Source organism: Kitasatospora sp. NPDC048365 (assembly GCF_043200835.1).
GTDB classification, from domain to species: domain Bacteria; phylum Actinomycetota; class Actinomycetes; order Streptomycetales; family Streptomycetaceae; genus Kitasatospora; species Kitasatospora terrestris.
Map to the genome: position 1 here is coordinate 56398 of NZ_JBICYJ010000023.1, position 57671 is coordinate 114068.

Consider the following 57671-nt stretch of genomic DNA (forward strand, 5'->3'; position numbering starts at 1 on the left):
CCGGATCGCCCGCAAGCTCGGAACCGGTGACCGGGCGGGCATGGTGGCGGTCGCCCTGCGAACCGGAATCATCCACTGACGGTTCCACAACCCCGCTGGTGGCGGCCCGGAGGAACGTTTCCTCCGGGCCGCCACCGCACCCGGCCCGGACGCCGGTTCGGACAACAGCCGCAAACAGGGCGTGGCATATGTCGGAACATGGTCCGACCAGTCAGACAACACTCCCGGCAGCGGCGGCCGTCGTACCCTTGGGGAGTGACCGACGCCGTAGCAGCCCCTGAAGAGACAGCCCCGGTCCCGCTTCTTGAGCCGCGGGAGGGGCTGCCACCGGTCGTGGCCGACGGCACCGCCCTCGCCGAGACGGTGGCCGCCTTCGCCGCCGGCACCGGCCCGGTCGCGGTCGACGCCGAGCGGGCCTCCGGCTACCGGTACGGGCAGCGGGCCTATCTGATCCAGCTCCGCCGGGCCGGCGCGGGCACCGCGCTGATCGACCCGATCGCCTGCCCCGACCTCTCCGGGCTCGGCGCCGCGCTCGCCGACACCGAGTGGGTGGTGCACGCCGCGACCCAGGACCTGCCCTGCCTCGCCGAGGTCGGCATGCGGCCGGCCCGGCTCTTCGACACCGAGCTGGCCGGCCGGCTCGCCGGCTTCCCCCGGGTGGGCCTCGGCCCGATGACCGAGAGCGTGCTCGGCCTCTCGCTCGCCAAGGAGCACTCGGCGGTCGACTGGTCGACCCGCCCGCTGCCCGAGCCCTGGCTCCGCTACGCCGCCCTGGACGTCGAGGTGCTGGTCGAGCTGCGCGACGCACTCGAGCGGGAGCTGGACGGCCAGGGCAAGCTCCCGTGGGCGCTGGAGGAGTTCGCCGCACTGGTCGACGCCCCGCGGCCCGGCCCGCGGGTCGACCCCTGGCGGCGCACCTCCCAGCTGCACAAGGTCCGCCGCCGCCGGCAGCTCGCCGCGGTCCGCGAGATGTGGCTGACCCGCGACCGGATCGCCCGCGAGCGGGACGTCTCCCCCGGCCGCGTGCTGCCGGACGCCTCGATCGTCAACGCCGCGCTGGCCATGCCGCTGAACGGGCCGGCCCTGATCGCCGTCCAGGGCTTCGGCCCGCGCACCAACCGGCGCCAGGTCGACCAGTGGCTGGCCGCGCTGCAGCGGGCCCGGGAGATCCCGGAGAACGAGCTGCCGCCCGCCGCCGCGCCGCACGACGGGCCGCCCCCGCCGCGCGCCTGGGCCGACAAGGACCCGGTGGCCGCGGCCCGGCTCTCCGCCGCGCGCGCCGCGGTCACGGCGCTCGCCGAGCAGCACCACCTCCCGGCCGAGAACCTGATCACCCCGGACCTGGTCCGCCGGGTCTCCTGGGAGCCGCCGGACGGCCAGGACGCCGACGCGATCGGGACGGCGCTGCGCGCCCTCGGCGCCCGCCAGTGGCAGGTCGCCCTGGTCGCCCCGGCGGTGGCGAAGGCCTTCGACGAGGCCGCCGCCTGACCTTCGGCCGGGGTGCTCGCGGTGTGTGGTCGCCCACACTGGGCAAGTTAGTTACCGACGGGTAGCATGGTTGACGTTGCAGCGCCGCTCCCTACCCATGGCCGTGCGGACTGCGCGTCATCGTCATGTCCCCTTGGGAGGAGAGCCCCCGTGCCTCGTACCGCGAGGGACGTCGTCTTCGTCGACGGCGTCCGCACCCCGTTCGGCAAGGCCGGCCCGAAGGGCATCTACGCCGAGACCCGCGCCGACGACCTGGTCGTCAAGTGCATCCGGGAGCTCGTGCGCCGCAACCCGAACCTGCCCGTCGAGCGCATCGACGAGGTCGCCATCGCCGCGACCACGCAGATCGGCGACCAGGGCCTGACCATCGGCCGCACCGCGGGCCTGCTGGCCGGTCTGCCGAAGTCCACCCCGGGCTACGCGATCGACCGCATGTGCGCCGGTGCGATGACCGCCGTCACCACCACCGCGGGCGGCATCGCCTTCGGCGCGTACGACATCGTGGTCGCCGGTGGCGTCGAGCACATGGGCCGCCACCCGATGGGCGAGGGCGTGGACCCGAACCCGCGCTTCGTCTCGGAGAAGCTGGTCGACGAGTCCGCCCTGTTCATGGGCATGACCGCGGAGAACCTGCACGACCGCTTCCCGCACATCACCAAGGAGCGCTGCGACGCGTACGCGGTGCGCTCGCAGGAGAAGGCCGCCAAGGCGTACGCCAACGGCGACATCCAGCCCGACCTGGTGCCGATCGCGGTCCGCAACACCAACCCGGCCGCGGGCGAGACGGGCTGGGGCCTGTCCACCACCGACGAGCCGATGCGCCCGGGCACCACCCTGGAGTCGCTGGCCGGTCTGAAGACCCCCTTCCGTCCGCACGGCAACATCACCGCGGGCAACGCGGCGGGCCTGAACGACGGCGCCACCGCCTCGATCCTCGCCGCCGAGGACGTCGCCGAGGAGCTCGGCCTCCCGGTCAAGATGCGCATGGTGAGCTTCGCCTATGTCGGCGTCGAGCCCGAGGTCATGGGCATCGGCCCCGTCCCGGCGACCGAGAAGGCGCTGGCCAAGGCCGGTCTGACCATCGACGACATCCAGGCCTTCGAGATCAACGAGGCCTTCGCCGTCCAGGTGCTGGCCATGCTCGACCACTTCGGCATCGCCGACGACGACGAGCGCGTCAACCCGTACGGCGGCGCGATCGCGTTCGGCCACCCGCTGGCCTCCTCGGGCGTGCGCCTGATGACCCAGCTGGCCCGCCGCTTCGAGCAGCGCCCCGACGTCCGCTACGGCCTGACCTCCATGTGCATCGGCTTCGGCATGGGCGCCACGGTCATCTGGGAGAACCCGCACTTCGAGGGTGGTAAGTGACCATGAGCACCACTGAGCTGCTGAAGCGTGCCGCCGAGCTGTTCCCCGGCGAGGTCGTCACCACCGCGCACGTACGCCACCTGGACCTGCCGCTGCAGGCCGGCAAGCTGGCGCTGATCACCCTGGACAACGGCTTCGACCACACCAAGCCGACCACCTTCGGCCCGGGCTCGCTGGCGAAGCTCTCCGAGGCGCTCGACCAGGTCGAGGCCGAGGCCGCCGAGGGCAAGATCGTCGCTGCGGCGATCACCGGCAAGCCGTTCATCTTCGCGGTCGGCGCCGACCTCAAGGGTGTCGAGGTGCTCAAGGAGCACTCCGACGCGCTGGCCATCGGCAAGGGCGGCCACGACGTCTTCAAGCGGATCGCCGCGCTGCCCGTCCCCACCTTCGCCTTCTACAACGGCGCGGCGATGGGCGGCGGCGTCGAGGTCGGCCTGCACGCCACCTACCGCACCGTCAGCTCGGGCGTCCCGGCGTTCTCGCTGCCCGAGGTCTTCCTCGGCCTCGTCCCCGGCTGGGGCGGCTGCACCATCCTGCCGAACCTGATCGGCCCGGCGAAGGCCGTCAAGGTCATCGTCGAGAACTCGATGGCGCAGAACAAGCAGCTCAAGGGCAAGGAGGTGTTCGAGCTCGGCATCGCGGACGCGATCTTCGAGCCGGCCGACTTCCTGGAGCAGTCGATCCTGTGGGCCGCCAAGGTCCTCAAGGGCGAGGTCGTCGTCGAGCGCGAGGAGATCGACCGCGGCAAGGCCTGGGACGACGCCGTCACCTGGGGCCGCTGGGTCGCCGACGCCAAGGTGCACGGGGCCGCTCCGGCCGCGTACAAGGCGCTCGACATCATCCAGCAGGTCAAGGACCAGGACCTGCAGGCCGGCTTCGACGCCGAGGACGCGGCGCTGGCCGACCTCATCATGACCGGCGAGCTGCGCAGCGGCCTGTACGCCTTCAACCTGGTGCAGCGCCGGGCCAAGCGCCCGTTCGGCGCGCCGGACAAGTCGCTGGCCCGCCCGGTCTCCAAGATCGGCGTCGTCGGCGCGGGCCTGATGGCCTCGCAGCTGGCGCTGCTGTTCGCCCGCCGCCTGGAGGTGCCGGTCGTGCTGACCGACATCGACCAGGAGCGCATCGACAAGGGCGTCGGCTACGTCCACGCCGAGATCGACAAGCTCCTCGCCAAGGGCCGGATCGGCAACGACAAGGCCAACAAGCTCAAGGGCCTGGTGCGCGGCCACCTCGACAAGGCCGTCGCCTTCGGCGACGCGGACTTCGTCATCGAGGCCGTGTTCGAGGAGATGGGCGTCAAGCAGAAGGTGCTGGCCGAGCTGGAGGCGGTGGTCTCGCCGACCACCATCCTGGCCACCAACACCTCCTCGCTGTCCGTCACCGAGATGGCGTCCAAGCTCCAGCACCCGGAGCGCGTGGTCGGCTTCCACTTCTTCAACCCGGTCGCGATCCTCCCGCTGCTGGAGATCGTCCGCGCGGAGAAGACCGACGACGCCTCGCTGGCCACCGCCTTCGCGGTCGCCAAGAAGCTGAAGAAGACCGCCGTCCTGACCAAGGACGCCCCGGCGTTCGTGGTGAACCGGATCCTCACCCGCTTCATGGGCGAGATCCAGAGCGTCATCGACGAGGGCACCCCGTTCGAGACCGTCGAGAACGCCGTCAAGCCGCTCGGCCTGCCGATGTCCCCGATCGCGCTGCTCGAACTGGTCGGCCCGGCGATCGCCCTGCACGTCTCCGAGACCCTGCACGGCGCCTTCCCGGAGCGGTTCTCCGTCTCCGAGAACCTCGGCAAGGTGGTCAAGGCCGGCAAGCGCGGCTTCTACATCTGGCAGGACGGCGCGCAGGTCCTCGACCCCGAGGTGCTGGAGCTGCTGACCTTCGGCGACTCGGTGCTGACCGAGGAGCAGGTGCGCGCCCGCGCCCTGGACGCCGTCGCCCAGGAGATCGGCCTGATGCTCGACGAGGGCGTCGTCGGCGAGGCGCAGGACATCGACCTGTGCATGATCACCGGCGCCGGCTGGCCCTTCCACCTCGGCGGCATCACCCCGTACCTCGACCGCGAGGGCGTCTCCGAGCGCGTCAACGGCAAGAAGTTCCTGGCCCCCGGCCTGGCTTCGGTCCCCGCCTGACGCACCCCCGCCCGACCCGACGGGCGGCATCCCCACACCAGGGGGTGCCGCCCGTCGGCGTTGTCGGCGGCATCCCCTAGGTTGCGGGGCATGGGACTTGCACTGTCGGTCGGGGAGAACGACCACTTCTCCGAGGATCTCGCCGCGCTGTCCGGGGCACTGGCCGCGGTGGGCGTCACCTGGCACGAGCCGGGCGCCGTGACCGGCGGGGGCGCCTCGGCCGGCTTCCCCTACAGCTACCTGCACCACGTGCGGCGGGCGTACGCGCTGCACCTGAACGGCGAGCCGGTGCCGCCGTCCGCCGCGACCTCGCCGGAGCGGCTGGCCCGGGACGCCGAGGTGGTGGAGGACGAGACCTCGATGCTCGCCTCGCACCTGCTCTGCCACTCGGACTGCGCGGGCTTCTACGTGCCGGTGGAGTTCGACGACCCGCTGTTCCTGGACGAGGACGCGGTGGCCGGCGGCGGGATGGTCGGCTCGACCCAGCGCCTGCTGGCGGAGCTGCTGCGCTGCGCCCCCGCGATCGGGATCGCGGCGGACGCCGGCGGCCTCGGGCCGGAGCAGGAGGCCCTGCTGGCCGACGTCCCGGCGGACGACCCGTACGAGGCGGAGAAGTTCACCTGGTACGGCCTGTACCGGGCCTGCCGGGCGAGCATCGCGACCGGGCACGCCCTGGTGTTCTGCTGAGCCGGGTCAGGACGGGCGCTGGGCGGTGACCAGGACGTCGCCCGCGGCCGTCCGGTAGTAGAGCACGGACCGGCCGTCGCGGCGGCGGGCGACCAGGCCCGCGTCGTGCAGGACCTTGAGGTGGCGGCCGACCGAGCCGAGCACCTGGCCGGTGAGGGCGGTCAGCTGGGTGGTGGACTTCGGGGTGTCGAGCAGGACCAGGACGGTCGCGCGGCCGGGGCCCAGCAGGCGGGCCAGCGCGTCCGGGGCCGCGGTGCGGTCGGCGTCGGCGAGCGTGCCCGCGCAGGGGTAGGTGAGCGCGAAGCGCCGGCCGTCCTCGTCCCAGGACACCCAGCCGGCCTTCTGCGTGATCGGCACGAACAGCAGCTGGGCGCCGGAGACCTCGCGCGGCGGATAGGCGTGGTTGTTCACCTGGAGCCGGCCGTCGCCGAGCCAGCGGGTGCCCGGCCGCAGCCCGTCCAGGGCCTGGGCCCAGCCGCCGCGGGTGAGCTGCGCGGTGCGGGCCAGGACGTCGGCCTCGATGATCCGGCGGCGGCGCGGCCAGGACGGCAGCACGGTCCCGGTCCACACCCAGGCGAGCAGGTCGGCGGTGCGCTGTGCAAGGTCCTCGCGGTGGAGGGCGGCCGGGAGCGGCCCCGCCAGGGAGACCGTCAGGTGCTCGCGGGCGGCGGCCGGCGGGGTGTCGCGGACCCGCGCCAGCTCCTGCTCGAACGTCTCCTCCGTGCCCGTCGGCGTGGGGGTGAGGAAGTCGGCGTTCCAGGTGCGGCCGAGCGCGGCCCGGACGGTGAGCGCGGTGACCGGGTCGCCCGCCAACCGGGCACGGTAGGCCGGCAGATGGGCGTCGAGCCACGCCCGGCCCCCGGGATCGGCGGCCCGGCCGCCGTGCAGGACCTTCAGGCTCGCGACCGTCTCGGCCAGCGGCGACACCACGAAGCGGCTGCCCGCCAGGGTGTCCGTGCTGATCCGCCACCACCCCATCTTTCGCCTCCCCGCGAAAGATTAACGCCCGGTCCGGCCGACGACGAAGACTCCGGCGCATGCGTACGTATCAAGAGCTCTTCCGGACGGCGGAGTTCACCCCGTTCTTCCTGACCTCCGCGGTGCAGACCGCCGCCCAGACGGTGGCCGGACCGGCGCTCGGCACCCTGGTGTACCGCGAGACCGGATCGCCGCTGCTGTCCTCGCTGGCGATGTTCGGCCCGGCGCTGGCCCAGGTGGTCGGCGCGGCCACGCTGCTGTCGGCGGCCGACCGGCTGCCGCCGCGCGCCGCCCTGGCCGGCCTGGCGCTCCTGCTCGGTCTCGGCACCGCCGTCCAGGCACTCCCCGGGCTGCCGGTGGGGGCGGCCTTCGCGGTGCTGCTGGTGGTCGGACTGGTCTCCTCGGTGGGCGGCGGCGTACGGTACGGGCTGCTCAACGAGGTGCTCGGCAAAGACGGCTACCTGCTCGGCCGGTCGGTGCTCAACATGGCGGTGGGCGCGGTCCAGGTCGGCGGCTTCGCGCTGGGCGGGGTGCTGGTGGCCCTGCTGTCCGCGCGCACCACCCTGCTCGTCGCCGCCGGACTGTACGCGGCGGCCGCCCTCCTCGCCCGGTTCGGGCTGCGCGCCCGCGCGCCGCGCTCGGCGGGCCGCCCGTCGATCGGCGAGACCTGGCGCGGCAACGCGCTGCTGTGGTCCTCCCCCGCCCGCCGGACCGTGTTCCTGGCACTGTGGGTGCCGAACGGGCTGATCGTCGGCTGCGAATCGCTGTTCGTGCCGTACGCCCCCGAGCACGCCGGGCTGCTGCTCGCCTGCGCCGCACTCGGCATGCTCGCCGGGGACACCGCGGTCGGCCGGTTCCTGCCGCGGCGGTGGCGGGGGCGGCTGGGTGCGCCGCTGCGGCTGCTGCTGGCCGCGCCGTACCTGCTGTTCGCCCTCGACCCCGCGCTGCCGCTCGCGCTGACGGCGGTGACGCTCGCCTCGGTCGGGTACGCGGCGAGCCTGCTGCTCCAGGAGCAGCTGATGGAGCTGACACCGGAGGAGCTGAGCGGGCACGCGCTGGGGCTGCACAGCTCCGGGATGCTCACCTTCCAGGGTGTCGGCGCGACGCTCGCGGGGGCGGTCGCGGGATGGACCTCCCCGACGATCGCGATGGCGGTGCTGGGGGCCTGTTCCGTTTCGGTCACACTCCTCCTGAGCCCCGTCAGGGGCGCGGGGGAGGTACCCCCACGCGCCCCTGACGGGGCGTGGGCTAGTGGATGACCTGGACCGAGAAGGCGCGGTCCGTGGGCATCGAGGCGGTGCGGATCTCGGTGACTCCCGTGGTCGGGTCGTAGCGCCAGCCTGGGCCCTGCGAGTCGCCGGTCAGCCTCGGCAGGGGGCCGCCCTTGGTGACGACGAGGCGGGGTTCGCCCTGGCCGTGGACGGTGAAGCGGTACGTGCGGGTGGCCGGCTTGCCGGTGTAGGTGCCTACGCTGGCGCCGACGTCGACCACGGTCGCGGCGCCGTGCGCGTGCACGTCCACCCGCTGGGTGGCGGAGGCGCCCTGCGCGTACCGGCGGGTGACGCCGTCGTCCTCGTACAGGGTGTACGTCGAGTCGCCCTGCGGGTAGAGGTCCCAGTCGAGTTCGCCGCGGTCGCGGTTCTCCCAGGAGAGCGTGCCCTTGGGCCACATCGGGACGATCGAGCCGCCCTTCACGAACAGCGGCAGGGTGTCCAGGGGTGCCTTGTACCCGTTGACCGTGGTCGGGCCCTGGTAGGTGCGGCCGGTCCAGTAGTCGGTCCAGGTGCCCTCGGGCAGGTGGATGCCGTCGCGGACGTCGGTGTCGGAGTAGACCGGTGCGACCAGGAAGTCGGGTCCGGCGAGGAACTCGTACTTCGCGTCGGGGCCGAGCGCCGCCGGGTCGTCCGGGTACTCCAGCGCGAGCGGCCGGACCGGGCCGATGCCGGTGCGGGTCGCCTCGGCGGCGAGGGTGTACATGTACGGCAGCAGCCGTTCCTTCAGCTGCAGGTACTTGCGGTTGATCGAGGTGTAGGGCTCGCCGTCCAGCCAGGGCTGCTGGTCGCGCGGCTCCTTGGTGGTGGTGTCCCGGGCCCAGCCGTCCATGGTCATGACGGCCGGGAGGAAGGCCTTCCACTGCAGGTCGCGGGCGTACATCTTCGGGTCGTGCCGGTAGATCGAGCCGATGTCGCCGGTGTTGTAGGCGATGCCGGACATGGTGGCGCCCGCGTAGGTGGGGATCTGCCAGCGGATGTAGTCCCAGGACAGGCTCTGGTCGCCGCTCCACAGCACGCCGCAGCGCTGTGCGCCGGCCCAGGAGACGGGGAGCCAGACGAAGCCGCGGGCGTCGCTGTTGTCCTCGATGCCGGCCTTGGCCCGGTCGCAGGCGTTCAGCGCGAAGTCGTAGCCGTTGCCGACCCAGGCGACGTCCAGCTTGCGGACCCGGACGCCGGCCTTGACCTCCTCGGCCTGGTTGGGCAGGCCGTCCTGCGTCCACAGGCCGAGCTGGGCGTGGTCCTTGCGCAGGCCCTCGCCGGTCTTCGCCAGGTCCTCGTAGCCGCAGCCGTAGCCGTCGTTGACGAGCATCCAGCCGAGCGGCATGCCGTTGTCCACGTAGCCGTCGGCGACCTTGAGCGCGTCCTGGGTGTGCCGTTCGCCGCGGTTGGCGTTGTGCAGGTAGCAGTCGGAGTCGCCGGGTTCCAGGCCGTAGACGGGCGGCATGAAGGGCTTGCCGACCAGCGCGGTGTACTGGCCGATGACCTGCTTGAGGTCGCCGGTGAAGTAGTACGCGTCGAGGCGCCGCTCCTGCTGGCCGGTGCGGACGTGCGGGCCGAAGTCGTAGATGCCCGGCGCGAAGGTGTTGCGGAAGACGCCGTAACCGGCGGTGGAGACGTAGAACGGCTGCGAGTTGTTGTACCCGCCCTCGTTCCAGTCGAAGCTGTTGGCGACGTGGACGGTCTTGTCCCGGTGGGAGAAGGAGCCGTTCTGCTCGCCGCCGCCGAAGAACTGTTCGGTGTCGCCGCGCACCAGGCTCTGCCGCAGCCCGCTGGTGGACCAGCGCAGCGGCGCGTCCTCCTGCCAGATCGCGGTGCGGTCGTCGGCCTTGTAGAGCCCGAACCGCAGCGGGTGCTTGTAGACCCGCAGTACCAGGTCCTTGGAGCGGATGCCGTAGTACTCCCCCGCGTCGAAGGTGCTGGTGTCGGGCTGGGGTACGGGGCGGTTGCGGACGACGGTGCTGCCCGCCGGGTCGGTGAGCACGCCGTCCGGGGCGGCCTGGAGGCGCAGTTGGCCGTCGGCGAGGAAGTCGGCCCGGGCCTTCAACCCGCCGGCGGCGATCTCGTAGCTGCCGTCGGCGCCGCCGAAGGCGGTGAGGTCGCCGGCGTCCTCGGTGCGCGGCAGGTAGGCGCGGCCGGTGTAGGAGTTGTCGTGGACGTCGTACGGGACGACCAGTACGTGGTAGGTGCCGGAGGCCTTGGGGATGACGGTGGCCTCGGGGTCGGCGGTGCCGGCGCTGGAGGCGACCTGCCGGCCGGCGTCGTCGTAGACGTAGAGGTCGAAGTCGTCGGTGGGGGTCTGCCACCGGATGGCGACCGGGACGCCGCCCTCGGGGTTGTCGTCCCAGTACCCGGCGGGGACGTTCACGGTGAGGTCGAAGCGGTCGCAGACGGCGCCGTCCGGGTCCTGGGCGGCGGGCGGGCAGTCGGTGGCGCCGCCGAAGGTGCCCTTGGCGTAGGTGGGGCTGTGCCAGCTGACGTCCTGGTGCCCGGCGTCCAGGACGGCGGTGCGCGGGGTGGCCGCGTGCACCGGGGCGGCGAGCGCGGCGACGGTGGTCAGGGCCGCGGCGAGACAGGTCTGGTACCGGAGTAAGCGCACGAGGGGGTCTCCCGTCGAATGAACATGAACTGCTCGTTGTTGCGCACAACTGCTTGGAACGCCGGAGTTGCGAAGCAACAGTCACAGCGAGCTGAGTTCATGTCAATGGGCGGGACGGCACGGCCGGCCCGCGCGGAAGATCCTCGGTCAGCGCTTGAGGCGGTAGATGACGGTGTCCCCGGTGACGCCGACCACCTCGTAGTGGGTGTCGAGCAGCGTCTCGATCCGCGGGATCAGCACCGGCTGGTAGGGGGCGGTCCCCGAGTCGTCGACGACGACCTCGGGCAGGCCCTTGGCGGCGAGCTCCTCGTCGAAGGTCTGCCAGGCCTCGGAGACGCTGTACTCCTCGCCGACCTTCTGGCCGTCCTTGCCGCCGCTGTAGTTGGTGAGGAAACCGGCGGTCAGGTAGCGGGTGGCCGGGCGGCGGTCGGCCAGCCAGTACAGCTCGGGGTGCATGCCCCAGACCAGCACGGTGTCCTTGGGCGTGGTCTGGGCGGCGACCGCGGTGGCCACCTCGGTGGTCTGCGAGAGCTTCTGGCCGGGCCAGAGCACCGCGAGGCCCCAGAAGACCGTGCACGCGGCGGTGGTGTACACCAGGACGGGCTTCCAGCGGACCGCCGAGGTGGCGACCGCGCCGACGCCCAGCAGCACCAGCGGGGGCATCAGCTGCAGGTAGTAGTGGCCGAAGAAGTGGAAGCCGATCGAGACGGCGACCACCGAGGAGGCGAGCCACACCCACAGGTCCAGCGAGGAGCCGAAGGAGAGGCCGCGCTCGGGCAGCGGGCGGCCGCGCCGGCGCAGCCAGAGCCGGTGCGCCAGCGGGAAGAGGAAGCCGAGGCCGGCGGCCAGCAGGATCGCCGAGTTGCCGAGCGCCCGGCCGAGCATCTGCAGCCAGTTGGAGCCGAGCGAGGCGTAGTCGCCGCTGCCGGTGACCACCCAGAACAGGAAGCCCTTCGGCTTGGTGAGGATCACCGCGACCAGGGCTATCGGCAGCGCGAAGCCGGAGCCGATCTTGGCCAGCGCGGGCACCCAGCGCACCCCGCGCTGCCGGGCGTCCTGGAACAGCATCCACAGCACCGGCAGCAGCACCGCGCCGCCGGTCTGCTTGGTCAGCGAGCACATCGCCACCGCGATGCCGGCCGCCAGCCAGCGCCGCCGCTCGGCGTACCGGAACGCGGCGACCATCGCGGGCAGCATGAACACCTCGAAGGTGGCCGCCTGGGTGTCCTCCGGCGAGAGGCCGATGGACAGCAGCAGGTAGAGCACCCCGGCGTACGCCCCGGCCCGGTTGCCCCAGCGGCCGCGCGCGATCGAGGCGAGCAGCACGGCGGTGACCAGGTGGGCGACGATCGCCAGAGTGCGCAGCGGCCACAGCGAGGAGGATCCGAAGATCGCGAAGCAGGCCTCGTACAGCCAGGGCAGCAGCGGGGGCTTGCGGTCCACCACGGTGTCGTAGAGGACGCCGCCGTCGGCCAGCATCCGGGCCTGGGTGGCGAGGTAGCCCTCGTCGGGGCTCCACACCGGGCGCAGGAAGGACGGGAGGTGGGTGACCACCGCGAGGGCCGCGAAGACGGGGACCAGCGTGGTCCAGTACCCGGTCCGGGCGCGCTGGGTGAGGCGCTCGGCCAGGCCGGTTCGGCGGGTCGCGGTGGTGAGTGGCACGGATGACAACCTACCGGGCGCGGGGGCCGCGGGCACCGGCGGTACCGGGGTTGGCTGTGGCCGACCATTCACGGGCCGTTCGACGGTGCGTACCGGAACGGCAGCCTCCGGGTCGGCCGGCACCCCCGCGGCGGGGGTGCCGGCCGATCCGGTCAGCGAGCCTCGACCCGGGCGCCCACGGTGGCCAGCACCTTGGCGGCGATCGCCGGGGCGGTGAGCCCGATCTCGGCCAGGATCTCGTCGCGCGAGGCGTGGTCCAGGAACTCCTGCGGGATGCCGAAGTCGCGCAGCGGCACGTCCACGTCGGCGTCGCGCAGTGCCTGGGCGATCGCCGAGCCGACACCGCCGGCGCGGCCGTTGTCCTCGATGGTGACCACCAGGCGGTGGCCGGCCGCGAGGCCCGGCAGCGCCGGGTCGACCGGCTTGACCCAGCGCGGGTCGACCACGGTCGCGCCGACGCCCTCGGCGGCCAGCAGCTCGGCGGCCTCCAGCGCGGTCGGGGCCATCGCGCCGACCGAGACGATCAGCACGTCGGCCGGCTCCTCGGCGGAGCCGCGCAGCACGTCCATCCCGCCGACCTTGCCGACGGCCGGGACGGCCGGGCCCACGGTGCCCTTGGAGTAGCGGACCACGGTGGGCGCGTCCGCGACCTCGACCGCCTCGCGCAGCTGGGCGCGCAGCTGGTCGGCGTCGCGCGGGGCGGCCAGCCGCAGGCCCGGGACGGTCTGCAGGATCGACATGTCCCACATGCCGTTGTGCGAGGCGCCGTCGGTGCCGGTGACGCCGGCCCGGTCCAGGACGAAGGTGACGCCCAGCTTGTGCAGGGCGACGTCCATCAGGACCTGGTCGTAGGCCCGGTTCAGGAAGGTCGCGTAGACCGCGACCACCGGGTGCAGGCCGTTGGTCGCCAGGCCCGCGGCGGAGACCGCGGCGTGCTGCTCGGCGATGCCGACGTCGAAGATCCGGGACGGGTACGCCTTGGCGAACGGGGCCAGGCCCACCGGGTGCAGCATCGCCGCGGTGATCGCCACGACGTCCTTGCGCTCCCGGCCGAGGGCGACCATCTCCTCGCCGAAGACCGAGGTCCAGTCCTTGCCGGCCGACTTGATCGGCAGGCCGGTCTCCGGGTGGATCACCGGGACGGCGTGGAAGCGGTCCTCGTCGTTGTTCTCGGCGGCGTGGTAGCCGCGGCCCTTCTCGGTGATGCAGTGCACGATCACCGGGCCGCCGAAGCCGCGCGCCTTGGTGAGCGCCGACTCCAGCGCCTGCAGGTCGTGGCCGTCGATCGGGCCGATGTACTTCAGGCCCAGGTCCTCGAACATGCCCTGCGGGGCGATGAAGTCCTTCAGGCCCTTCTTGGCGCCGTGCAGGGTGTCGAACATCGGCTTGCCGACCACCGGGGTGCGCTGCAGCGCCTCCTTGCCCCAGGTCAGGAAGCGCTCGTAGCCCTGGGTGGTGCGCAGCGTGGAGAGGTGGTTGGCGAGGCCGCCGATGGTCGGGGAGTACGACCGCTCGTTGTCGTTGACGACGATGACCAGCGGACGGTCCTGGGCCTCGGCGATGTTGTTCAGCGCCTCCCAGGCCATGCCGCCGGTGAGCGCGCCGTCGCCGATGACCGCGACGACCGGGCGGTTGCCGTGGCCCTGCAGCTGGTTCGCCTTGGCCAGGCCGTCGGCGTAGCCGAGGACGGTGGAGGCGTGCGAGTTCTCGATCACGTCGTGCTCGGACTCGGTCCGCGACGGGTAGCCGGACAGGCCGCCCTTCATCCGCAGCCGGGAGAAGTCCTGGCGGCCGGTGAGCAGCTTGTGGACGTAGCTCTGGTGGCCGGTGTCGAAGAGGATCCGGTCGCGCGGGGAGTCGAAGACCCGGTGCAGCGCGATGGTCAGCTCGACCACGCCGAGGTTCGGGCCGAGGTGCCCGCCGGTCTTGGAGACCTCGCCGACCAGGAAGGTCCGGATCTCCTCTGCCAGCGCCACCAGCTGCGTCGGGGTGAGCCGGTCGAGATCGCGCGGTCCCCGAATGCGGGTCAGCAGGGCCACCCGTTCCTCCTCGTTCACAGTTCCAGGGCCGGTGCGGCCCCGGATGAGTCTAATGTCCGCAACAAGCCGAAGAGCGCGAGGCCCGACCCCCCGGCGGTCGAACCGCCGGTGGATCGGGCCTCGCGCCCGCGTTGTCGCTGATCAGCCGCGTCCGCTGGACTTCTGCGTCTTGCGCGACACGGAGTCGAGGACGACGGCGGCGAGCAGCACCGAGCCGGTGATCATGTACTGGATGGCCTGGTCGACGTGGACCAGGTCGAGGCCGGTGATGATCGACTGGATGACCAGGATGCCGAGCAGCGCCGACCAGGTCTTGCCGCGGCCGCCGAAGAGGCTGGTGCCGCCGATGACGGCCGCCGCGATGGAGTTCATCAGGACGTTGCCGCTGCCGAGCAGCTTGTCGGCGGAGCCCTGCTGGGAGGCGATGAACAGGCCGCCGAGGGCCGCCATGCCGGCGGAGATCATGAAGACCGAGATCCGCACCCAGGCCACGTTGATGCCGGCCCGGCGGGCGGCCTCGACGCCACCGCCGACGGCGAAGATCTGGCGGCCGTAGGCGGTGCGGCGCAGCACGAAGTCGGTGAGGATCACGATCGAGAGGAAGATCACCAGCGGCAGCGGCAGGCCGCTGTCCTGGTTGAGCATGTAGGCGGAGACCAGGCCGATCACCGCGAGCACGCCGGTGCGCAGGGCGATCTCGCTCATCGGGCGGGCGGACAGGCCGGCCGCGCCGCGGCGGCGGGCGTCGAGCAGCTGGCCGGCGCCGAAGAGGGCGATGCCGAGGACGGCGAAGGCCCAGGTGAAGAAGACGTCGCCGTCGCCGAGGAAGTAGGTGTCCAGGTTGGCGAGCACACCGTCGTTGATGACGTTGACGGTGCCCTTGTCGCCGAGGACGAACATCTGCAGACCGGACCAGGCCAGCAGGCCGGCCAGGGTGACGACGAAGGCGGGGACGCCGATCTTGGCGAAGAAGAAGCCGTGCAGCGCGCCGATGGCGACCGAGGCGCCGATGGCGATCAGGATCGCCAGCCACTCGTTGAGGCCGGAGCGGACCGAGAGGACCGCGGCAATGGCGGCGGAGACACCGGCCACCGAGCCGAGCGAGAGGTCGATCTCACCGAGCAGCAGCACGAAGACGATGCCGACGGCGATGAGGCCCGGGCCGGCGATCCACTTGGTGATGTTGGTGATGTTGTCGGCGTTCAGGAAGTCGCCGGTGATGCCCTGGAAGATGGCCGCGATCAGGATCAGGCCGATGACGACCGGGACGGAGCCCAGGTCGCCGCTCTTCATCTTCTGCTTGAACTCGGACAGGTAGCCGGCGAAGCCCGCCTGGCGGACCAGCAGGCGCGGGTCGACGGCCGGCGCGGCCGGGGTGGTGCTGGTGGTCTGGTCGGTGGTCACTTCGCATCCTCCGCGAGACGTGCCTGGCGGCGGGTGACCGCGTTCTCGGTGGCGCCGGTGATGGCGGAGATGATCTCCTCGTGCGAGGTGGTGGCCACCTCGAAGGCGCCGTTGTTGCGGCCCAGGCGCAGCACCGCGACGGTGTCCGCGACGGCCTTGACGTCGGCCATGTTGTGGCTGATCAGGATCACGCCGAGGCCGCGCTCGCGCAGCCGCTCGACCAGGTCGAGCACCTGAGCGGTCTGCTCGACGCCGAGGGCGGCGGTCGGCTCGTCCAGGATGACGATCTTCGGGTCGCCGACCAGGGCGCGGGCGATGGCCACGACCTGGCGCTGGCCGCCGGAGAGCGCGGCGATCGGGATGCGCACGCTCGGGATGCGGATGGACAGGGTGTCGAGGAGTTCGCGGGCGCGCTTCTCCATGCCGACCTCGTCCAGCGTGCCGAACTTCTTCAGCTCGCGGCCGAGGAAGAGGTTGCCGACCACGTCGAGGTTGTCGCAGAGCGCCAGGTCCTGGTAGACGGTGGCGACACCGAGGGCCTGGGCGTCGTGCGGGCGGTTGATGGAGACCGCCCTGCCCTCCCACTCGATGCTGCCTTCGTCGATCGGGTGGACGCCGGCGATGGTCTTCACCAGCGTCGACTTGCCGGCGCCGTTGTCGCCGACCAGGGCGACCACCTCGCCGGCGTGAACCTCCAAGTGCACATCGGTGAGCGCCTGAACGGCACCGAAGCGCTTGGAGACCCCGCGCAACGCCAGTACGGGTGCGCCTGTCACGTGAACCATCTCCTTAGTCCCGTGCCCGTCCTGACAGATGCCCGGGCACGGCCTGCCGCGCGCCGGCCCGGGCGCGCGGGGTAGTGCGAGAAGAGAAGAAAAGAAAGGGTGGGCGGCGCTCCCCGGTGGGGGTCGGGAAGCGCCGCCCGGACGGTGTTACTTCAGGCCCGCGGCGGCGCAGGCGGCGGCGTAGTCGCCGGTGCAGATGTCCGCGGCCTTGTAGAGGCCGTCGGCGATCACGGTGTCGTTGATGTTCGCCTTGGTGACGACCTTCGGCTCCAGCAGCTTGGCCGGGATCGCCTTGTCGGTGTCGCTGTCGATGGTGGAGGACGCGACGGACTTGATGTCCTTGCCCTGCAGCAGGTTGACGGCGAGCTCGGCGGCGGCGTCGGCCAGCGGCTTGTAGGCCTTGTAGATGGTGTAGGACTGGTCGCCGGTGACGATGCGCTGGATGGCGTCGAGACCCGCGTCCTGGCCGCCGACCGGGACGTTGACGCCCTGGGACTTCAGCTGGGTGATGATCGCGGCGGCCATGCCGTCGTTGGCGGAGTAGACGGCCTGGAAGCCGTCCTTGCCGAGCTGGGTGATCGCGGCACCCATCTTCTGGCCGGCCACGGTGGGCTTCCACTCACCGGACTGCTCGTAGACGACCTTCTTGACCTTGCCGTCCAGGACCTTGTGCGCACCGGACTTGAACTTGCCGGCGTTCGGGTCCGCGTCGTCACCGTTGATCATGACGATGTTGGCGTCGGCGGCCTTGGCGCCCAGGGCGTCGACCAGGGCCTGGCCCTGGAGCTCGCCGACCTTCTCGTTGTCGAACGAGACGTAGGCGGAGACCGGGCCGGTCGCCAGGCGGTCGTACGCGATGACCTTGACGCCCTTGTCGGCCGCCTCCTTGACCCAGGCCTGGGTCGACTTGGCGTCGAACGCGTCGAGGATGATCACCTTGACGCCCTGGGCGATCAGGGTGTCGAACTGCTGCTTCTGCTTGGCAGCGGAGCCCTCGGCGTTGGAGTACTTGACGGTGCAGTCGCCGCAGAGCGCCTTGACCTTCGCCTCGATGAACGGCTTGTCGAAGGACTCGTAGCGGACCGAGGACGCGTTCTCCGGAAGGAGAAGGCCGATCGACTTGGTGTCGCCGGAACCCTTGGCGTCCTTCTTGTCGTCGCCGGCCTTGCCACAGGCGGCCATGGTGAGAGCCATCGAGACAGCAACGGTGCCGATGGCGGCGCGACGCATCAGAGCGTTCATGGTGGGGGGTGCCTCCCTGACAGAGCCGCAGCGTTGCGGCGAGGTGGGCAGGAGTCAACCCCGTCACCGAGCTTGCCGTCAATAAGTAAAGCCAAGCCCTGAAGGATTCAGACCCTTTCGTTATCTTCCTGAAGACCTACCCGAGATCAGCCCAGCTCAGGCACCCGCTGTGGCGGTCTGTCGGATCGCCCCGGACTCGCCCATCTCGCTCATCACCAGGGCCAGCGCGCCGAGCACCTCCGCACGGCCGCCGAGGGTGCCGGGAACGACCGAGAGCTGCCGTGCGGCGCTCGGGATCGCGTACCGCGAGACGGAGTCCCGGATCGGGGAAAGCACCAGCTCACCGGCCTCGGCGAGGTCTCCGCCGAGGATGATCCGGCGGGGGTTGAGCAGGTTGCACAGGGTGGCCGCGCCCATGCCGATCTGGCGGCCCGCGTCGGCGATCACCCGGCGGCAGCCCAGGTCCCCCTGCTGGGCGAGCTGCACGACCTTGGACAGGGTGAGCTCGCCCGGGTGGTTGGCGTTCAAGAGGTTGAGCAGGTAGCGGGAGCCGACGAAGGTCTCCAGGCAGCCGCGGTTGCCGCAACGGCAGACCGGTCCGGCCTCGTCCAGCGTGATGTGCCCGATCTCGCCGGCGGTGCCGCCGGGGCCCCGGTAGATCTGCCCGTTGATCACCAGACCGGAGCCGACGCCGCTGGCCACCTTGATGTACGCGAGGTCGCTCAGGCCCCGTCCGGCGCCCCAGACCAGCTCGCCGAGCGCGCCCAGGTTGGCGTCGTTGTCCACGTGCACCTGCATGCCCAGGCGCTGCGAGAGCTCCTGGCCGGGCATCACGCCGGTCCAGCCCGGCAGGATCGCGGTGGAGCCCAGCGCCCCGGTCTCCACGTCGATCGGGCCGGGCACGCCGAGGCCCACGCCGATCACCTTGTCCGGCCGGAAACCGGCCTGGCCGAGCAGCCGCTCGACCATCTGCTCGGCCCGGTCGAAGCCCTGCTGGGCGGAGACGTCGGTGTCGATCGGCTCGCTCTCCTCGGCCAGCACCCGGTGCGCCAGGTTGCCGACCGCGACTCTCAGGTGGGTGTGGCCGAAGTCCACGCCCACCACGATGCCCGCGTCCCCGCTGAGCGAGACCGAGCGCGCCCGGCGACCGCCCGAGGAGGTGTCGGCCACCACCACGGTGCCGCTCTCCTTGAGCTCGCGGACGATGTTGGAGACCGTGGCGGCCGACAGACCGGTCCCCCGTGCGATCTCCGCCTGGGTCAGCGAACCGGCCATCCGCACCGCTCGCAGGACCCGCTCGAGATTCGCCCGGTGCAGTGACGACTGCGAACCCGGTGTGTCCATCGCCATGTGTTCAACCCTCCTGGGCGCCGCGCCGTTGCGGCTGGTCCACGTTCAGCTTCAACTTGTGAACTCTATGGTCCGTCACCGACGTAAGGGCGCGTCAAGCGGGAACGCCGATTCCTGGGAAACCTGTGGTCCACCCGGTATTGGGCGGGTGTATGCCAGGCCCTGCATGGGAGGATGCCCCGTATTCACACCGACGAAGGAGTCCTGCGAGTGCCTGGCACCAACTTGACCCGTGCGGAGGCCCGTACCCGGGCCGAGCTCCTGAACGTGGAGGCGTACGACGTCGAGCTCGACCTGAGCTCGGCCCGCGAGGGCGGCACGTTCCGGTCCACCACCGTGGTCCGGTTCTCCGCCACCACCCCGGGCGCCTCGAGCTTCATCGACCTGATCGCCCCGGCGGTCACCGAGATCGTGCTGAACGGTGAGGCGCTGCCGCTGAGCGGCTTCGCCGACAGCCGGATCGCCCTGCCCGGCCTGCGCGCCGAGAACGAGCTGCGGGTGGTCGCCGACTGCGCCTACACCAACACCGGCGAGGGCCTGCACCGCTTCGTCGACCCGGTCGACGGCGAGACCTACCTCTACACCCAGTTCGAGGTGCCGGACGCCCGCCGGGTGTTCGCGGTCTTCGAGCAGCCCGACCTGAAGGCGGCCTTCCGCTTCACCGTCACCGCGCCGACCGGCTGGGTGGTGGTCTCCAACTCCCCCACCCCGGAGCCGGCGGGCGAGGGCGACACCCAGGTGTGGTCCTTCGAACCCACCCCGCGGATGTCCTCGTACATCACCGCGCTGGTGGCCGGCCCGTACGTGGGCGTCTTCGACGAGTACGCGGCCGGCGAGCAGCGGGTGCCGCTGGGCGTCTACTGCCGCCCCTCGCTCAAGGAGTACCTGGACGCCGACGACATCTTCGCGGTGACCAAGCAGGGCTTCGACTACTTCCAGGAGAAGTTCGACTTCGACTACCCGTTCGCCAAGTACGACCAGCTCTTCGTGCCGGAGTTCAACGCCGGCGCGATGGAGAACGCGGGCTGCGTCACCTTCCGTGACCAGTACGTCTTCCGCTCCAAGGTCACCGATGCGGCGTACGAGGCGCGGGCCGCGACGATCCTGCACGAGCTGGCCCACATGTGGTTCGGCGACCTGGTCACCATGGAGTGGTGGAACGACCTCTGGCTGAACGAGTCGTTCGCCACCTTCGCCGAGGTGGTCTGCCAGGCCGAGGCCCCGGGGTCGAAGTGGCCGCACTCCTGGACCACCTTCGCCAACCAGATGAAGACCTGGGCGTACCGGCAGGACCAGCTGCCGTCCACCCACCCGATCATGGCCGAGATCAACGACCTGGAGGACGTCCAGGTCAACTTCGACGGCATCACCTACGCCAAGGGCGCCTCGGTGCTCAAGCAGCTGGTGGCCTACGTCGGCCAGGACGCCTTCTTCGCCGGCGTGCGGGCGTACTTCAAGCGCCACGCCTGGGGCAACACCCGCCTCGCCGACCTGCTGGGCGCCCTGGAGGAGGCCAGCGGCCGCGACCTGAAGACCTGGTCGAAGGCGTGGCTGGAGACCGCCGGGATCAACCTGCTCCGCCCGGAGCTGCGGATCAACACCGACGGCGACATCGAGTCCTTCGCGGTCCTGCAGGAGGCCCCGGCGCTGCCCGCCGGCGCCCGCGGCGAGGCCGTGCTGCGCCCGCACCGGATCGCCATCGGCCTGTACGAGCTGGTCGACGGCGCGCTGGTGCGCACCGACCGGATCGAGCTGGACGTGGAAGGCCCGCGCACCGAGGTGCCCGAGCTGGTCGGCCGGCACCGCCCGGCGGTGCTGCTGCTCAACGACGACGACCTGTCGTACGCCAAGATCCGCCTCGACGAGGACTCGCTGGCCGTGGTCACCGCGCACCTCGGCGACTTCGAGCACTCGCTGCCGCGCGCGCTGTGCTGGGCGGCCACCTGGGACATGACCCGGGACGGCGAGCTGGCCACCCGCGACTACCTGTCGCTGGCGCTCTCCGGGCTGCAGCGGGAGACCGACATCGGCGTGGTCCAGTCGGTGCACCGCCAGGTCAAGCTGGCCCTGGAGCTCTACACCGACCCGGCGTGGCGCGAGCAGGGCCTGCAGCGCTGGGCCGCCGCCTGCGAGGAGAGCCTGCGGGCCGCCGAGCCGGGCAGTGACCACCAGCTCGCCTGGGCCCGCGCGCTGGCCGCCGTCGCCCGCACCGACGGGCAGCTCGCGCTGCTGGCGGGCCTGCTGGACGGCTCCGTCGAGGTGGCCGGCCTGGCGGTCGACACCGAGCTGCGCTGGTCGCTGCTGGCCCGCCTGGCCGCCACCGGGCGCGCCGACGAGGCGGCGATCGAGGCCGAGCTGGCCCGGGACAACACCTCCAGCGGCGCGGAGCGCGCGGCCAACTGCCGGGCCGCCCGGCCGACCGCCGAGGCGAAGGCCGCGGCCTGGGCCTCGGTGGTGGAGTCCGACGAGCTCACCAACTACGTGCAGGAGGCCGTGATCTCCGGCTTCCTGCAGGCCGACCAGCGCGAGCTGCTGGCCGAGTACACCGCGAAGTACTTCGCGGCGGTGAAGGGCGTCTGGGAGTCCCGCAGCCACGAGATCTCGCAGCAGATCATCGGCGGCCTGTACCCGGCGTACCAGGTCTCGCAGGCCACCCTGGACGCCACCGACGCCTGGCTGGCCGAGGCCGACCCGGCGCCGGCGCTGCGCCGCCAGGTGGTCGAGGCCCGGGCGGGCATCGAGCGGGCGCTGAAGGCCCAGGTGGCGGACCGCACGCTCGGCCAGTAGCACCGGCACCACCCCGTCAGCCGCTCGGAGCGGGCTCTGTTCTGCTCCGAGCGGCTGACGCGTTCCCGGCGCTCCTCAAGGCCGGTCGCGGGTCGACCGAAGGATTAAGTGCTTTTCATACGATCCTTCGTCCCGAGGAGTCCCCGCATGCGCCTGCTCGCCCGCTGCGCATCCGTCGCCCTGCTGCTCGTCCCGCTGGCCGCCGTCCCCGCGGCCGCCGCGGACCCCGCGCCCGCGCCGCTGCAGCGCTCCGCCCGCCCGGTCTCGGGCCAGTACATCGTCACCCTCGCGCCGGGCACCGACCCCGGACAGCTGGCCTCCCGCCTCGGCGTCCGCCCGCTGTACAGCTACCACGACGCACTGCACGGCTTCGCCGCCTCGCTCACCCCCGCCCAGCTCGCCGCCGCCCGCCGGCTGCCCGGCGTGACCGCCGTCGAGGAGAACGGCCAGGTCACCCTGGACGAACCGGTCACCGCGCCCACCCCGCTGCGGGCGCCGGCCGCCTCCTGGGGCCTGGACCGGATCGACCAGCGCCAGCTCCCGCTGGACGGCGCGTACAACGCCACCGCCACCGGCAGGGGCGTCACCGCCTACCTGGTGGACACCGGCATCGACTTCGCCAACCCCGAGTTCGGCGGCCGGGCCCAGCGCGGCTTCGACGCCATCGGCGACGGGCAGGACGGCCAGGACTGCATGGGCCACGGCACCCACGTGGCCGGCACCGTCGGCGGCGCCACCTACGGCGTGGCGCGCGAGGCCGCCCTGGTCTCCGTCCGGGTCTTCGGCTGCGAGGCCACCGGCACCTGGGCGGCGATCATCGCCGGCTTCGACTGGGTGGCCACCCACGCCGTCCGGCCCGCGGTGCTCAACGCCTCGCTCGGCGGCCCCTACTCCGCCGCGATGAACCGGGCCGCCGACAACGTCGCCGCGCACGGCGTGCTGCCGGTGGTCGCGGCCGGCAACGACGGCGCCAACGCCTGCACCACCTCCCCGGCGGGGGCGAGCCGGGCGTTCGCCGTCGGGGCCAGCGACCGGAACGACAAGCAGACCTCCTGGTCCAACCGCGGCCGCTGCATCGGCCTGTACGCGCCCGGCGCGGACATCCTCTCGGCCCGCCTCGGCGGCGGCAGCCTGTCGCTCAGCGGCACCTCGATGGCCTCCCCGCACGCCGCCGGCGCGGCCGCCCTCCACCTGGAGGGCCGACCGACCGACGACGCCGCCGCGGTGGCCCGCCGGCTGACCGACCAGTCCACCCGGAACGTCCTCTCCGGGATCGGCTCCGGCACCCCCAACCGGCTGCTGTACACCGGCGGCCAGTGAGAAAGCGATGAGAAATCCGCCGCCGCTCTACGCCTCTGACCTGCGAAAACGTACGGTCGGGCGGTGAGCGGCGGCGGATTCGCGCGATCCCCTCAGCCGGCGGACATCCGCGGCTGACACGGTGACCTCCTTCCCGCCGTCCGGAAGGAGGACCACCCGATGACGGCTCGTCGCGCACCGTCCCCCGAGACCGTGCCCCGCGCGGTGCTCGCCCTGATCGCCGCCGGCGCCCTGGCCGCGCTGCTCCCCTGGTGGCTGCAGACCACCGCGGTGGCCGGCCCGGCCGGCTGGCTCACCGGCGCCGGCCGGATCACCGGCCTGCTGGCCGGCTACGCCGCACCGGTGCTGCTGCTCCTGATGGCCCGGATCCCGCCGCTGGAGCGCTCCGTGGGCGCCGACCGGCTGGCCCGCTGGCACGCCTTCGGCGGGCGCTACCTGGTCGGCCTGGTGACCGTCCACGTGCTCACCATCGTCTGGGGCTACGTGCTGACCGGGGGGAAGGGCGTCGTCGGGGAGGCGGTCGAGATCGTCCTCGACTGGCCCGACATGATCAAGGCCACGCTGGGGACGCTGCTGCTCCTGGCCACCGGCGCGCTCTCGGCGCGGGCCGCCCGCCGCCGGCTCGGCTACGAGACCTGGTACTACCTGCACCTGGGCGGCTACCTCGCGGTCGCGCTCGGCTTCGCCCACCAGCTCTCCACCGGCGCCGACCTCGGCACCGGCCCCGCCCGGGCCGGCTGGTACACGCTGTACTTCGGCACCGCGGCGGCCGTCGGCTGGTACCGGCTGCTGCTGCCCTGGCTGCGCGACCGCCGGCACCGGCTGCGCGTCGCCGAAGTGCGCGAGGAGGCCCCCGGGGTGGTCTCGCTCTTCCTCACCGGGCAGCGGCTGGAGTCGCTGCGCGCCGAACCCGGCCAGTTCTTCCGGCTGCAGTTCCAGGCGCCCGGCCTGCGCTGGGCCGCCAACCCGTACTCGCTGTCCGCTCCCCCGCACCCGCGCTTCCTGCGCTTCACCGTGAAGGACCTCGGCGCGCACAGTGCCGCCGTCGCCGCCCTCGCCCCGGGCACCCCGGTCCGCGCGGAGGGCCCGTACGGCGCGTTCACCGCGCGGCGGCAGCGCGGACGCAAGGTGCTGCTGCTGGGCGCGGGCGTCGGGATCACCCCGCTGCGGGCCCTCCTGGAGTCGCTGGACGGCGAACTGACGCTGGTGCAGCGCGCCCACCGGCCGTCCGACGTGCTGTTCCGCGAGGAGCTGACGGTGGTCGCCCGGCAGCGCGGGGCCCGGGTGCACGAGCTGCTCGGCCCGCGCGCGGACGTCGGCGACCTGGGCGCGGCGCTCGCCCGGCTGGTCCCCGACCTGCCCGGGCACGAGGTCTACCTCTGCGGGCCGGACGCCTTCGCCGCCGAGGCGGAGCGGGCCCTGCGGGCCGCCGGGGTCCGGCGCTCGCGCATCCACCACGAGTCGTTCGCGTTCTGAGGAGTCACCGGCATGCGCCGAGCCGTCGTCACCACCACCGCCACCGCGGCGGGCGTCGTCCTGCTGCTCTCGCTCAAGCCGCACGACGGCGGGAACGCGCCCGTCCAGGCGATCGGCACCGAGCCGGAGAGCGGCGGGGCGGCCGCCCCCGCCTCCACCGGACGCTCCGTCACCGGGGACGCCGTCAACACCCGGTACGGGCCGGTCCAGGTGAAGGTCACCCTGGACGGCACGAAGATCACCAGGATCGACGTGGTCGAGTACCCCTCGCACGACCGCAAGGACCAGGAGATCAACAGCTACGCGATCCCGCTGCTCAACCAGGAGGCGATCGCCGCGCAGAGCGCCGACATCGACGTGGTCTCCGGCGCCACGTACACCAGCGACGGCTACACCGGGTCGCTGCAGAGCGCCCTCGACAAGGCGGGCGTCAAGTGATCCGGCACGTCGAGCGGGTGATGGGGACGGTGTTCTCGTTCACCGTCCGCGACCCGGGGCCGGGCACGGCCGCCGCGCTGCGGCGGATCGTCGCACGGCTGCACCGGATCGACGCCGTCCTCTCGCCCTACCGGCCCGACAGCGAGATCAGCCGGCTCGGCCGCGGGGAGCTGACGGAGCACCAGTGCGGGCCCGAGGTCGCGGAGGTGCTGGCCCGCTGCCGGGAGGTCGCCGAGGAGACCGACGGGTACTTCACCGCCCACCCGGACGGGCGGCTGGACCCCAGCGGCTGGGTGAAGGGCTGGGCCGTGGAGGATGCGTCCCGGGCACTGCGGGCCGCCGGCTCGGCGCAGCACAGCGTCTGCGGCGGCGGCGACGTGCAGACGGCCGGCGGGCCGTGGCGGATCGGCATCGCCCACCCGCTCCGGGCCGGGGCGCTGGCCGCCGTGGTCACCGGGTACGACCTGGCCGTCGCGACCTCGGGGACGGCGGAGCGCGGCGCCCACGTCCACGACCCGGTGGGCGGCGGGCCGGCGACCGGCCTCGCCTCGCTCACCCTGGTCGGGGGCACCCTCGCCCGCACCGACGCCTGGACCACCGCCGCCTTCGCGATGGGCCCCTCCCGGGCCGTCGCCTGGGCCGCCCGGCGCCCCGGGATCGAGGCCCTCGCCGTCCACCCCGACGGCCGCCAGGAGTGGACGCCCGGGTTCGCCCGGCACCTGGCCCCGGCGACGGCGGCCGACTGGCAGCTGAGAAGCACGACAAGGGCCCGGGGCAGCGCCCCGAGCCCTTGACGAGAGCTGTTGCTACTTCTTCTTGAGCGTCGGCAGCATGACCAGGCCGGCGATCACGAAGAAGGAGACGATCGGCAGGACCACGAACAGGCCCAGGGTCTGGGCGACGCTCAGGCTGGCACCCGGGTCGTCGCCGTCGTCCCGGACCAGCGCCATGGCGGGCGACGACATCAGCATCATCAGCGTGGCCGCTGCGGAGACCGCACCAGCGCGCAAAGCGTTCCTCTTGTCCACGTTTCCCAAGGTACCGGCCGCTTATCGTGCCTCGCTCGCCGGGGTGCGCCTTCCGGCGTGTTGGGCGAGCACCTCCACCAGACGGCGGGTACCGGGGGCCGCGGCGAGCTGGTCCAGGGTGACCGGCGTGCCGCCGCGGTCGGCGACCGGCAGGCGCCAGTTCGGGTACTGGTCCCAGGTGCCGGGGAGGTTCTGCGGGCGGGGGTCGCCGACGGTGTCGGGCAGCCAGACCCCGACCAGCTCCGCCGGGGTGGCCCGCAGGAAGGCGTACAGCGCCTCGGGGGTGAGCTGCTCGCCGGCGGCCAGCAGGCCGAGCCGGGTCAGCTCGGTGCGCCACTCGGCGAGTTCGGTGGCGGCGTCCGCCTGCTCCTCGCCGAGCGCGCGGGCGAGCAGGCCGAGCCGGTGGCGGAGCTCGACGTGCTCGCCGGAGAGCCGGGCGGCGGTGGACGGCAGGTCGTGGGTGGTCAGGGTGGCCAGGCAGCCGGAGCGCCAGCGCTCGGGCGGCAGGATCTCGCCGCCGTCCTGCCAGTCGCGCTCGAACCAGAGCACCGAGGTGCCGAGCACACCCCGCTCGGTGAGCTGCTCGCGGACCCCCTTCTCGACCGTGCCGAGGTCCTCGCCGATCACGTACGCGGACGCCCGGTGGGCCTCCAGCGCGAGCACGCCGAGCATCGCCTCCGCGTCGTAGCGGACGTACGCGCCGTGGGTGGGCGGGTTGCCGTCCGGCACCCACCAGAGCCGGAAGAGGCCCATCACGTGGTCGATCCGCAGCGCGCCGGCGTGCCGGGCGGCCGAGCGCAGCAGCTCGGCGTACGGGGCGTAGCCGGCGGCGGCCAGCGCGTCGGGGCGCCACGGCGGCAGGCCCCAGTCCTGGCCGTGCGCGTTGAAGGCGTCCGGCGGGGCGCCGACGCTGATGCCGCGGGCCAGGACGTCCTGCAGGGCCCAGGCGTCGGCACCGGCGGGGTGGACGCCGACCGCGAGGTCGTGGATCAGGCCGACCGGCATGCCGGCGTCCTCGGCGGCGTGCTGGGCCCCGCCGAGCTGCTCGTCGACCAGCCAGGCCAGCCAGCGGTGGAACTCCACGCGGTCCGCCGACTCGGCCCGGGCGGCGGCGACATGGGGGTCCGCGGGGTGCCGCAGGCCCTTCGGCCAGGCGTGCCAGTCGGCGCCGTGCCGCTCGGCGAGCGCGCACCAGGTGGCGTACTGCTCCAGCCAGTCGCCCTCGCGCTCGACGAAGGCACGGTAGGCGGCCTCCCGGCCGACCCCGCGCGGCACCCGGTGCAGCTCCTCCAGGGCCTCGCGCTTGAGCGCCCAGACCGCGTCCCGGTCGATCAGGCCGTCGTGCTTGAGCACCTCGTCCCGCAACTGGGCGCCGCGGCGGGTCAGTTCGCTGACGTCGGCGTAGGCGTGCTCGGGGACGGCCTCGACCCGCAGGTGCACCGGGTCGGCGAAGCGGCGGGAGGACGGGCGGTACGGGGACGGGTCCGAGGGGGCGCCGGGCATGCCCGAGTGCAGCGGGTTGATCTGCAGGAAGCCGGCGCCGAGCTCGTTGCCGGCCCAACTGGCGAGCTCGGCGAGGTCGCCGAGGTCGCCCATGCCCCACGAGCGCTCGGAGAGCACCGAGTACAGCTGGGCGAGGAAGCCCCAGCTGCGGCCCTCGGGTTCGGGCAGCCGCTGCGGGGCGACGATCAGGGCGGCCCGCGAGGTGCGGCCGCCCACCGCGGCGGTCAGGGTGTGCCGGCCGAGCGGCAGGTCGGCGGGCAGCCAGTGCGAGTGGCTCCTGGGCAGCGTCCACTCGCCGCCCTGCTCCAGCTCCACGGTGACCTGGGCGTCGGCCGGGACGTCGAGGGCGGTGCGCCGGCCGGCCCGGACGACCACGGTGGGCGGCAGCAGGCGGGCCGCGGTCTCGGCCCGGTGGCGCTCGAGTCCGGCGCGGACCGCCTCGGGGGTGCTCGCGTCCACGCCGAGCGCGGCGAGCACGGCGACCAGCACCGCGGGTGCGACGGGGACCGGCCCGCTGCCGGGGTCGTAGCTGCTGTCCACGCCGTGGGCGTGGGCCAGCGCCACCAACTCCGGTGGAGCGGGCGGATTGTCCTCCGCCGGCACCTGCTCGCTGCCGGCCTGGTCGGGATCGAGGTATGCGGCCACTGCGCACTCCGTCCAAAGACACCGTGAGACACCTATGTGCGAACAGGCACAGTCCTACCCGCCACCGACCCGCCCGACCCCGACCGACACGGCCGCGTTCGACCGGGATCGGATACCGACATACCGGGCATAGCTGTCACCGGCGTTGACAGTGGACGGGCCACCTGATGGGCTGGGTCGGCCGTGGAGCGAAGTGGGTCGGCATGGGCCGGCAGGGGCGCCGCTGAGCTCGGCTTTTGGGTGCGAGGAGGCTCCGTGCAGGCTCGGGTGTCGGTGGCTGCCGGTCGGCGGCTCAGGCAGCAGATCGAGCACAGCGCAGCCCTGCGCGACGTGCTCGGCCACCCCGCGGCGCTCGCGGCGCGGCGCACCGCCGCGCGGACCGCCCGGCAGCTCGCGCCACGCGCGGCGGACCGTTTCATCGCCGACATCAAGGGCACCACCCCGCTGCTGGCCTCGGTACGCGCCGAGCGCCGCGCCGGGCGGCGGTCCACCACCCTGCAGCTGGCGGCGACGCTCTCGGCGGCCGCCGTGGTCGGCGGCCTGCTGGCCAGCACCCCCGGCTACGCGGCACCCGTCCAGGGCGGCCGCGCGGTGAGCACCGCCCCGGCCGCGGCGGTGCCGCTCGGCACGCTGGCCGACCCGCAGGTCTTCCCCCGCCCGCAGCACCTGCAACGGGCCGGCCGGCCGGTGACCGTGCCGCACACCGTGCAGCTGGTGCTGGCCGACGGCGCGGACGGCCCGGCCGTCGAGGTGGTCCGGGAGCTGCTGGCGGACGCCGGCGCGGCCGAGGTGACCGCGGTGCCGGAGGCTCCGGCACCGACCCCCGGCGCCCTGGTGGTGTACGTGGGCGGCCCGCGCGAGGGCGCCGGCGGCCCCACCGACCGGGCGCTGCGCGAACTGGCCACCGCGGCTGGCGGCAAGGACTACGCGGCGCCCTCGCTGGACGGCATGCCGCCCGGCGGGTACGTGCTGAGCGCCGGGCAGCTCCCGCTCGCGGGCGGCGGCTCGTACGGCGCGGTGGTGCTGGCGGGCACCGACGACGCGGGCACCTTCTACGCGGCGCAGAGCCTGCGGCAGCTGCTCGCCCCCGTCCCGGCCGGCCAGGGCCAGCTCGCCGAGGCGGGCAAGGGCTTCCCCGGCGTGGCGGTGCGGGACTGGCCGAGCGGCGCCCCGGTGCGCGGCACCGCGGAGACCTTCTACGGCACCCCGTGGACCGTCGAGCAGCGGCTGGAGCTGATCGACTTCCTCGGCCGGACCAAGCAGAACCAGTTCCTGTACGCCCCCGGCGGCGACCCGTACCGGGTGCAGAAGTGGCGCGACGCCTACCCGGCCGCGCAGTTGGACGAGCTGCGCCGGCTGACCGCGCGGGCCCGGGACAACCACGTCACCGCGGCGTACTCGATCGAGCCGGGGCAGTCGTTCTGCTTCACCTCCGGCAAGGACGTGGACGCGCTGGTGGCGAAGCTGGAGTCGATGCGGCAGGCCGGGTTCCGGGCGTTCCAGCTGCAGTTCCTGGACGTCAGCTACGACGAGTGGCACTGCGGCGCCGACCGCAAGGCGTACGGCACCGGGCCGGCGGCGGCCGCGAAGGCGCAGGCCGCGCTGGTGGCGAAGGTGCAGGAGCGGCTGACGGCCGGGCACCCGGAGCTGGCGCCGCTGTCGGTGGTGCCCACCGAGTACCAGAAGCAGGGCGCCTCGCCCTACCGCTCGGCGCTGGCGGCCGCGCTGCCGCAGGGCGTCCAGGTGGTCTGGAGCGGCGGCGGGGTGATCCCCCAGCAGGTGACGAACGGTCAGATCGCCGACACCGCCGCCCTGTTCGGCCGCTCGCTGGTGACCTGGGACAACTACCCGGTGAACGACTCGACGCCGGACCGGCTGTACCTCGGCGGCTACGCCGGGCGGGAGCCGGACGTGGCCAAGCGCTCGGCGGTGCTGCTGACCTCGGCGATGAGCCAGCCGTCGGTGTCGCGGATCCCGCTGGCCACCGCCGCCGACTTCGGCTGGCAGCCCGAGGGCTACCAGCCGCAGGAATCCTGGCGGGCCGCGCTGCGCGCCCTCAGCGCCGACCCGGCCGAGCTGGCCGCGCTCACCGCGCTCGCCGGCAACAGCTCCTCCTCCCCGCTCAACCGCACCGAGTCGGCGTACCTGACGCCGCTGCTGGAGCGGTTCTGGGGCGCGCTGGAGCCCGCCTCCGGCGCCGCGCCCGACCCGGCCCGGCTCAAGGACGCCGCCGCGCCGCTGCGCGAGGCGTTCTCCGCGATGGCCGACGCGCCGCGGGCCCTGGCCGGCACGGCGGTCGCCGCCGAGACCGGCCCGTGGCTGGACCGGCTCTCCGGCTACGGCCTGGCCGGCCGCTCCGCCGTCGACATGCTGCTCGCCCAGCGCGGCGGCGACGGCGCCGGCGCCTGGCAGGCCCGGGTCGACGTCCGGCGCCAGCGCGAGCAGTTGGAGCAGGCACCGGTCACCGTCGGCGCCGGCGTGCTGGACCGCTTCCTGGAGCGGGCGCTGCAGGCCGCCGACAGTTGGTCCGGGATCACCGAGGGCGGGATCAACCCGACCACCACGATGCCCGCCGCGCACGGCCACGGCCCCGCGCTGATGACCGACGGCGCCGCCGGGACCTTCTACTGGACCTCCGCGGCGCCGCAGACCGGCGACGCGATAGGGCTCGACCTCGGCGCGGCCCGCCCGCTCGGCCAGGTCACCGTGCTGATGGGCTCCTGGGGCGACGGCCCCGACGCGGCCGCCGCCGCCGACGACTACCTCCGCGACGGGGTGCTGGAGTACACCACCGGCACCGGCGGCTGGCAGCAGCTCGCCCGGGTGCACGGGCAGAAGACCGTCAGCGTCGACGCCCCCGCGGGCACCGTCGCCCGGGCCGTCCGGCTGCGCGCCACCGGCGGCCAGAAGACCGCGGTGGCGATCCGCGAGTTCACCGTCGCCGCGCCGCAGGACACCCCCGCCACCGTCAGCGGCCCGCCCGCCGCGCCCGGCTCCTCCGCCGCCGCGGTGCTCGACGGCGACCCCGACACCGCGTACCGGGCCGCCACCGCGCCGGGCGCCGGGGACACCCCGCTCACCGTCGAACTCGGCAACGCCCGCCCGCTGGACCGGGTCACCGTGCTGACCGACCCGACCGTCCGGGCCACCGCCACCGCGCAGGTCCGCCGCGCGGACGGCCACTGGGACCCGATCGGCGAGGTCAGGCCCGGCTGGAACGAGCTGCGCGGCGGCGGCCAGCCCGCCGACGCGATCCGGCTGGTCTGGGCCGCCGGCGGGGAGCCGCCGGTGGTCAACCAGATCATCCCCTGGTACGCCGACGCGCCGGTCGCCCTGCTCACCCTCAGCGAGTCCACCGTCGACGTGGTCGCCGGCGCCACCACCCCGGCGCAGACCCGCGCCGTCGTCGACTCCGGCCGCCCCGACCTGCTCACCGGCACGCTGACCGCCCAGGTCCCGGCCGTCGCCGCCGGGCTCACGGTGGCGCCGACCGCCGCCGTCAGCGTGGAACGCGGCGGGCGGTTCGGCGCGCCCGTGCAGATCACCGCGGCCGCCACCACGCCCACCGGCACCTACCGGGTGCCGCTGACCCTGACGGTCGGCACGGTCGCCGTCCAGCAGGTGCTCCAGGTCCACGTGGTGCCGCCGACCGGCGGCGCCGACCAGGCCCGCGGCGCCACCGTCACCTCCTCCGGCGACGCCGGCCCGTCCACCCCCGCCTCGGCGCTGGTCGACGGCGACCCCAAGACCCGCTGGACCGCCCCCGCCAAGGACGACGCCTGGGTGCAGTTCGAACTGCCCGCGGCGGCCCGGCTGGGCTCGGCGGTGCTGCGCTGGCAGGAGGCGTACGCCTCGGCGTACCGGATCCAGACCTCGACCGACGGCCTCAGCTGGACGACCGTCGCCACCGTGGACGACGGCCGGGGCGGCGCCGAGACGGTCCGCTTCGACGCGCCGAACACCCGCTACCTGCGGATCCAGGGCGTGACCCGGGCGACCGCCTACGGCTACGCGCTGTCCGCCGTCGAGCTGTACGCCGTCACCCCGCACTGACCCGTCGGGCGCCGGCCCGTCACGACCGGCCGGCCCCGCCGGCCAGGTCGAGGAGGGCCGTCAGGGTGTCGATCGCACCGGCCGCGACGCCGGTGCGGTCCAGCAGCACGGCCTGCATCCCGGCCGCCCGGGCCGCGTCGACGTCCTCCACCGGGTGGTCGCCGACGTGCAGCACCGCGCCGACCGGGACGGCCAGCCGCTGCGCGGTCACCCGGTAGATCCCCGGGTCCGGCTTGTGGATGCCGCACTCGGCCCCCCGGGTGACCACGGCGAAGACGTCCTGCAGGCCGAACCAGGCCAGGTCGGCGGTGCCGTTGGTGGTCAGCGCGAGCGGCAGCCGCGCGCCCAGCGCGGCCAGTACCTCGCGGGTCTCCGGGAACAGCCGGGTCGCACCCGCCCGGACCTCGACGAACTCCTCGTACACCGCGTCGCCCAGCCCCGGCGCGCCGCCCGCCCGGCGGACGGTCTCGACGAAGGAGGCCCGGCGGGCCGCCGCGTACCCGGCGCCCGGCATGGCGAGCGTCATCTCCTCGCGCACCGCCTCCAGCCCCGCGAGCGTGTGGGCCACGCCCAGCACCTCGTCCAGCCGCCGTACGGCGTACTCCATCGCGGGCCGGAACCCGGAGTCGAAGTCCCACAGGGTGTCGTCGGCGTCGAAGGACACGGCGGCAATGGTCAGGGGCACGGGCGCTCCGTTCGGGGATGACGGCGGGCCGCCGGCGTCCCTGCGGCGGGGGCGCCGGCGGCCCATGAGGCGTACCGGATGGAGGTGTCTCGGGCAGGCCCGGGGGTCAGGCGGAGAGCGGTTCGGGTCGCTCGCCGCGGTGGGCGGGGTGCGGACGGGTGAGCGGGGCCGGGAGGGCTCCGCCGTGGTCGGTATGGTCCCGGTGCTCGAAGTCCCGGAACTGCTCCAGGCCGCCGTACGGCTCCAGGTAGGGCCGCCAGCGCGGGTCCTTGATCCCGGTGCCGATCACCCGCCAGGCCAGCCCCGCGGGGGCTGCGGGCGGGTGCTTCATCCGCCAGCCGAGGTCGGCGAGGTGGCGGTCGGCCTTGGTGTGGTTGCAGCGGCGGCAGGCGGCGACGACGTTGTCCCACCGGTGCTGGCCGCCCCTGCTGCGCGGGATGACGTGGTCGACGCTGGTGGCGGCGGCCCCGCAGTACACGCACCGCCCGTGGTCACGGGCGAACAGGGCGCGGCGGGTGAGCGGGACGGGCCCGCGGTAGGGAACCCGGACGAAGCGGGTCAGGCGGACGACGGACGGCGCCGAGACGGCGCTGGTGGCGCTGTGCAGAGTGATCTCGGAGTCCTCGAGGCTGATCGCCTTGTGGTTGAGGACCAGGATGAGAGCGCGGCGCATCGAGACCACTCCGAGTGGCTCGTAGGACGCGTTGAGGACCAGGACATGCGGCACGGTGGCCTCCTAGGACGCCTGCGACGCGTGGCTCGCGCCGGGACGAGCGGGTGGACCACGCCCTGGCGGCGTGATCTCCCCCAGTGTCGCCTTACGCCGTCGTAGGACGCCACCATTTCTTCGTGAACGGACCGCGCGGCCCGGCTGCCCGGGTGTGCGTTCCGTCATAGGCGTTATTCCCTACGGACGCACGGCTTGCACCCGGAGCCGCTGGTGGGAGCCCCTTCCGGCGGTGCCGGAGGGCCGCTGACGGCGTGTCCGCCGTCCGGCGCCGGGCCGTTAGGCTGGGGCGATGCTCGCCGACTCCACCGCAGACAGCACCCCACCCGCCTTCGAACTGCCCACCAGTGCCGCCGACGTGTCCAGCTCGACCAGGCAGGCGGCGAGCTGGCTGGACGACAACTGGCAGAGCTGGTTGGCCAGCGGTCTGCGGATCGTCTTCATCGTGGTGCTGGCCCTGGTGCTGCGCGCCGCGGTGCGCAAGCTGATCGACAAGCTGATCGCGCGGATGGCCCGGCCGGCCGAGGACGAGGCCGAGCTCGGCATGATCGGCGGGCTGCTGGCCAACAGCGGCGTGGTCAACACCGAGCGGCGCCAGCAGCGCTCCGAGGCGATCGGCTCGGTGCTGCGCAGCGTCTCCAGCTTCACCATCCTGGGCACGGCGGCGCTGATGGTGCTCTCGGCGCTCGGGGTGAACCTGGCTCCGCTGCTGGCCAGCGCCGGTGTGGCGGGTGTGGCGATCGGTTTCGGCGCGCGCAACCTGGTGACCGACTTCCTGTCCGGGGTCTTCATGATCATGGAGGACCAGTACGGCGTCGGCGACGAGATCGACACCGGGGTGGCCACCGGCACGGTGCTGGAGGTGGGCCTGCGGGTCACCAAGCTGCGCGGCACCGGCGGCGAGATCTGGTACATCCGCAACGGCGAGGTGAAGCGGATCGCCAACATGAGCCAGGGCTGGGGCACCGCGACGGTGGACGTCCAGGTCGGCTACAAGGAGGACCTGGCGCAGGTCGAGGCGCTGATCCTGGAGACCGCCGACCAGCTGTCCAAGGAGACCCCGTACGACGAGCTGGTGTGGGGCCGGGTGAAGGTGCTCGGCGTGGAGTCGGTGGCGGCCGACTCGGTGCTGCTGCGGGTCGAGGCGCGCTGCACGCCGGGCAAGGCGCCGCAGGTGTCGCGGGCGCTGCGGATGCGCCTGAAGGCGGCGTTCGACCAGGCCGGGGTGAAGCTCAAGGAGGAGGCCGCCGCGGCGGCGGCCGCTCCGGTCGCGCCCGTCGCGGAGGTGCTGCCGCCCTCGGTGCTGGCGGACCCGACTTCGGCCCGTTCGCTGGCCGCCAAGCCGATACCGGCGCAGGCCTCCGAATAACCGCACCATAACGATGGCCCCGCTCGAACCGAGCGGGGCCTTTCGCGTTCTTGACACCACCACTCCCGGGATTGGAAACTTTCCTAACAGTTGGCCGAACCGGACCGGTGAGAGGAGTATCTGGGCCGTGACCGAGAACCGCCGCACCACCCGTCCCCCGCTCGCCGGCACCCCCAGCCTGCTGCGCGCCATCAACGACCGCGCCGCGCTGGAGCTGCTGCTCGCCAACGGGCCGCTCTCCCGCACCCGGATCGGCAGCCTGACCGGCCTGTCCAAGCCCACCGCCTCGCAGCTGCTGGCGCGGCTGGAGGCGGCCGGCCTGGTCGTCCCGGTCGGCACCACGGCCGGCGGCCCCGGGCCGAACGCGCAGCTCTACCAGGTCAACCCGGCGGCCGGGTACGTCGCCGGCCTGGACGTCACCTCCACCCACGTCCGGGTGGCGGTCGCCGACATCACCGGCGCCACCCTGGCCGAGCACCGGGTCGCCACCGCCGGCTGGCCGGTCACCGGCACCGCCGCCGGGATCGCCGAGGCCGTCGCGCACACCGTCCGGCTGGCCGGGCTGCCCGCGGACGCCCTGCACGAGACGGTGATCGGCATCGGCGGCGCGCTCGACCCGACCACCGGCGAGCTCCGGTACGCCTCCCACCTGCCGGGCTGGCAGTCCCCCGACCTGGTCGCCGACCTGGAGGCCGCGCTCGGCGTCCCGGTGTCGATCGAGAACGACGTCAACCTCGCCGCGGTGGCCGAGCAGGCCCTGGGCGCGGCCGCCGACTGCGAGGACTTCGTCCTGCTCTGGGCCGAGGAGGGCATCGGCGCGGCGATCGTGATCGGCGGCCGGCTGCACCGCGGCTTCACCGGCGGCGCCGGCGAGGTCGGCTACATGCCGGTGCCGGGCGCACCGGTCGTCGACGACCTGCGCAAGGACGGCTCCGGCGGCTTCCAGGACCTGGCCGGCGAGCCCGCCGTGCTGGCGCTCGCCGCCGAGCACGGGCTGGCCGCCGCCAGTGCCGAGCAGGCCGTCGCCCGGGCTGCCGCGAGCCCGGCCGGCGAGGGCTTCCTGCGCGCGCTGGCCGAACGGCTGGCGGTCGGCCTGGCGGTGATCGTCGCCGTGGTCGACCCCGAACTGCTCGTCCTCTCCGGCTCCACCCCGACCGCCGGCGGCGAGCGCCTGCGCGCCATGGTCGCCGAGGAGCTGGCCCGGATCTCGCTGCCCCGGCCGGAGGTGCGCAGCTCCGCCGTACCCGGTTCACCCGTCCTGCACGGTGCGCTGCAGCGCGCCCTCGCCACCGCCCGGGACGCGCTCTTCTCCACCCACTGACCCGACCGATGCACCACCGGCACCACCGCACCACGCTCCCATCCCCCGCACACGGGCCGACGGGCCATGCCGCCTGCCCCCGTACTCCCAGGAGAGCCCCCAGATGGCCAGAAACAGCCTTCGCCGCGCGTCCGCCGCCCTCGTCTCCACCACCTGTCTGGCCGTCCTCGCGACCGCCTGCACCGGCACGAACTCCGGCTCCGCCGACGACGGTTCGGCGGCCGGCCAGGACGTCAGCATCACCTTCTGGCACGGCTGGAGCCAGGACAACGAGGTCAAGGCGATCAACGACAACATCGCCGCGTTCGAGAAGAAGCACCCGAACATCCACGTCAAGGTGGTCGGCAACATCGCCGACGACAAGAGCGAGCAGGCGCTGCGCGCCGGCGGCTCGGACGCCCCCGACGTGGTGTCCTCCTTCACCACCGACAACGTCGGCAAGTTCTGCTCCTCCAACGTGTGGACCGACCTGGCGCCGATGCTGAAGAAGGACGGCATCGACCCGGCCGCCACCTTCCCCGCCGCGATGCTCAAGTACAGCCAGTTCAAGGGCAACCAGTGCGCGCTGCCGCTGCTCGGCGACGCGTACGGGCTCTACTACAACAAGACGGCCTTCGCGGCGGCCGGCATCACCGCGCCGCCGAAGACCTTCAGCGAGTTCGAGGCGGCCGCGGTCAAGCTGACCCTCACCGACGGCGACTCGTTCAAGCAGCTCGGCTTCATGCCGAACTACCACGGCTACGAGACCTCCGTCGCGCACTACCTGGGCCAGTTCGGCTCCACGTACTTCGGGGCCGACGGCAAGTCGAACGTGGCCACCGACCCGACCGTCACCGCCGCGCTGACCTGGCAGAAGGCGCTGGTGGAGAAGCTCGGCGGATTCGAGAAGCTGGAGAAGTTCCGCACCGGCTTCGGCGACGAGTTCAGCGCCAAGAACCCGTTCACCGCCGGGCAGGTGGCGATGGCCCTGGACGGCGAGTGGCGCACCGCCTCGCTCGCCGAGGACAAGCCCGACTTCGAGTGGGCCACCGCGCCCTTCCCGGTGCCGGACGACCAGGCCGCCAGCTACGGCCGCGGCTACCAGACCGGCACCATCATCGGCATCGCCAAGGGCAGCAAGAAGCAGACCGCCGCCTGGGAGCTGGTGAAGTTCCTGACCACCGACACCGACGCGGTGGTCTCCTTCGCCAACGCGATCCACAACGTGCCGTCCACCCTGGCCGCGCTTAACTCGCCGAAGCTGGACGCCGACGCCGCCTTCCGCACCTTCGTCGACATCGCCAAGAACCCGAACTCCTCGACCACCCCGGCCTCGGTCAACGGCGGCGCCTACCAGGTCTCGCTGCAGAACCTCAGCTACGAGGTCGAGGCCGGCCGGCAGAACGACCTGAAGGCGGGCCTGGCGGCCACCGCCAAGGAGATCGACGCCGCGATCGACCAGGCGAAGTGACGGCATGGCAGTCCTGAGCTCCTCCCTCCCGCCGGTGCTGCGCCGCAAGCGCCGGCGGGAGCGGGCCCGCACCCTCGCGTTCCTCTCCCCCTGGCTGGTCGGCTTCGGCGTGTTCTTCGCCTACCCGCTGGTCTCCACCGTCTACTTCTCCTTCATGCGGTACGACGGCTTCGCGCCGCCGACCTTCACCGGCCTGAAGAACTGGGACTACGTCCTCACCAAGTACCCGTTCTTCTGGCAGGGGCTCGGCAACACCCTGTGGCTGGTCGCGGTGATGGTCACCCTGCGGGTCGCCTTCGGCCTCGGCATCGGCCTGCTGATCACCAAGGTGAGGACCGGCGCCGGGTTCTTCCGCACCGCCTTCTACCTGCCCTACCTGGCCCCGCCGGTGGCCGCCACGATGGCCTTCGCCTTCCTGCTCAACCCCGGCACCGGCCCGGTCAACCACCTGCTCGGCGAGCTCGGCCTGCCGCAGCCCGGCTGGTTCACCGACCCGACCTGGTCCAAGCCCGCGCTGACCCTGCTGGCGATGTGGGGCGTCGGCGACCTGATGGTGATCTTCATGGCGGCGCTGCTGGACGTCCCGCGCGAGCAGTACGAGGCCGCCGAGCTGGACGGCGCCGGGCCCTGGCAGAAGTTCCGCTACGTGACCTTCCCGAACATCACCCCGATCGTGCTGTTCGCCGTGGTCACCGGCGTGATCCAGACCATGCAGTACTACACCCAGGCGATCGTCGCCGGGAAGGTCGCCAGCGGCGTGATCGGCGGCTCCGGCCAGCAGTTCGAACCCGGCTACCCGCACGGCTCCACCTGGACCCTGCCGCAGATGGTGTACAGCCTCGGCTTCCAGCGCTTCGACACCGGCTCGGCGTGCGTGGTCGCGGTCATCCTGTTCGCCCTCTCGATGGCCTTCACCTCCCTGCTGCTGCGCCGCCGCGCCGGCTTCCTGAACGAGGAGTGAGCGCGATGACCACCATCACCGCCCCGGCCCGCGCCGCCCGCGCGACCGCCGCCCCCGCGATCCGCCGCCGCGCACTGCTCAACTGGGTGGCCGTCCACTCGCTGGCCGTCGCCGCCGCACTGTTCTTCCTGCTGCCCTTCGTCTTCGTGTTCCTCACCTCGGTGATGAGCGACCAGCAGGCGCTCACCTCCGAGCTGTGGCCGCACGCATGGCACTGGGGCAACTACGCCGAGGTCTGGCGGACCCCCGGCTTCCTCACCTGGTGGCGCAACACCCTGCTGTACGCCGGGCTCGGCACCCTGCTGGTCGTGGTCTCCAGCGTCCCGGTGGCGTACGCGCTCGCCAAGTTCCGCTTCCGCGGGCGCAACCTCGCCCTGATGGCGGTCATCTCGATGATGATGCTGCCGCCGCAGGTCACCGTCATCCCGATGTACCTGTTCTGGGCCAAGCAGCTCCACCTGACCGGCTCGCTCTGGCCGCTGATCATCCCGATGGCCTTCGGCGACGCGTTCTCCATCTTCCTGCTGCGCCAGTTCCTGCTGACCATCCCCAAGGAGTACGTGGAGGCCGCCCGGATCGACGGCTGCGGCGAACTGCGCACCCTGCTGCGGGTGGTGCTGCCGATGGCCAAGCCGGCGATCGCCGCGGTCGCGCTGTTCCAGTTCTTCTGCTGCTGGAACGACTACTTCGGCCCGCAGATCTACTCCAGCGAGAACGAGGGCGCCTGGACGCTCAGTTACGGCCTGGAGTCGTTCAAGGGCGCCCACCACACCAACTGGAACCTCACCATGGCGGCCACCCTGCTGGTGATGGCGCCGGTCATCGTCCTGTTCTTCTTCGCCCAGAAAGCCTTCATCGAAGGCGTCACACTCACAGGAGTCAAAGGCTGATGTCTGCACTGAAGTTGGCCATCGTCGGCGGTGGATCCACCTACACCCCCGAACTGATCGACGGCTTCGCGCGGCTGCGGGACACCCTGCCGATCGGCGAGCTCGTCCTGATCGACCCGGCCGCCGACCGGCTGGAGCTGATCGCCGGCCTGGCCCGCCGGATCTTCGCCAAGCAGGGCCACACCGCGACCGTCACCACCTCGGTGGACGTCACCGCCGGCGTCCAGGGCGCCGACGCCGTCCTGCTCCAGCTGCGGGTCGGCGGCCAGGCCGCGCGCAACGAGGACGAGACCTGGCCGCTGGACTGCGGCTGCGTCGGCCAGGAGACCACCGGCGCCGGCGGCCTCGCCAAGGCGCTGCGCACCGTCCCGGTCGTCCTGGACATCGCCGAGCAGGTCCGCCGGGCCAACCCGGACGCCTGGATCGTCGACTTCACCAACCCGGTCGGCATCGTCACCCGCGCCCTGCAGACCGCCGGGCACAAGGCCGTCGGCCTGTGCAACGTGGCGATCGGCTTCCAGCGCAAGTTCGCCGCCCACCTCGGCGTCGACCCCGAGCTGATCCGCCTCGACCACGTCGGCCTCAACCACCTCACCTGGGAGCGCGGCGTCACCCTGCTCGACGCCCCCGGCGCCGCCACCGGCCGCGAGGTGCTCCCCGACCTGCTCGCCGGCCACGGCGAGGAGATCGCCGCCGACCTGCACCTGCCGCTGCCCGTCGTCCGCCGGCTCGGCGTCGTCCCCTCGTACTACCTGCGCTACTTCTACCAGCACGACCAGGTCGTCGCCGAGCTCAAGGAGAAGGGCTCCCGCGCCGCCGAGGTCGCCGCCATCGAGAAGCAGTTGCTGGAGATGTACGCCGACCCCGCCCTCGACACCAAGCCCGAACTCCTCGGCAAGCGCGGCGGCGCCTTCTACTCCGAGGCCGCCGTCCAGCTGATCGCCGCCCTGCTCGGCACCGGCGGGCAGAAGAGCGTCCAGGTGGTCAACACCCGCAACGACGGCATCCTGCCGTTCCTCCCCGACGACGCCGTCGTCGAGGTCCCCGCCGAGGTCGACGCCACCGGCGTCCGCCCGCTCCCGCAGCGCCCCGTCGAACCCCTCTACGCCGGACTGATCGCAAACGTCACCGCGTACGAGCACCTCGCCCTGGAGGCCGCGCTCAAGGGCGGCCGCGACCGGGTCTTCGACGCCCTGCTCGCCCACCCGCTGATCGGCCAGATCGAACTCGCCGACCAACTCACCGACCGGCTGATCGCCCACAACCGCCAGCACCTCGGCTGGGCGTGACCACCCACCATGACCACCACGCACCACCCTGGGGGGATGCACCGATGACCAGACCGCACCCCGAGCACCTCCCCGGCGTCCTCGCCATCGACGCCGGCAACAGCAAGACCGACGTGGCCCTCGTCTCCACCGACGGGCGGGTCCTCGGCACCGCCCGCGGCGGCGGCTTCCAGCCGCAGGCCAACGGCGTCGAAGCGACCGTCGGCGCCCTCGCCCCGCTCGTCCGCACCGCCGCCGCCCAGGCCGGCCTGCCGGCCGACGGACCCGTCGCCGCCCACGTCAGCGCCTGCCTCGCCAACGCCGACCTGCCGGTCGAGGAGCAGCGCCTGCACGCCGAGATCACCGCCCACGGCTGGGCCCCCAGCACCGCCGTCGCCAACGACACCTTCGGCCTGCTGCGGGCCGGCACCGACGGGCCGTACGGCGTCGCCGTGGTCTGCGGCGCCGGGATCAACTGCGTCGGCCTGCGGCCCGACGGGCGGACCGCCCGCTGGCCCGCACTCGGCACACTCACCGGCGACTGGGGCGGCGGCGGCGGACTCGCCTCCGAGGCCATGTGGCACGCCACCCGCGCCGAGGACGGCCGCGGCGGGCCCACCCTGCTCTCCGCCATGATCGGCGCGCACTTCGGCCTGCCCGGCGCCGGCGCCGTCGCCGAGGCCATGCACCTCGGCGACCTCGACCCGGGCCGGCTGCACGAGGTCTCCCGGGTGCTCTTCGCCGCCGGCGAGGCCGGCGACCCGACCGCGCTGCAACTGATCGACCGCCAGGCCGACGAGATCACCCGCTTCGTGACCGTCGCCCTCACCCGGCTCGACCTGATCGGCGAACCCGTCCCGGTCGTCCTCGGCGGCGGCGTCCTGGCGTCCCGTCAGCCCCTGCTGATGGACAACCTGCTGGCCCGGCTCGCCGCCGTGGCACCGCTCGCCGAACCCCGCGTCGTCGTCGCCCCACCCGTGCTCGGCGCCGCCCTCCTCGGCCTCGACCACCTCGGCGCCGGGGCCACCGCCCAGCACCGCCTCCGCGACGCCTACCCCAGCGTCCACCCGGTCGCCGCCTGACGCCGACCCCCGATCCCCCACCGCCGCGCGTCCGCACCGGGTCCGCACACCCGACCGGCCGCGCGGCGGCGGGCCCACGTAGTAAAGTCCCCGGAATGATCACCCGGGGGAAGCGGATGACCAAGCGGCAGCGCCGCCAAGTGGCTTGGAGCCTGCGGGGGGTGGCGCTGCTGGCCGTGCTGGCCCACCTGCCGGGAGCGCGGGCCGCGACGGACGGCGGACTCGTCAGAGTCGAGTCCTGGCTCAACCGTCCGGTGCTGCTGCTCGGCGGCGCGATCGCGCTGATCGTGCTCTCCCTGGTGGTCGAACTGGACTTCCGCACCAAGTGGTCCCAGATCGGCTGCGCGGCTCTCCTGGCCCCGCTGGTCCTCGTAGGCGCGCTGGTGGTCTTCGTGGCGCTCACGAAGTCCGGCGGCGCCCACCCGATGGAGCGGCTCACCTCCCCGGCGCAACCCGACCGGGTGGTGACCGTCATCGACCTCGACTTCATCGACCCCGTCTACCGGTTCGAGCTCCGGACCGGCACCGGTTGGTCCGAACGGCACTGGGACCTCGGCGAGTACGACGGGTTCGAGCACGACGAGCACGCGGAGTGGACCGGCCCGAACGAGATCACCGTCACCCGGGAGGACTCCCGCACCGTCTTCACCCTCGACCCCGCCACCGGCCGCCCCGACAAGGGCCGGGAGGTGCCGCGCTAGGCGGTGCCCGCGGCAGGGGTGCGGCCGCGGAAGGTGCGACGGTATTCGCGGGGGGCGACGCCGACGCGGCGGGTGAAGACGGGGCGGAGCGAGACGGCGGAGCCGAAGCCGCAGCGGACGGCGATCGCGTCGACCGGCAGGTCGGTCTCCTCCAGGAGCCGCTGCGCGGCGAGGACGCGCTGTTCGAGGAGCCAGCGCAGCGGCGGGGTGCCGGTGGCCTCGGCGAAGCGGCGGGCGAAGGTGCGTTCGGACATGACGGCCTCGCGGGCCATCCGGCCGACGGTCCACGGGCTGTCGAGCGCGGCCAGGACGGCGCCGCGGACGGCGGTCAGCGGGTCGTCGCGCTCGGCGGCGGCGGGGACCGGCGAGGGGATGAACTGGGCCTGCCCGCCGGTGCGGAAGGGCGCGGTGACCATGGAGCGGGCGATCTCCGCGGCGGCCTGCTGCCCGTGCGCGGTGCGCACCAGGTGCAGGCACAGGTCGATGCCGGCGGCGACGCCGGCCGAGGTCCAGATCCGGCCGTCGCCGGTGAACAGGACCTGCGGGTCGACGTGGACGGCGGGGTGGCGTTCGGCCAGCCGGTCGGCGAGCCACCAGTGGGTGGTGGCGGTGCGGCCGTCGAGCAGTCCGGCGTCGGCGAGCAGGAAGGCGCCGGCGCACAGCGAGGCGATCTGCACGCCGGCCGCGTGGGCGGCGCGGACCGCGTCGAGCAGGGCGGGGTCGAACGGGGCGAGCGGGTCGGCCATGCCGGGGACGAGGACCAGGTCGCAGCGGGTGAGCGCGTCGAGTCCGGCGTCGGGGACGCGTTCCAGGCCGCCGGTGAGCGCGACCCGGGCGCCGGGCGGTCCGCAGACCAGCAGGTCGAAGCCGGGCAGGCCGGGGCGGCCGACCCGGTTCGACCAGACCTCGGTGACGACGGCGTAGTCGAAGGCGCGGACGCCGTCGAAGATCAGGCAGCCAACGGTGCGCATGGCAGGAATGTATCGATGGTGGGCTCTTCCGCCTCTCACCGGCCCCGGTGGCGGGCTCGCAGGATGGAGCCATGACGAACACCAGCGCATTCGACGCCCCGCTCCGGCTCGCCGCCGACGCCGTCCTGATCATGATCGACGTCCAGCAGGGCTTCGAGGACGCCGCCTTCTGGGGCGAGCGCGACAACCCGCAGGCCGAGGCGAACATGGCCGCGCTGCTGGACGCCTGGGCGGCGACCGGCCGGCCGGTGGTCACCGTCCAGCACGGCTCCCCGGGCGGCCCGCTCGCCCCGGGCACCCCGGGGTACGAGCTGAAGCCGATGATGGCCGGGGTCGCGGCGGACCTGCACATCACCAAGACCGTCAACAGTGCGTTCTACGGCACCCCGGACCTGCACGCGTGGCTGCAGGCCCGGGGTGCCACCCAGCTGGTGGTGGCCGGGATCATGACCAACGTCTGCAACGAGACCACCGCCCGGATGGGCGGCAACCTGGGCTACGACGTGGTCTTCCCGACCGACGCCATGCACACCTTCGCGATGGCCGGGCCGGACGGCGTGTCGATCCCGGCCGAGCAGCTGGCCCGGGCGACCGCGGCCGTCCTGCACCGGATGCGGTTCGCCAAGGTGGTGGCCACCGGGGACGTGCTGAAGGCCGCTCAGGCCTGAGCGTCTGCGGCGGCGGCTCCGACCGGGCCCTTGCCGGGCTCCGCGGCCGCCGCTTCCGGCTTGAGGCGCTTGCCGAGCAGCACGAAGAGCAGGACCAGCCCGACGGTGAGCACGATGTGGCCGAGGCCCGCGATGCCGGAGACCGCCTCGGAGACCTGGTGGCCGAGCACGGTGAGGGTGCCCTTGACCGTCATCGTGCCGACGGTGATCGCGATGCCGGCGTTGTAGCACCAGAAGAACCAGCTGAACAGCCGGTGCCCGGACAGCCCGAACTGCTTGTCCAGGGCCAGCACGATCAGGAAGCCCAGCATGCCGAGCGCGAGCAGGTGGGTGTGGACGACGGAGAGCTGGGTGTCGCCCTCGAAGTGGTTGGCCCGGGTGAGTTCCCGGTAGTACAGCCCCGAGATCAGTCCCAGGATCATGTAGGTGTGTGCCGCGTAGTACGACTTGCGCATGGCCCCCGCTCCTTGCCGGTCAAGTGCCGCTCGGACGGGGGCCATTGAAGCATCTCCGGCGGCCGTTCCCCAGGGCTCAGTGCAGGTGGTCGCGGACCCAGGCGGCGAGGACCTTCGCGCAGCCGTCGACCGACTCCCGCCAGGTCCGGTCGGCGCCCTCGCCGGCCTCGTCGCTGACGTGCTTGACCAGCCGGACCGGCACCTCGGCGCGGCGCGCGACGGTGGCGATCGCGTAGCCCTCCATGTCGACCAGGTCGGCGCTGAGCGCGAGCCGGTCGCGGGCGGCCGGGTCGGAGACGAACAGGTCGCCGGTGGCCAGGGTCGGGCCGCCGGCGGCCCCGAGGTCGATCGGCGCGCCGTAGGTGCGGCCGGTGAGCGCCTTCAGGACCGGGGTGTCGATGTCGTGCTGGAGCACGCTCGCCACCTCGTGGGTGCCCTCCCAGCCCGGCTTGAGCGCACCGGCGGTGCCCAGGTTGACGACCTGGGACGGCAGTTCGCCGCAGGCCAGCACGGTGGCCAGGGCGGCGGTGGCGTTGATCTTCCCGATGCCGGTGAGCAGGACGGGCAGCCGCTCGTCCAGGTGGGCCGCCTCCTCGCGGACGGCGACGACGAGCAGCGGGCGGTCCGGTGAGACGGTTCCGATGAGGCGCATACCGCCATGCTACAAATCCGTCCGGCACCCGCCGCGGCCGGAACCGGACGCCGTCGACGGGCGTCGCCGCTCTCGGAACGCCTGCGGAACATCGCGGAACGCCGACACGGAACAACACTGAACAACCTCAAGTCCGGCACAACTCACGTGTGATCGTCAGCGCCCGCCGCCATACTGCTGCTGCGGGCCGAGGCCCGCTCCGAGGGGCGGGCCACAGGGGAGGGTGGGCGGTGGGAACACCGGTAATCACGCAGAAGCAGGGGGCCGTTGCGGGGCTTCCCGCGCAGGCCGGGCGGCAGCCCGTGCCGCGCGGGCCGCGGGGCGCGCTGGGCCGGCTGCGGTCGCAGGCGCAGACCCCGCCGGGCCGGCTGCGGCTCGCGGGCGGGGTGCTGGCCGCGCTGGTGCTGCTGTTCGGCACGGTCGCGGCCTGGCAGGTGGCCGACCGGGCGGCGATGGCCTCGCAGGTGGTGTCGCACAGCCAGCCGCTGAGCCAGGACGCGGCGGAGATCTACCGCTCGCTGGCGGACGCGGACACCACCGCCGCGGGCGGCTTCCTGCTGGCCGGCGCGGAGCCGCCGGAGATCCGCAAGCGCTACCAGGACGACCTGGCGACCGCGGCCCGGCTGCTCGCGCAGGCCGCGGCGCGCACCGGGTCGTCCCCCGAGGCGCAGCGCTCGGTCGCCGAGCTCAACCAGCAGCTTCCGCGGTACGCGGGCCTGGTGGAGACCGCCCGGGCGAACGACCGGCAGGGCCTGCCGCTCGGCGGCGCCTACCTGCGGTACGCCTCGAAGCTGATGCAGCAGACCATGCTGCCGAACGCGCAGAAACTGGTCGACGCGGAGGCGAAGCAGCTGGACCGGGACCAGGAGACGGCGAGCGCCTACCCGCTGGTGGCGCTGCTGCTCGGGCTGCTGGCGCTCGGGGCGCTGGCCCGCTACCAGGTGGTGCTGTTCCGGCGGACCAACCGGGTGTTCAACGTGGGTCTGGTGGGCGCGAGCGCCGCGGTGCTGGTCGCCGTGGTGTGGCTGGCCGCCGGGTCCGCGGCCGCCGGGTCCGCGCTGGCGGACAGCCGGCAGACCGGCTCGCGGCCGCTGGCCGAGCTCAACCGGGTCCGGATCTCGGCCCTCCAGGCGCACGCGGCGGAGAACCTCAACCTGGTCGACCGGGGTTCCTCGGACACCTACTCCAAGGCCTGGAAGACCCTCGCCGACCCGCTGAACGGTCCGTCCCGCCAGCCCGGTTCGGTGGCGTGGGCGTCCGAGGTGGCGCCGAGCGGGGCGAATGCTGCGATGACCGAGGGCGGCAAGCAGTTCGCCGCCTGGCAGAAGCGCCACCAGGCAGCGGCCGATCAGCAGGCGTCGGGCGACTACGACGCGGCGCTGCGGGCGACGCTGAGCGCCACCGGCGGGGACACCTCGGACGCGGCGTTCAACGCGATGGACGAGCAGTTCGGCAAGGCGGCGGCGATCGAGCAGGGCCGCTTCGAGGCGGCGGCGTCCGGGGTGGGCGGCTCGCTGGAGCTGCTGGCCGTGGGCGCGGCGGTGCTGGCCGTGGGCGCCGCGATCGGTGTGGTCCGGGGCGTGGGCCGCCGGCTGGCGGAGTACCGGTGAGGGGGACGGGAACGATGAGGCGTACAAGGATGCGGACGGTCGGGGCCCGCGCGCTGGTCGCGGCCGCGGTGCTGGGGGCCGGGGTGCTGGGCGCCGGCACCTCGCAGGGTGCCGGGGGCGCGCGGCCCGCCGCCGCGGTGGAACAGGCCGCGGAGGGGGCGCTGCAGGCCGACGACAGCTGCGACCTGGCGGCCAGCCTGCCGCCGGCCAAGAACGTCGGCGCGAAGATCCGCAAGATCCGCGAGCGCGGGACGCTGGTCGTCGGCGTGGACCAGAACAGCTACAACTGGGGGTTCCGCAACCCGCAGTCCGGCCGGATCGAGGGCTTCGACATCGACCTGGCGCGGGCGATCGCCAAGTCCGTCCTGGGCGACCCGAACAAGGTGACGCTCAAGGCCCTGCCGACCGCGCGCCGGATCGACGCGATCAAGGCGGGCGAGATCGACATGGTGGTGCGCACCATGACGATCACCTGCGACCGGAAGAAGGAGATCTCCTTCTCGGTGCCGTACTTCCGGACCTCCCAGCAGGTGACGGTCCCCGGCTCGTCCACCGCGAAGTCCTTCACCGAGGCGCTGCGCGGCAAGCGGGTCTGCGTGGCCGAGAACTCCTCCACCCACCTGGAGCTCAAGCGCGACAGCCGGGGTGCCAGCGAGATCAGGACCACCGACAACCAGCTCGACTGCCTGGTGCTGATGCAGCTCGGCGAGGTGGACGCGATCTTCACCGACAGCGCGCTGGCCGCCTCCCAGCTCGCCCAGGACCGCACGATGCGGCTGATCCCGGAGACCGTGCTGCCGAGCTACATGGGCATCGGCATGAACCAGGCCGACACCGACCTGGTCGCCTGGGTCAACCAGGTGCTGGTCGAGTGGCGGACCGACGGCGGCTGGCGCGGCTCCTTCGACCACTGGCTGGCGCCCACCATGGGGTCACCGGACGGCTACCTCCCGTAGCGGGCCGGTACCGGCGTCACGTCCCAACCCACCATCCGGGAGACTCTGAGCCGACAGGCCGACAGGCCGACCATCCGTCAGTACCGCACGGACCGAGAGAGGGAGGGACCCGCGTTGGCAGGAACGGCCGGCCCGGTGATGAACCGGGAGGAGGTGGACCGCGCCCTGGCCCGCCTGGGCGCGGAGCGCGACGCCGTGGAGGCGGCGCTGCTCGCCCTGCAGGACCACCCCGGCCGGCGGCTGCTGGAGGGCGCCGCGCTGTCCGGGCGGACCCAGGAGCGCTGGGCGGTCGCCGAGCAGGGCCTCGGGCTGCTGTGGTCCCTGTTCGACCGGTACTCGGAGGCGCTCGCCTCGGCCCGCGCGGTGCGGGCCCGGCGCGGCCGTCCCGGCAGCGCCGAGCTGGCCGAGCTGAGCGAGCTGCTCACCGGCGCCTCGGTGACCGTCTCCGGCGGCCAACTGCCGGACGCGGTGGGCCGGCTGGGCGCCGGCCCGGCCCGGCTGGTCGAGCGGGTCGGCCTGGACGAGCTGATGGAGCGGATGAACGGCTGGTACGCCGTGGTGCTGGAGGTGGTCAACGCCGTCGACGCGGTGTGGTCCGCGCTGCCCGCCCGGATCGACCTGCTGCTCGCCGAGCTGGGCCGGGTCCAGATGCTGGCGCTGTCGGTCGGGGTGCGGCCCGGCAGCCACCCGCTCGCCGACGACCTCGCCGGGCTGGCCTCGGAGTTGACCGCGCTGCGCGCCGAGGTGCTGGCCGATCCGCTGGCGCTGTGGCGGCCCAGCCGGGTGCCCGCCCAGCGCGGCACCGTCCCGGAGACGTCCGCCCTGGCCTCTCCGACCGGCGCGGTGGACACCACCGGCTTCGACCGGGCCGGGCGGCAGCTCGACGACGTCCGGGTCGAGCTGGAGGGGCTGCTGCGGCTGCGGGACGAGTCCCACGAGCGGCTGCAGCAGGTCGGCGACCTGCTGCAGCGGGCCGACGCCACGCTCGCCGAGGCCCGGCGGGCCCGCGGCGAGGTGCTGGCGAAGATCGCCTCGACCGAGGTGCCGGCCGTGCCCGGGCCCGCCTCGGCGCTGCGCGAACGGATCGTGCAGGCGGTGGAGTTCCAGCAGACCGGCCAGTGGCACCGGCTCGGGCCGCTGCTGGACACCCTGGAGGACTCGGCCGCCAAGGAGCTGGCCCGGGCCCGGCACTCGCTGACCGAGGTGGCCCAGCCGCTGGCGGTCCGCGCGGAACTGCGGGGCCGGCTGGAGGCGTACAAGGCGATGGCGGCCCGGCGCGGCCTCGCCGAGGACCCGGTGGTGGTGGAACGGTTCGAGAAGGCCCGCTGGCTGCTGTGGAGCGCACCGTGCGACCTGCGGGCGGCGGCGGAGGCGGTGGCCCGCTTCCAGCAGGCCCTGCGCGCGCCCGAGCGGCACCCCGGGCACCAGGACATCCAGGACGGACAGGGGGAGTGAATCCGATGGCTCAGGCGTGCACCAGGCCGGACTGCACCGGTCAGGGGGAGATCGACGAGGACGGGTACTGCACCGAGTGCGGCCTGGCGCCGCTGCCGGTGTCCACCGTCGCGGGGGGCACGACGGGCAGCGTCGCGAGCGGCGCGACAGGCAGTGCCGGTGGCGGGGCCGTCCCGGCGGTGTCGGGCGGGCCGTGCGTCCACTGCGGGGGGACGATCGACGGGGACGGCTACTGCGAGGAGTGCGGGATGGCCGCCGCGCCCGCCGCGGCGGTGCCCGCGGCCCGCCGCTCGCCCGACTCGGCCCGGGTCTCCGGGACGTCCGGCTCGGTGCGGTCCTCGTCCGTGCGCTCCGGCGCCAACCGCTCCACCCGCACCGGCAGCGGCCGCTCGGTCTCGGTGCGCAACTCCCGCGGCGGCACCGGCACCACCCGCCGGGGCAACCTCGGCGCCGGGCTGGTGACCGTCCCGCCGGTGCCGACGCTGGACCCGGCGAAGGCCGTCCTGGCCGACCCGGAGGTGCCCGAGCGCAAGCGGTTCTGCTCCAAGTGCGACAGCGAGGTCGGCCGCGGCAAGAACGGCACCCCGGGCCGCCCGGAGGGCTTCTGCACCAAGTGCGGGACGCCGTACTCCTTCTCGCCGAAGCTGAGCCGCGGCGACCTGGTCGGCGGCCAGTACGAGGTGCTGGGCTGCATCGCGCACGGCGGCCTGGGCTGGATCTACCTGGCGACGGACCGCCGGGTCAACGACAAGTGGGTCGTCCTCAAGGGCCTGCTGGACACCGGGGACGAGGACGCGCTGGCCGCCGCGGTGGCCGAGCGGCGCTTCCTCGCCGAGGTGGACCACCCCAACATCGTCCGGATCATCAACTTCGCCGAGCACCCGGACCCGCGCACCGGCACGGCCGACGGCTACATCGTGATGGAGTACGTCGGCGGCAAGTCGCTCAAGGACATCGCCAACGAGCGCCGCACCCCCGACGGCCGGCGCGACCCGCTGCCGGTCGAGCAGGCCATCGCGTACGCGCTGGAGGCGCTGCCGGCGCTCGGGTACCTGCACAGCCGGGGCCTGGTGTACTGCGACTTCAAGATCGACAACGTGATCCAGAGCGACGACTCGCTCAAGATCATCGACATGGGCGCGGTCCGCCACCTCGACGACGACGGCCCGATCTACGGCACCCACGGCTACCAGGCCCCGGAGATCGCCACCGACGGACCGTCCGCCGCCTCCGACCTCTACACGGTCGCCCGCACCCTCGCCGTCCTCACCTTCGACTTCCCGGACTACGCCACCGCCCGGCGCCACCAGCTGCCCGGACCGGACGAGATCCCGCTGCTGGCCCAGTACGAGTCCTACTACCGGCTGCTGGTCCGGGCCACCGACCCCGACCCGGCCCGCCGCTTCTCCTCCGCCGAGGAGATGGCCGACCAGCTCACCGGCGTGCTGCGCGAGGTGCTGGCCCTCCAGGACGGCCGGCCCCGGCCCGCCGCCTCCACCCTCTTCGGACCGGAACTGAGGGTGGTCGACACCGAGTTGGCCGTCGAACCGCTCGACCCGGTGGCCACCGCGCTGGCCCTGCCGGTCCCGCGCGTCGACCAGGGCGACCCGAACGCCGGCTTCCTCGCCGCGCTGCTCGCCACCGCCCCCGCCGACGCCCTGGCCGCACTGGCCGCCGCCCCCGCCGACTCCCTCGAACTGCGGCTGCGCCGCCTGCGCGCCCAGCTCGAACTCGGCGACGCCGAGGCGGTCGAACTGACCCTCGCCGCCCTCGAGACCGACCACCCCGGCGACTGGCGGGTGGTGTGGAGCCGCGGCCTGTGCGCCCTCGCCGACGGCCGCGCCGACGAGGCCGCCGACTCCTTCGACGCGCTCTACGACGCCTTCCCCGGCGAGGCCGCCCCCAAGCTGGCACTCGCCGTCTGCGCCGAACTGCTCGGCCAGTACGAGGACGCCACCGCCTTCTACCGGCTGGTCTCCAGCACCGACCCGACCTACGTCAGCGCCGCCTTCGGCCTGGCCCGGGTCCGGCTGGCGACCGGCGACCGCCCCGGCGCGGTGACCGCCCTGGAAGGCGTCCCGGAGGTCTCCGCCCACTTCACCTCCGCCCGGATCGGCACCGTCCGCGCCCGGCTGCGCGGCCGCACCGCCGAGGAGCCGCTGGGCCCCGAACTCACCCGCTGCTCCGACCAGCTGACCGCGCTCGCGCTGGACGACCGGCGGCGCGAGGAGCTCTCCGTCGAGGTGCTGGACTCCGCGCTCGGCTGGGTACTGGCCGGCACCCCCGGCGACCCGTCCGCCACGCGCACCGTCCTCGGACATCCCGCGGCGGAGCGGGAACTGCGCCTCGCCCTGGAACACTCCTATCGAGTGTTGGCGCGGTTGTCCGACCGGGCCGAATCCAGGATCGAGATGGTGGAGCGGGCGAACCGGGCCCGCCCGCGAACGTGGGTGTGAGCGATGCCGCAAGTGACCGAGTGCCCGAACTGTGCCGAACCGCTGGACCCGGAGGACGCCTTCTGCGGGGCCTGCGGAGCCGACCTCAACAGCCCGCCGAGCGGACCTCCGAGCGGACCGCCGACGGTCGAGGCGACCCTGGCCGCCGAGCTGCCGAGCGTCCGTGACGACGCGTCGGCCGCTCCGGCCGGGGCCGCCGGTCTGTCCGCTCCGGGCGGGCCGGCCGGGCCGGGTGTCGGGGCCGGTCCCGACGGGGCCGACGCGCCGTCCGGCGCAGCGGTGTGCGCGCACTGCGGGGCCGACCAGGTCGCCGCGGACGGCTACTGCGAGGCGTGCGGCCAGTCCCAGCCCAAGCCCCGCGACCACCAGGAGCGTTCGCTCACCGGCGTGGCCGGGGTCAGCGACCGGGGCCTGCGGCACCACCGCAACGAGGACGCCTTCACCATCGCCGGCACCTCGCTCCCGGACGGCGAGCAGGCCGTGATCGCGGTGGTCTGCGACGGCGTCTCCTCCTCGGCCCGCCCCGACGAGGCCTCCGCCACCGCCGTGGACGCCGCCTCCGAGTCGCTGCTGACCGCGCTCGAGCAGGGCACCGACCCGGCGGCCGCCATGCGCACCGCGATCGGCACCGCCGCCCGGGCGGTCACCGACCTGGCGTACGACGGGCGGACCCCCGCCAACGAGTCCGGCCGGCTGAACGCCCCCGCCTGCACCTACGTCAGCGCCGTCGCCGCGGCCGGCCTGGTCACCATCGGCTGGGTCGGCGACACCCGGGCGTACTGGATCCCGGACGACCGGGAGACCGCCGAGCCGTACCGGCTGACCGAGGACGACTCCTGGGCCGCCCGGATGGTCGCGGCCGGCTACCTGAGCGAGGCCGAGGCGTACGCGGACCCCCGCGCCCACGCCATCACCGGCTGGCTCGGCGCCGACGCCGAGGAGCTGGTCCCGCACACCGTCAGCTTCACCCCGCACGTCCCGGGCGTCCTGCTGATCTGCACCGACGGCCTGTGGAACTACGCCGAGGCCGCCACCGACCTGGCGTTCTTCGTCCGGGCCGACGCCCGCACCCAGCCGCTGGCCGCCGCCCGCGCGCTGGTCGACTTCGCGGTCGCCGCCGGCGGCCACGACAACATCACCGTCGCGGTGCTGCCGATCACCCCGCGCACCGAGCCGCAGTCCCACGACGCCACCCTGCTGGACCTGCCGGTCCAGCAGCCCCGGCACGACGGCCACGCCGTCACCCTGCCGGACCGCCCCGCCTACGCACCCGGATCCTCCACCCACTGACAGGAGCTCTTCCGCATGGCCTCGCTGTCCCGGCCCGACCGTCCCCGGTTCGACGTCGACGTCTTCCAGAATGAGTACCTCGCCGAGGGATCGCGGGAGGTCAACGCGATCGTCACGGTCACCGCCACCGGCGGCGGCACCACCGGGGGCCGCCCGATCGGCCGCCCGGCCGGCCCGCTCGACGGGGCGGCCGGGGCCGACGCCGCCGTGGTCATCATGATCGACTGCTCCGGCTCGATGGACTACCCGGCCAGCAAGATGCGCAACGCCCGGGAGGCCACCGCGGTCGCCGTCGACACGCTGCGCGACGGCGTCGCCTTCGCGGTGGTCGCCGGCACCCACGAGGCGGTCGAGATCTACCCCGGCCAGGGCCGCCTGGCGACAGCCGACTCCGCCACCCGCGCCCAGGCCAAGGAGGCGCTGCGCAAGCTCAAGCCGAACGGCGGCACCGCGATCGGCACCTGGCTCAGCAAGGCCCAGCAGCTGTTCTCCTCGATGCCCGGCGCCGGGATCCGGCACGGCATCCTGCTCACCGACGGCAAGAACGAGCACGAGAAGGCCACCGACTTCCAGGCCGCCCTCGACCGGGCCACCGGCGTGTTCACCGCCGACTGCCGCGGCGTCGGCACCGACTGGGAGGTGGCCCAGCTGCGGCAGATCTCCTCCGCGCTGCTCGGCACCGTGGACATCGTCGCCGAGCCCGCCGACCTGGCGGACGACTTCCGCGCAATGATGGCCGGCGCGATGAGCAAGCAGATCGCCGACGTCGCGCTCAAGGTGTGGACGCCGGCCAACGCCGCGGTCAAGTACGTCAAGCAGGTCGCGCCCTCGGTCGAGGACCTCACCGCCCGGCGGACCGAGGCCGGCCCGCGCGCCGGGCTCTACCCGACCGGCCACTGGGGCGACGAGAGCCGCGACTACCACGTCAGCGTGGAGGTGCCCGCCGCCGCGGTCGGCAACGAGATGCTCGCCGCCCGGATCAGCCTGGTGCTGCCGCAGCCCGACGGCACCGAGGAGGTGCTCGGGCAGGGCCTGGTCCGCGCCGTGTGGACCGACGACCTGGCCAGCTCCACCCGGATCAACGCCCAGGTCGCCCACTACACCGGGCAGGCCGAGCTCGCCTCCTCGATCCAGGACGGTCTCGCCGCCCACCGGGCCGGCGACGTGGACACCGCCACCGCCCTGCTCGGCCGGGCCGTCCGGCTCGCCCACGCGGGCGGGAACGACGGGACGCTCAAGCTCCTGCAGAAGGTGGTCGACGTGGTCGACGCGAAGGAAGGTACGGTTCGGTTCCGGAGGAACGTGAACGAGGCCGACTCGATGGCGCTCGACTCGCGCTCCACCGTGACCGTACGCGTGAAGAAGAAGTGACCCGGAGACCCTCCGGGGAGCCCGGACCTGCTGGAAAGTGGGGGACCTGATGCCGATCTGCCCTAGGGGCCATGAGTCGCAGGCCGAGGACTGGTGCGACTTCTGCGGCTTCCCGATGACTCCGCCGCCCGGCCTCCACGTCCCGGGCACCCCTCCCCCGCCGCCCGCGCCGCCGGGGCCGCCGCCGACCGCGCCGTCGCTCTCGGTGCCGGACCTCACCGCCGGCCTGGTCACCTGCCCGATCTGCCGGACCCCGCAGACCGGGCGGTACTGCGAGGAGTGCGGGTACGACTACGCCCTCGCCCCCTCGCCGCCGCCGTCCGTCCAGCCGCACCCGCCGACCCCGGTCCCGCCGGCGCCGCAGCCCGGACCGATGCAGCAGCACCAGCCCCACCAGCAGTCGCCCCACCAGCAGCAGGCACCGCAGCAGCACCAGCCGCCGCAGTCGCCGTACGGGTTCGAGAAGCCCGGTTTCGAGCCCGGCCCGCCGACCGGCGCGCCCGCGCCGAGCGCCCCGTCGCACGGCGGCTACCCGGGGACGGGCGGCTTCCCGTCCCCCGGCGGCTTCCCGGAGACCGGCGGCTTCCCGGACGGTGACGGCTACGAGCGGACCGGCCCGGTCTACGCCCAGCCCGGCGAGGAGTTCGGCACCTCCTTCCGGCTGGCGCCGCCGGGCGCCCAGACGCCCGCACCGCCCGCCCCGCCCGCCCCTCCGGTCCGCACCAACTGGATCGCCGTGGTGACCGCCGACCGCGACTACTTCACCGAGATGATGTCGCGCAGCGGTCCGGAGGCGGCCGCGCTGTTCTTCCCGCCGTACTGCCCGGAGCGGCGGATCCCGCTCACCGGGCGCGGCGAGCTCCAGATCGGCCGGCGCAGCCAGAACCGCGGCACCGTGCCGGACATCGACCTCTCCGTGCCGCCGGAGGACCCGGGCGCCTCGCACGAGCACGCCGTCCTGGTGGAGCAGGGCGACGGCAGCTGGGTGCTGGTCGACCGCGGCTCCACCAACGGCACCTGCCTCAACGGCAGCCCGGACTCGGTGCGGCCGCACACCGCGATCCCGCTGAACGACGGCGACCGGATCCACGTCGGCGCCTGGACCACCATCACCCTGCACCGCGCCTGACCCACCGTCACATCCCACTCACCGTCGGCCGCCCGGACCACCGTCGGGGCGGCCGCTTTGATCTCGGTTGCTCAAAATTCGCACAAGCGACCTGCACCGATTCCACCCGCGCCCCTACTGTCGTCTTCATGACTGAAGCAATATCCGCGGACGGAATCCGGAAGCGGTACGGGGATGTCCAGGCTGTCGACGGGGTGTCACTCTCCGTCCGGACTGGCGAGTTCTACGGGATCCTGGGGCCCAACGGCGCCGGCAAGACCACCACTCTGGAGATCCTGGAGGGGATCAGGGAGCCCGACGAGGGCCGCGTCGAGCTGCTCGGCATGAAGCCCTGGCCGCGCAACAAGGCGCTGCTGCCGCGGATCGGCGTGCAGTTCCAGGCGTCCGCCTTCTTCAACAAGCTGACGGCCCGCGAGACGATCCGCACCTTCGCCTCCTTCTACGGCGTCGGCCCCAAGCGGGCGGACGCGATGCTGGAGCGGGTCGGCCTGACCGAGTCCTCCGCCGTCCTGACCGACAAGATGTCCGGCGGCCAGGCCCAGCGCCTGTCCATCGCCTGCGCGCTGGTGCACGACCCGGAGCTGGTCTTCCTGGACGAGCCCACCACCGGCCTCGACCCGCAGGCCCGCCGCAACCTCTGGGACCTGCTGCGGGACATCAACGCCGAGGGCCGCACCGTGGTCCTGACCACCCACTACCTGGACGAGGCCGAGGTGCTCTGCGAGCGCGTCTCGGTGATGGACCACGGAAAGGTGCTGAAGACCGGCGCGCCCGCCGCGCTGGTCCGCGAGATCGACGACACCGTCCGGGTCAGCGTCGAGTCGGGGCTGCTCACCGCCGCCCGGGCCCGCGACCTGTTCACCGAGGCCGGCGCCGAGGTCGCCAACCTGGAGGACAACGGCGTCACCCTCGCACTGTCCACCCGCGCCCCCGCGCCCGTCCTGTCGGTGCTGGCCGAGCAGAACGCGCTGCGCGGCCTCGAGGTGCGCGGCGCCACCCTGGAGGACGTCTTCCTCCAGCTGACCGGACGGGAGTACCGGGCATGACCACCACCTCCGCCCCCTCCCGCCCCGCCGTCACGCCGCCCGAGCGGCCCGGCGGGGAGCGGGGCAACGCGTTCACCGGGCTGTCCCGGGTGATGCTGCTGGGCTTCGTCCGCGACCGCGGCGCGCTCTTCTTCACGATGATCATGCCGCTGATGTTCCTGCTGCTCTTCGGGGCGCTGTACAAGAGCGGCGGCACCTCGCACCTCAAGATCGCCGAGGTCGGCCAGGTGCAGCTGCTGGACGCGATCAAGGGCCAGCAGGACGGGCCGCTCGCCGCGCTGGAGATCACCCAGTACTCGGACGAGTCCGCGGCGCTGGAGAAGGTCCGCAAGGGCGAGCTGGACGGCGTCGTCAAGCAGGGCCAGGACGGCCGGATCGAGGTCCGCTACAGCCAGGCCGACCAGGTCAAGGCGGGCACCGTCCAGGGGATCATGAACGGCCTGGTGCAGGCCGCCAACCAGGAGGCCTCCGGCGTCAAGCCGGCCTTCGCCCTCGACCTGGAGCAGGTGGAGGACAAGTCCCTGAAGCCGATCCAGTACCTCACCCCGGGCCTGCTCGGCTACGCGGTGGCGATGGGCGCGGTGTACGGCGCCTCCTTCACCCTGGTCAGCTGGCGCAAGAAGCGGGTGCTGCGGCGCCTGCGGCTGGCGCCGGTGTCGCCGGGCATGGTGGTCGGCGCCCGGGTCGGGGTGAGCGTCCTGGTGGCGCTGGCCCAGACCGGTCTGTTCCTGGCGGTCGCCACCCTGCCGTTCTTCGGGCTGAAGCTGACCGGCCACTGGTGGCTGGTGCTGCCGCTGGTGCTCTGCGCGACCATCGCCTTCATGTCGATCGGCCTGGTCACCGGCGCCGTCTCGAAGAGCGAGGAGGCCGCCAACGGCCTCAACCAGATGATCATCCTGCCGATGT

General features: G+C 73.4%; 45 protein-coding genes (2 of these 45 only partly in view). 30 read left to right on the top strand and 15 right to left on the bottom strand.

Going from position 1 to position 57671, the window contains the following annotated elements:
- The 5 genes from ACGFX4_RS23225 to ACGFX4_RS23245 all read left to right on the top strand — a co-directional run.
- On the top strand, positions 1-79 hold the 3' portion of the coding sequence (locus ACGFX4_RS23225; RefSeq protein ID WP_345699377.1) for a response regulator transcription factor. It extends 638 nt beyond the left edge of the window; only the last 79 of its 717 coding nucleotides appear in the window; the start codon falls outside the window, past its left edge; the stop codon is at positions 77-79.
- A 176-nt stretch (positions 80-255) separates the two neighbouring features.
- Positions 256-1488 (top strand): HRDC domain-containing protein, encoded by a 1233-nt coding sequence (locus ACGFX4_RS23230; protein ID WP_393077549.1) that lies wholly within the window; start codon positions 256-258, stop codon positions 1486-1488.
- Positions 1489-1638: 150 nt separating this feature from the next.
- Positions 1639-2856, top strand: a complete 1218-nt coding sequence (locus ACGFX4_RS23235; RefSeq protein ID WP_393077552.1) for a thiolase family protein — start codon at positions 1639-1641, stop codon at positions 2854-2856.
- Between the two features lie 2 nt (positions 2857-2858).
- Entirely contained in the window at positions 2859-4985 is a 2127-nt protein-coding gene (locus ACGFX4_RS23240; protein WP_393077554.1) for a 3-hydroxyacyl-CoA dehydrogenase NAD-binding domain-containing protein, read from the top strand.
- A 90-nt stretch (positions 4986-5075) separates the two neighbouring features.
- Complete coding sequence (locus ACGFX4_RS23245; RefSeq protein ID WP_393077556.1) at positions 5076-5672, top strand: hypothetical protein; 597 nt, start codon at positions 5076-5078, stop codon at positions 5670-5672.
- A gap of 6 nt (positions 5673-5678) precedes the next feature.
- Here ACGFX4_RS23245 and ACGFX4_RS23250 read toward each other — a convergent pair whose 3' ends face one another.
- Positions 5679-6650, bottom strand: a complete 972-nt coding sequence (locus tag ACGFX4_RS23250) for an ArsR/SmtB family transcription factor (RefSeq protein ID WP_393077559.1) — start codon at positions 6648-6650, stop codon at positions 5679-5681.
- Positions 6651-6709: 59 nt separating this feature from the next.
- Here ACGFX4_RS23250 and ACGFX4_RS23255 point away from each other — a divergent pair, with 59 nt between their 5' ends.
- Positions 6710-7909: an MFS transporter gene (locus ACGFX4_RS23255; RefSeq protein ID WP_393077561.1), complete on the top strand. Its 1200-nt coding sequence runs from the start codon at positions 6710-6712 to the stop codon at positions 7907-7909.
- Here the strand turns inward: ACGFX4_RS23255 and ACGFX4_RS23260 are convergent.
- The 7 genes from ACGFX4_RS23260 to ACGFX4_RS23290 form a co-directional block, all read right to left on the bottom strand.
- Positions 7899-10520 carry a TIM-barrel domain-containing protein gene (locus ACGFX4_RS23260; protein ID WP_393077564.1) on the bottom strand — a complete coding sequence of 874 codons (2622 nt, stop codon included), beginning with the start codon at positions 10518-10520 and terminating at the stop codon, positions 7899-7901. The two genes, ACGFX4_RS23255 and ACGFX4_RS23260, sit on opposite strands and share 11 nt — an antisense overlap.
- 147 nt (positions 10521-10667) lie before the next feature.
- Complete coding sequence (locus ACGFX4_RS23265; protein ID WP_393077566.1) at positions 10668-12182, bottom strand: glycosyltransferase family 39 protein; 1515 nt, start codon at positions 12180-12182, stop codon at positions 10668-10670.
- A 152-nt stretch (positions 12183-12334) separates the two neighbouring features.
- The gene (dxs, locus tag ACGFX4_RS23270; protein WP_393077568.1) at positions 12335-14221 is read right to left on the bottom strand and encodes a 1-deoxy-D-xylulose-5-phosphate synthase; all 1887 of its coding nucleotides are present in this window, start codon (positions 14219-14221) and stop codon (positions 12335-12337) included.
- 141 nt (positions 14222-14362) lie between these two features.
- Positions 14363-15625 carry a sugar ABC transporter permease gene (locus ACGFX4_RS23275; RefSeq protein WP_393077570.1) on the bottom strand — a complete coding sequence of 421 codons (1263 nt, stop codon included), beginning with the start codon at positions 15623-15625 and terminating at the stop codon, positions 14363-14365.
- Positions 15622-16410: an ATP-binding cassette domain-containing protein gene (locus tag ACGFX4_RS23280; protein ID WP_345699366.1), complete on the bottom strand. Its 789-nt coding sequence runs from the start codon at positions 16408-16410 to the stop codon at positions 15622-15624. The genes ACGFX4_RS23275 and ACGFX4_RS23280 overlap by 4 nt, the downstream gene beginning before the upstream one ends.
- A 147-nt stretch (positions 16411-16557) precedes the next feature.
- Positions 16558-17652 (bottom strand): sugar ABC transporter substrate-binding protein, encoded by a 1095-nt coding sequence (locus ACGFX4_RS23285; RefSeq protein ID WP_393077573.1) that lies wholly within the window; start codon positions 17650-17652, stop codon positions 16558-16560.
- 156 nt (positions 17653-17808) lie between these two features.
- Complete coding sequence (locus ACGFX4_RS23290; protein ID WP_393077739.1) at positions 17809-18996, bottom strand: ROK family protein; 1188 nt, start codon at positions 18994-18996, stop codon at positions 17809-17811.
- A 216-nt stretch (positions 18997-19212) separates the two neighbouring features.
- On the opposite strand from ACGFX4_RS23290, the gene pepN reads away from it, so the two are divergent.
- From pepN to ACGFX4_RS23315, 5 genes are all read left to right on the top strand, one after another.
- Positions 19213-21789 (top strand): aminopeptidase N, encoded by a 2577-nt coding sequence (gene pepN / locus ACGFX4_RS23295; protein ID WP_393077576.1) that lies wholly within the window; start codon positions 19213-19215, stop codon positions 21787-21789.
- Between the two features lie 147 nt (positions 21790-21936).
- Positions 21937-23109, top strand: a complete 1173-nt coding sequence (locus ACGFX4_RS23300) for a S8 family peptidase (RefSeq protein WP_393077579.1) — start codon at positions 21937-21939, stop codon at positions 23107-23109.
- A 159-nt stretch (positions 23110-23268) separates the two neighbouring features.
- Positions 23269-24585, top strand: coding sequence for a ferric reductase-like transmembrane domain-containing protein (locus ACGFX4_RS23305; RefSeq protein ID WP_393077581.1), 1317 nt, complete (start codon positions 23269-23271; stop codon positions 24583-24585).
- A 12-nt stretch (positions 24586-24597) separates the two neighbouring features.
- Positions 24598-25023 carry an FMN-binding protein gene (locus ACGFX4_RS23310; protein WP_393077584.1) on the top strand — a complete coding sequence of 142 codons (426 nt, stop codon included), beginning with the start codon at positions 24598-24600 and terminating at the stop codon, positions 25021-25023.
- A 20-nt stretch (positions 25024-25043) separates the two neighbouring features.
- A complete protein-coding gene (locus ACGFX4_RS23315; protein WP_393077742.1) occupies positions 25044-25817 on the top strand; it encodes an FAD:protein FMN transferase in 774 nt (257 codons plus the stop codon).
- A 12-nt stretch (positions 25818-25829) separates the two neighbouring features.
- Here ACGFX4_RS23315 and ACGFX4_RS23320 read toward each other — a convergent pair whose 3' ends face one another.
- Both ACGFX4_RS23320 and malQ read right to left on the bottom strand, forming a co-directional pair.
- Positions 25830-26051 (bottom strand): hypothetical protein, encoded by a 222-nt coding sequence (locus tag ACGFX4_RS23320; RefSeq protein WP_393077586.1) that lies wholly within the window; start codon positions 26049-26051, stop codon positions 25830-25832.
- A 21-nt stretch (positions 26052-26072) separates the two neighbouring features.
- Positions 26073-28199, bottom strand: a complete 2127-nt coding sequence (gene malQ, locus ACGFX4_RS23325) for a 4-alpha-glucanotransferase (protein WP_393077589.1) — start codon at positions 28197-28199, stop codon at positions 26073-26075.
- Positions 28200-28454: 255 nt separating this feature from the next.
- Here malQ and ACGFX4_RS23330 point away from each other — a divergent pair, with 255 nt between their 5' ends.
- The gene (locus ACGFX4_RS23330) at positions 28455-32252 is read left to right on the top strand and encodes a beta-N-acetylglucosaminidase domain-containing protein (protein ID WP_393077592.1); all 3798 of its coding nucleotides are present in this window, start codon (positions 28455-28457) and stop codon (positions 32250-32252) included.
- Positions 32253-32271: 19 nt separating this feature from the next.
- On the opposite strand, the gene ACGFX4_RS23335 is transcribed toward ACGFX4_RS23330, so the two are convergent.
- Entirely contained in the window at positions 32272-32937 is a 666-nt protein-coding gene (locus tag ACGFX4_RS23335) for an HAD family hydrolase (RefSeq protein WP_393077595.1), read from the bottom strand.
- 106 nt (positions 32938-33043) lie between these two features.
- Entirely contained in the window at positions 33044-33664 is a 621-nt protein-coding gene (locus ACGFX4_RS23340; protein ID WP_393077598.1) for an HNH endonuclease, read from the bottom strand.
- Between the two features lie 292 nt (positions 33665-33956).
- Between ACGFX4_RS23340 and ACGFX4_RS23345 the strand changes: the two genes are divergently transcribed.
- The 8 genes from ACGFX4_RS23345 to ACGFX4_RS23380 all read left to right on the top strand — a co-directional run bounded on the left by ACGFX4_RS23345 (position 33957) and on the right by ACGFX4_RS23380 (position 42706).
- Positions 33957-35033, top strand: a complete 1077-nt coding sequence (locus ACGFX4_RS23345; protein ID WP_393077601.1) for a mechanosensitive ion channel family protein — start codon at positions 33957-33959, stop codon at positions 35031-35033.
- 127 nt (positions 35034-35160) lie between these two features.
- Positions 35161-36354, top strand: a complete 1194-nt coding sequence (locus tag ACGFX4_RS23350; RefSeq protein WP_393077604.1) for an ROK family transcriptional regulator — start codon at positions 35161-35163, stop codon at positions 36352-36354.
- Positions 36355-36457: 103 nt separating this feature from the next.
- Positions 36458-37804 (top strand): ABC transporter substrate-binding protein, encoded by a 1347-nt coding sequence (locus ACGFX4_RS23355; protein ID WP_393077606.1) that lies wholly within the window; start codon positions 36458-36460, stop codon positions 37802-37804.
- Between the two features lie 4 nt (positions 37805-37808).
- Entirely contained in the window at positions 37809-38765 is a 957-nt protein-coding gene (locus ACGFX4_RS23360) for a carbohydrate ABC transporter permease (RefSeq protein WP_393077609.1), read from the top strand.
- Between the two features lie 5 nt (positions 38766-38770).
- A complete protein-coding gene (locus ACGFX4_RS23365; RefSeq protein WP_393077612.1) occupies positions 38771-39655 on the top strand; it encodes a carbohydrate ABC transporter permease in 885 nt (294 codons plus the stop codon).
- Positions 39655-40944: a 6-phospho-beta-glucosidase gene (locus ACGFX4_RS23370; RefSeq protein ID WP_393077615.1), complete on the top strand. Its 1290-nt coding sequence runs from the start codon at positions 39655-39657 to the stop codon at positions 40942-40944. The genes ACGFX4_RS23365 and ACGFX4_RS23370 overlap by 1 nt, the downstream gene beginning before the upstream one ends.
- Positions 40945-40988: 44 nt before the next feature.
- Positions 40989-42005, top strand: a complete 1017-nt coding sequence (locus ACGFX4_RS23375; protein ID WP_393077618.1) for an N-acetylglucosamine kinase — start codon at positions 40989-40991, stop codon at positions 42003-42005.
- A gap of 95 nt (positions 42006-42100) precedes the next feature.
- Positions 42101-42706 (top strand): hypothetical protein, encoded by a 606-nt coding sequence (locus ACGFX4_RS23380; RefSeq protein WP_393077621.1) that lies wholly within the window; start codon positions 42101-42103, stop codon positions 42704-42706.
- On the opposite strand, the gene ACGFX4_RS23385 is transcribed toward ACGFX4_RS23380, so the two are convergent.
- Positions 42703-43677: a GlxA family transcriptional regulator gene (locus tag ACGFX4_RS23385; protein ID WP_393077625.1), complete on the bottom strand. Its 975-nt coding sequence runs from the start codon at positions 43675-43677 to the stop codon at positions 42703-42705. The two genes, ACGFX4_RS23380 and ACGFX4_RS23385, sit on opposite strands and share 4 nt — an antisense overlap.
- 71 nt (positions 43678-43748) lie before the next feature.
- Between ACGFX4_RS23385 and ACGFX4_RS23390 the strand changes: the two genes are divergently transcribed.
- Positions 43749-44345, top strand: coding sequence for a cysteine hydrolase family protein (locus tag ACGFX4_RS23390; RefSeq protein ID WP_393077628.1), 597 nt, complete (start codon positions 43749-43751; stop codon positions 44343-44345).
- Here ACGFX4_RS23390 and ACGFX4_RS23395 read toward each other — a convergent pair.
- Together ACGFX4_RS23395 and ACGFX4_RS23400 are read right to left on the bottom strand one after the other, a co-directional pair.
- Positions 44336-44800, bottom strand: coding sequence for a DUF2871 domain-containing protein (locus ACGFX4_RS23395; RefSeq protein ID WP_393077630.1), 465 nt, complete (start codon positions 44798-44800; stop codon positions 44336-44338). The two genes, ACGFX4_RS23390 and ACGFX4_RS23395, sit on opposite strands and share 10 nt — an antisense overlap.
- A gap of 76 nt (positions 44801-44876) precedes the next feature.
- On the bottom strand, positions 44877-45452 hold the full coding sequence (locus ACGFX4_RS23400) for a nucleosidase (protein WP_393077633.1): 576 nt from the start codon (positions 45450-45452) through the stop codon (positions 44877-44879).
- Between the two features lie 230 nt (positions 45453-45682).
- On the opposite strand from ACGFX4_RS23400, the gene ACGFX4_RS23405 reads away from it, so the two are divergent.
- The 9 genes from ACGFX4_RS23405 to ACGFX4_RS23445 form a co-directional block, all read left to right on the top strand.
- Positions 45683-47062: a hypothetical protein gene (locus ACGFX4_RS23405; protein ID WP_393077635.1), complete on the top strand. Its 1380-nt coding sequence runs from the start codon at positions 45683-45685 to the stop codon at positions 47060-47062.
- A 29-nt stretch (positions 47063-47091) separates the two neighbouring features.
- Complete coding sequence (locus ACGFX4_RS23410; protein ID WP_393077638.1) at positions 47092-48018, top strand: glutamate ABC transporter substrate-binding protein; 927 nt, start codon at positions 47092-47094, stop codon at positions 48016-48018.
- Positions 48019-48156: 138 nt separating this feature from the next.
- Positions 48157-49473 carry a hypothetical protein gene (locus ACGFX4_RS23415; protein ID WP_393077744.1) on the top strand — a complete coding sequence of 439 codons (1317 nt, stop codon included), beginning with the start codon at positions 48157-48159 and terminating at the stop codon, positions 49471-49473.
- 5 nt (positions 49474-49478) lie between these two features.
- Entirely contained in the window at positions 49479-51929 is a 2451-nt protein-coding gene (locus ACGFX4_RS23420) for a tetratricopeptide repeat protein (RefSeq protein ID WP_393077641.1), read from the top strand.
- A gap of 3 nt (positions 51930-51932) precedes the next feature.
- Positions 51933-53219, top strand: a complete 1287-nt coding sequence (locus tag ACGFX4_RS23425; RefSeq protein ID WP_393077644.1) for a PP2C family serine/threonine-protein phosphatase — start codon at positions 51933-51935, stop codon at positions 53217-53219.
- A gap of 15 nt (positions 53220-53234) precedes the next feature.
- Positions 53235-54590 (top strand): VWA domain-containing protein, encoded by a 1356-nt coding sequence (locus ACGFX4_RS23430; RefSeq protein ID WP_393077646.1) that lies wholly within the window; start codon positions 53235-53237, stop codon positions 54588-54590.
- Positions 54591-54639: 49 nt separating this feature from the next.
- Entirely contained in the window at positions 54640-55719 is a 1080-nt protein-coding gene (locus ACGFX4_RS23435; RefSeq protein WP_393077649.1) for an FHA domain-containing protein, read from the top strand.
- A 128-nt stretch (positions 55720-55847) separates the two neighbouring features.
- The gene (locus ACGFX4_RS23440; RefSeq protein WP_393077652.1) at positions 55848-56765 is read left to right on the top strand and encodes an ATP-binding cassette domain-containing protein; all 918 of its coding nucleotides are present in this window, start codon (positions 55848-55850) and stop codon (positions 56763-56765) included.
- Positions 56762-57671, top strand: the 5' portion of a protein-coding gene (locus ACGFX4_RS23445) for an ABC transporter permease (RefSeq protein WP_393077655.1). 221 nt of this gene lie beyond the right edge of the window; 910 of the gene's 1131 nt are visible here — the first part of the coding sequence; the start codon lies at positions 56762-56764; the stop codon falls past the right edge of the window. The genes ACGFX4_RS23440 and ACGFX4_RS23445 overlap by 4 nt, the downstream gene beginning before the upstream one ends.

What these genes read in the sequence shown, in the direction of transcription:
- ACGFX4_RS23425 (WP_393077644.1), top strand. Translation starts at nt 51,933, where the DNA reads ATGCCGCAAGTGACCGAGTGCCCGAACTGTGCCGAACCGCTGGACCCG.
- ACGFX4_RS23370 (WP_393077615.1), top strand. Translation starts at nt 39,655, where the DNA reads ATGTCTGCACTGAAGTTGGCCATCGTCGGCGGTGGATCCACCTACACC.
- ACGFX4_RS23420 (WP_393077641.1), top strand. Translation starts at nt 49,479, where the DNA reads ATGGCTCAGGCGTGCACCAGGCCGGACTGCACCGGTCAGGGGGAGATC.
- ACGFX4_RS23415 (WP_393077744.1), top strand. Translation starts at nt 48,157, where the DNA reads ATGAACCGGGAGGAGGTGGACCGCGCCCTGGCCCGCCTGGGCGCGGAG.
- ACGFX4_RS23355 (WP_393077606.1), top strand. Translation starts at nt 36,458, where the DNA reads ATGGCCAGAAACAGCCTTCGCCGCGCGTCCGCCGCCCTCGTCTCCACC.
- ACGFX4_RS23245 (WP_393077556.1), top strand. Translation starts at nt 5,076, where the DNA reads ATGGGACTTGCACTGTCGGTCGGGGAGAACGACCACTTCTCCGAGGAT.
- ACGFX4_RS23280 (WP_345699366.1), bottom strand. Translation starts at nt 16,410, where the DNA reads ATGGTTCACGTGACAGGCGCACCCGTACTGGCGTTGCGCGGGGTCTCC.
- ACGFX4_RS23395 (WP_393077630.1), bottom strand. Translation starts at nt 44,800, where the DNA reads ATGCGCAAGTCGTACTACGCGGCACACACCTACATGATCCTGGGACTG.
- ACGFX4_RS23410 (WP_393077638.1), top strand. Translation starts at nt 47,092, where the DNA reads ATGCGGACGGTCGGGGCCCGCGCGCTGGTCGCGGCCGCGGTGCTGGGG.
- ACGFX4_RS23360 (WP_393077609.1), top strand. Translation starts at nt 37,809, where the DNA reads ATGGCAGTCCTGAGCTCCTCCCTCCCGCCGGTGCTGCGCCGCAAGCGC.
- ACGFX4_RS23290 (WP_393077739.1), bottom strand. Translation starts at nt 18,996, where the DNA reads ATGGACACACCGGGTTCGCAGTCGTCACTGCACCGGGCGAATCTCGAG.
- ACGFX4_RS23285 (WP_393077573.1), bottom strand. Translation starts at nt 17,652, where the DNA reads ATGAACGCTCTGATGCGTCGCGCCGCCATCGGCACCGTTGCTGTCTCG.
- ACGFX4_RS23240 (WP_393077554.1), top strand. Translation starts at nt 2,859, where the DNA reads ATGAGCACCACTGAGCTGCTGAAGCGTGCCGCCGAGCTGTTCCCCGGC.
- ACGFX4_RS23300 (WP_393077579.1), top strand. Translation starts at nt 21,937, where the DNA reads ATGCGCCTGCTCGCCCGCTGCGCATCCGTCGCCCTGCTGCTCGTCCCG.
- ACGFX4_RS23315 (WP_393077742.1), top strand. Translation starts at nt 25,044, where the DNA reads ATGGGGACGGTGTTCTCGTTCACCGTCCGCGACCCGGGGCCGGGCACG.
- ACGFX4_RS23255 (WP_393077561.1), top strand. Translation starts at nt 6,710, where the DNA reads ATGCGTACGTATCAAGAGCTCTTCCGGACGGCGGAGTTCACCCCGTTC.
- ACGFX4_RS23365 (WP_393077612.1), top strand. Translation starts at nt 38,771, where the DNA reads ATGACCACCATCACCGCCCCGGCCCGCGCCGCCCGCGCGACCGCCGCC.
- ACGFX4_RS23430 (WP_393077646.1), top strand. Translation starts at nt 53,235, where the DNA reads ATGGCCTCGCTGTCCCGGCCCGACCGTCCCCGGTTCGACGTCGACGTC.
- ACGFX4_RS23390 (WP_393077628.1), top strand. Translation starts at nt 43,749, where the DNA reads ATGACGAACACCAGCGCATTCGACGCCCCGCTCCGGCTCGCCGCCGAC.
- ACGFX4_RS23385 (WP_393077625.1), bottom strand. Translation starts at nt 43,677, where the DNA reads ATGCGCACCGTTGGCTGCCTGATCTTCGACGGCGTCCGCGCCTTCGAC.
- ACGFX4_RS23400 (WP_393077633.1), bottom strand. Translation starts at nt 45,452, where the DNA reads ATGCGCCTCATCGGAACCGTCTCACCGGACCGCCCGCTGCTCGTCGTC.
- ACGFX4_RS23440 (WP_393077652.1), top strand. Translation starts at nt 55,848, where the DNA reads ATGACTGAAGCAATATCCGCGGACGGAATCCGGAAGCGGTACGGGGAT.
- ACGFX4_RS23345 (WP_393077601.1), top strand. Translation starts at nt 33,957, where the DNA reads ATGCTCGCCGACTCCACCGCAGACAGCACCCCACCCGCCTTCGAACTG.
- ACGFX4_RS23305 (WP_393077581.1), top strand. Translation starts at nt 23,269, where the DNA reads ATGACGGCTCGTCGCGCACCGTCCCCCGAGACCGTGCCCCGCGCGGTG.
- ACGFX4_RS23310 (WP_393077584.1), top strand. Translation starts at nt 24,598, where the DNA reads ATGCGCCGAGCCGTCGTCACCACCACCGCCACCGCGGCGGGCGTCGTC.
- ACGFX4_RS23250 (WP_393077559.1), bottom strand. Translation starts at nt 6,650, where the DNA reads ATGGGGTGGTGGCGGATCAGCACGGACACCCTGGCGGGCAGCCGCTTC.
- ACGFX4_RS23380 (WP_393077621.1), top strand. Translation starts at nt 42,101, where the DNA reads ATGATCACCCGGGGGAAGCGGATGACCAAGCGGCAGCGCCGCCAAGTG.
- ACGFX4_RS23435 (WP_393077649.1), top strand. Translation starts at nt 54,640, where the DNA reads ATGCCGATCTGCCCTAGGGGCCATGAGTCGCAGGCCGAGGACTGGTGC.
- ACGFX4_RS23375 (WP_393077618.1), top strand. Translation starts at nt 40,989, where the DNA reads ATGACCAGACCGCACCCCGAGCACCTCCCCGGCGTCCTCGCCATCGAC.